Raw genomic sequence first — 56,555 nt, 5'->3', positions numbered from 1 at the left:
GCTTTCGTCATTTCGTTCCCCATGGCCCTGGGCCGTTCCTCATGCTTGTAGCTCTTACACGGCAGAACTACACGTTGCGGGATTATGCCAGAAAGCCTTCGGGCTTTTGCAACGGCTAGTGCCGGGTATTTCCTGGGGTTTGCGTGCCGCCGCCCGCAAAAATCTGCGTGATATCGGCGGCGTCGAACACCTGCTGCTCATTGCAAAACTGACAATCGACCCGAATTTCTCCCTGCTGTTCGTAGAGCAGACTCTCGACGTCCGCCTGCCCCATGCTGATCAGGGCATTGGCCGCCCGATCACGCGAGCAGCTGCAGCTGAAGGCCACCGGTTGCTCGTCGAACAGGCGCACCGCTTCCTCGTGGAACAGGCGATGCAGGATCACCTCGTTGTCGAGACCCAGCAGCTCTTCGGCCGTGAGGGTATCGGCCAGGGTGACGACATGCTCCCAACTGTCCTGACGGGCCTGGGCATCCTTGATGCGCGACGGCGGCAGCTGCTGGAGCAGCAGGCCGCGGGCGCGGCGACCGTCGGCGTTCAGCCAGAAACGGGTGGGCAGTTGTTCGGAGGTGGCGAAGTAGCCGGACAGGCATTCGGCCAGGTTGGCGCCCTCCAGCGGGACGATGCCCTGGTAACGCTGGCCATGCCGGGGATCGATGGTCAGGGCCAGGACGCCATCGGGCATGAGCTCGCCCAGGGAGGCGGACGCGGTGATCTCGGCTTCTTCGTAGCGGGCGATGCCGCGCACCTCACGTTCGCTGGAACATTCGACCATGAGCAGCGGGATGGGGCCGCTGGAGCGTGCCTGGAGCACCAGCAGCCCTTCGAACTTGAGGGTTCCGCACAGCAGGGCAGCCGCCGCCAGCATCTCGCCCAGCAGCTGGGCGACCGGCTCGGGGTAGGAATGCTTGGCTAGGACCTCGACGTAACTGCGGTCCAGCGTGGCCAGTTCGCCGCGGACGTCGGTTTCGTCGAACAGGAAGCGTTGGGTGAAATCGTGGGAAGTCATGAACTACCTATATAAGGAGGAAGGCCGCGAAACGTGACGCTCACGGCGCACGCCAGGACCGGCGAGCGGACCTGGCCAGGAAAGGGATCCGCCGAGTCGCGACGGGATCAGTCGTCGAACGGGTGGACGTACTCGCGGAACTGATGGATCTGTCGACGCTGCTTCTTGGTGGGCCGGCCATCGGTCTGTAACCCGAGGTTGCCCGCCTTACGCGCGGCTGCGGCCTGCTCGCGCGCCTTGAGGCTTTCCGGCGTCTCGGTATAGAGCTGCTGGGCTTCGGGCGCACCGCGGCGATTCTGCGACAGGGCGACGATCACCACGGTCTTTTCGTCATAGCCCTGACGAATGGTGAGAACATCGCCAACACGGGGCTCCTTGCTGGGCTTGCAGCGCTCGCCACGGCACTGGACCTTGCCGCCTTCGAGGGCTGCCTTGGCCAACGCACGGGTCTTGAAAAAACGTGCCGCCCACAGCCATTTGTCGAGGCGCATCCGTTCTTCAGTGTGATCTACTGCATACATCGAATAAAAGGTCCCCTATTGGGTCTTAGACTCTTCTCAAGAACTCTAAACCATCGGACCGACGCTGCAAGCGTGCCTCTGGAGAGCCATGACCACATTCTTTCCTTCCGACCTGACCGGCCAGACCCGCTGCGCGGGTTGCCAGCAGTCGGAACCCCTGGGCTTCGACTTCGACTTCGCCTATCAGCCCATCGTGGACCTGGGCAAAGGCGCGGTCTTCGCTCGGGAAGCGCTGGTACGCGGACCGGGCGGCGAAGGCGCGCTGTCGGTGCTCAATCAGGTGACCGACAGTAACCGCTATCGTTTCGACCAGCTCTGCCGCACCAAGGCGATCGCCACCGCGGCGATCTTGGGCCTGCAGGAGAGTTTGTCGATCAACTTCCTGCCCAACGCCGTCTATCGTCCGGAGCTGTGCATCCGCAGCACCCTGGCCGCCGCGCGTGAGCACGGCTTTCCCCTGGAGCGGCTGATCTTCGAGACGGTGGAAACCGAGCACGTGGCCAGCAACCACCTGACGCACATCCTGCGCGAGTATCAGCAATTCGGCTTCAAGACCGCCATCGACGACTTCGGTGCCGGTCATTCCGGCCTGACGCTGCTGGCCGAATTCCAACCCGACCTGGTCAAGCTCGACATGGCGCTCATCCGCGACATCGACCGGGACCAGGTGCGGCGGACCATCGTGCGCAACCTGATCGTCATGTGCCGCGAATTGGGCACCCAGGTAATCGCCGAGGGCGTAGAGACCGTGGCCGAACGCGATTGCCTGCGCGACCTCGGGATCGAGCTGATGCAGGGTTATCTGTTCGCCAAACCAGCCTTCAAGCAGCTCGTCGATCCGCAACATTTAGGCGGAGGCCACTGATTTCAAGGAGCAGCGATGAGCAATTCCGCCGAACCGGTCATTATCGGCCTGAGTGAGTGGGTGGCCTTGCCCGAACTGGGCGTGGTGGGCCTGAGAGCCAAGATCGATACCGGCGCCAGCACCTCGGCCCTGCATGCGACGGAAGTCCAGCCCTTCATGCGCGGCAAGGAACGCTGGGTGAGATTCACCGTGCACCTGGGCACCCTGGTCCAATCCCGGCATCGCCATTGCGAAGCGCCGCTGGTGGCGAAAAAGACCATCCGCAGTTCCAACGGTATCGCCCAGACCCGCTATGTCATCCGTACCCTGCTGGCCCTGGGCGAATGCCAGTGGCCGGTGGAATTCACCCTAGCCTGTCGCAAGAGCATGCGCTATCGCATGCTGCTCGGCTCCAAGGCCTTGATCGATGGTGGCCTGCTGGTGAATCCGGCCGTCTCCTATGCGCAAGACAAACCCCAGTTGTCCCTTACTCCGGCCTCCGGTGCCCCATGAAAATCGCCGTTCTCTCGCGTAACCCCAATCTGTACTCCACCCGGCGCCTGGTCGAAGCCGGCGTCAGCCGCGGCCATGAGGTGGTCGTGGTCGACACCTTGCGCGCGTACATGAACATCGCCAGCCACAAGCCACAGATCCATTACCGCGGCAAACCGTTGGAAGGCTTCGACGCAGTCATCCCGCGCATCGGTGCCTCGGTGACCTTCTATGGCTGCGCGGTGCTGCGCCAGTTCGAGATGCAAGGGGTCTTTCCGCTCAACGAGAGCGTGGCCATCAGCCGTTCGCGCGACAAGTTGCGCTCCCTGCAGCTGCTCTCGCGCAAGGGCATCGGCCTGCCGGTGACGGGCTTCGCCCATTCTCCGGACGACGTGCCGGACCTGATCCGGATGGTCAATGGCGCGCCGCTGGTGATCAAGGTGCTGGAAGGCACCCAGGGCATCGGGGTGGTGCTGTGCGAGACCGAGAAGGCAGCCGAATCGGTGATCGAGGCCTTCATGGGGCTCAAGCAGAACATCATGGTGCAGGAATACATCCGCGAGGCGGGCGGCGCGGACATCCGCTGCTTCGTGGTCGGCGACAAGGTGATCGCCGCGATGAAACGCCAGGCCGCGCCCGGGGAATTCCGCTCCAATCTGCATCGCGGCGGTACCGCCAGCCTGATCAAGATCACCCCAGAGGAACGCATGACCGCCCTGCGTGCGGCCCGGGCCATGGGCCTGAGCGTGGCCGGGGTGGATATCCTCAGATCCAATCACGGCCCGCTGGTGATGGAGGTCAATTCCTCGCCCGGCCTGGAAGGCATCGAGCAGACCACCGGCAAGGACGTGGCCGGGATCATCATCGAGTACCTGGAGAAGAACGCCGAGCCGGGGCTGACGCGGACCAAGGGCAAGGGTTGAGGCATTTGCTCCAGGGGTGGTGTGGGCATTCGCGTTATCGCGGCCATGGGCCGCTCCTACAGCCTCCGGCGTAACCGTAGGAGCGGCCCATGGCCGCGCTAGGACAGTTGCTCCTACAGGCTCAGGTGTAGCTCCGCCATGGTCGAGAGATCAGCTGGCGCTACGGGGGAGCAGCAGGCCCAGGGGCAACAGCACCCGGGCTTCCACACCGCCGCCTTCGCGATTGCGCAGCTCGGCGCTGCCGCCGTGCTGCGCGGCGATGCGCTTGACGATGGCCAGGCCCAGCCCGGAACCGCTGACGGTGCGGGCGCGATTGCCTCGGGTGAAGGGATTGAAGATGTCCTGCAGGTCCTTGGGATCGATGCCGGGACCACGATCCATGACGCTCAGGGCGACATAGGGCGCCGTGGCCGATCCCGCGACCTGCCCGACCACCTCGATACCGCCACCGCCGCCATGGCGCAGGGCGTTTTCCACCAGGTTGGTCAGCAGCCGCTTGAAGGAGATGCGTCGCACCGGCAGCGGCGGCAGGACGTCCAGCATCAGCCGCACCCGCTCCGTGTGCTGGTTGTAGGGCGCCACCACCTGGCGAGCCAGCTCGTTGAGGTTGGTGAGTTCCTGAGGTTCGTCGCGACCGTCACGGACGAAGGCGAGGAACTGGTCGAGGATGGCGTTCATGTCCTCGATGTCGCGGATCATGTCCTCCGCCTCTTCGCGCTCGGCCGGCGGCATCAGCTCCACCGCCAGCCGCAGGCGAGTCAGGGGCGTGCGCAGGTCATGGGAGACGCCGGCCAGCATCAGCTCGCGCTCGCGACCGGCCTGCTCGACGTCTTCGGCCATCTGGTTGAAGGCGTGGTAGACGTCCTGGATCTCGCTGGGGGCATCGGTTTCCGGCAGCCGTACGCTACGCCCCTTGCCCAGCTCGCGCGCGGCATTCACCAGGCGACGCAAGGGCTGGTTGAGCTGCCGCACGAAGACCCAGGCGGCGCCGACGGACAGCAGGCCGATGGCCAGGAACCAGCCGAGTACGCTCCAGATGTGCTGACCGCGCAGGGGGTGGGCCATCAGCGGGATCTTGATCCAGTCCGGCCCAAGGGTGGGCGCCAGCACCCAGAGCGCTGGCCCGTGCTGGACCCGCACCCGCACCTCGGTCTCCTCGCCCAGCTCCTGTTTCATCTGGCGCTCGAAGATCTCGCTGTAGGGCCAGTGGTACTCCCCGGCCGGTACGGTCTCGGGCGACTCGTAGCGCAGGCCGGCGGCCTGGGCGATGCGCGGCCGCTCGGCTTCCGGGGTGGCCCAGTAGGCCCTGAGCGTCAGAGCCGCGCCATGACTGTACTGGCGATCGACCAGGACGTCCTCGTTGAGCAGCAGATAGACCAGGGTCAGCGCCTTGGAAAACAGCACCGCGAGCAGGACCATCCATAGCGAGCGGGCGAAGAAACTCTGGGGAAACCAGCTAGGCGCCTTCATCGACCAGGATTTCCGCGCAAAACGGCGCGAAAGCCATCACAACCTCTGGGGTTGCAGGGTTCAGATAGGCAACCCGACATGGAAACATTCGGATACATTTGCTCGTCCATTTTTTCCCTTCGACCTGGAGTTCTCTCGTGTCCGACATCTGCCAGACCGGCCTGGACATCGGCTTCGCCTCGCTCAGCTATGCGCAGATCGCCTTTCTCGGTGTGGTGCAGGGTATCACCGAGCTGCTTCCCATTTCGTCCACGGCGCACATGCGGGTGGTCCCGGCGCTGCTCGGCTGGCGCGATCCCGGTTCGGCCTTTTCCGCCGCCATGCAGATGGCGGCCCTAGCCGCGGTGATCAGCTACTTCTGGCGCGATGTCAGCGGTGTGACCCGGGGCAGCCTCGCTGCGGTGCGCCAGCGCGACTTCGACAGCCCGGACTTCCTGCTGGCAGTGATGATCGTGCTGGCGACCATTCCCATCTGCATCGCCGGACTCTTGCTGGCGCCCCTGCTCAACGCCTGCGACTCGCCCCTGCGCGGCCTGAGCGTTATCGGCTATGCCTGTCTGGCCATGGCCGCCCTGCTGGCCCTGGCGGAGCGGCTCTGCCGGCATAACAGAGACATCTCGCAGATGCGCCTGCGCGATGCCCTGATCGTGGGGATCGCCCAGGTCGGCGCGCTGATTCCGGGCGTGTCCCGCTCGGGCTCGACCCTGACCGCCGCCATGTTCCTCAATCTGCGTCGCGAGGAAGCCGCGCGCTTCTCCTTCCTGCTGGGCCTGCCGGCCATCGCCCTGGCGGGACTCAAGGAGCTGGTGGTGCTCTGGCACGCGCACATCCCGGCCGAGGCCTGGTCGCTGCTGCTGGTGGGACTGTTGGTGGCGAGCCTGTCGGCGTTCGCGGCGATCTGGGGCCTGATGCGCTTTCTGGAACGCTTCTCGACCTGGCCCTTCATCATCTATCGCGCGCTGCTGGGGATATTTCTGCTGGTGGGCGTGCATCAAGGCTTGTTCGCCTGAGCCACCCCCTAGCCGGGGCGCGATGCCCCGGCTACCTGCCTTACTTGCCGGCGCCGTCCGGTACGAAGACGTAACCCACGCCCCATACGGTCTGGATATAGCGCGGCTTGGACGGATCGGGCTCGATCATCCGGCGCAGACGCGAAATCTGGACGTCGATGGAGCGCTCCAAGGCATCCCATTCGCGACCGCGGGCCAGATTCATCAGCTTGTCGCGGGTCAGCGGCTCGCGGGCGTGATCGACCAGCGCCTTGAGCACGGCGAATTCGCCGGTGGTGAGCATGTGGGTCTCTTCGCCACGCTTGAGTTCGCGGGTGGCCAGGTGCAGGGCGTAGTCGCCAAAGGTCACCACCTCGTCGGTCCCGGCGGGGGCGCCAGGTACCACCGGGGCCTGGCGACGCAGCACGGCCTTGATGCGGGCCACCAGCTCCAGCGGGTTGAAGGGCTTGGCCAGATAGTCGTCGGCACCCTGGTCGAGGCCCTGGATGCGGCTGCCTTCGTCGCCCTTGGCGGTCAGCATGATGATGGGGATGCGATTGCCGCTCTCACGCAGCCGACCGCAGGCGGACAGGCCGTCTTCGCCAGGCATCATCAGATCGAGAACGACCAGATTGAAGACTTCCCGCGCCAACAGGCGGTCCATCTGTTCGGCGCTCTCGACGGTGCGTACGCGATAACCCTGTTCGGCTAGAAAACGCTCCAAGAGGCGGCGCAGCCGGGCGTCGTCATCGACGACCAGGATCTTTTCACCTTCTGGGGCAGCAGGGGTGCTCATAATATCTCCTTGTGATCTAGCACTGGATTATGCCGTAGGCCATCCGACCGCGGCGTTGGGCCATTGTTAGCAGATTTTGCCCCACCGCGGGCGGTGGTGGTGGCGCAGGAAGCGGCGGCCCGGTGGGCTCGGGTATACTGCGGCCCGCTTTTTCTTGTGCCAGCCAGGTAGCCCGATGGATATCAATAGCCGTATCGCCGAGGAGCTCGGCGCCCGCCCGCAACAGGTCGCCGCCGCCGTGGCGCTGCTCGACGAAGGGTCGACCGTGCCCTTCATCGCCCGTTACCGCAAGGAAGTCACCGGCAGCCTGGACGACACCCAGCTGCGTCATCTCGAAGAGCGACTGCGCTATCTGCGCGAGCTGGAAGAGCGCCGCGGTGCGGTGCTGGCCAGCATCGAGGAACAGGGCAAGCTGACCGCCGAACTGGCGCGCGAGATCAATCTGGCCGATACCAAGACGCGGCTGGAGGACCTTTATCTGCCCTACAAGCAGAAGCGCCGCACCAAGGGCCAGATCGCCCTGGAGGCCGGCCTCGGCCCGCTGGCCGAGGCGCTGCTGGGCGATCCGACCCTGAATCCCGAGTCCGAGGCGGCCGCCTATGTCGACGCGGACAAGGGCGTGGCGGACGTCAAGGCCGCCCTGGAAGGCGCCAAGTACATCCTCATGGAGCGCTTCGCCGAAGACGCCGACCTGCTGGCGCGGCTGCGCGGCGTCCTGCAGCAGGACGCCATCCTCAGCGCGCGCCTGGTGCCCGGCAAGGAGACCGAAGGCGCCAAGTTCAGCGACTACTTCGAGCATGACGAGCCCTTCAAGGCGGTGCCCTCGCATCGGGCCCTGGCGATCTTCCGCGGGCGCAACGAGGGCATCCTCAGCGCCGCGCTCAAGCTCGGCGAAGAAGGCCCGGGCATCGCCCATCCCTGCGAAGGGCTGATCGCCGCGCATTTCGGCCTGAAGAACGAAGGTCGCGCCGCGGACAGGTGGCTGGCCGAGGTGGTGCGCTGGACCTGGAAGGTCAAGCTCTATACCTCCCTGGAAACCGATCTGCTCGGCGAGCTGCGCGAAAAGGCCGAGGAAGAGGCCATCGCGGTCTTCGCCCGCAATCTGCACGACCTGCTGCTGGCCGCGCCGGCCGGTCCGCGCACCACCCTGGCGCTGGACCCGGGTCTGCGCACCGGGTGCAAGGTCGCGGTGGTGGACGCCACCGGCAAGCTGCTGGCCACCGACACCGTCTATCCCCATGCGCCGCGCAATCAGTGGGACCAGACCCTGGCCACCCTCGGCGTGCTCTGCACCAAGCACGGCGTGGACCTGATCGCCATCGGCAACGGCACCGCCAGCCGCGAGAGCGACAAGCTGGCCGGCGAGCTGATCAGCAAGTACCCGGGCCTGGGCCTGACCAAGGTGATGGTCAGCGAAGCCGGCGCCTCGGTGTACTCCGCCTCGGAACTGGCCGCCCGTGAATTCCCCGAGCTGGACGTCTCCCTGCGTGGCGCCGTGTCCATCGCCCGCCGCCTGCAGGATCCGCTGGCCGAGCTGGTGAAGATCGAGCCCAAGTCCATCGGCGTCGGCCAGTACCAGCACGACGTCTCCCAGCTCAAGCTGGCGCGCAGCCTGGACGCCGTGGTGGAAGACTGCGTGAACGCCGTGGGCGTGGACGTGAACACGGCTTCCGCCGCCCTGCTGGCGCGGATTTCCGGCCTCAACGCCACCCTGGCGCAGAACATCGTGCAATTCCGCGACGCCAACGGCGCCTTCGCCACCCGCGAGGCGCTGAAGAAGGTGCCGCGGCTGGGCGAGAAGACCTTCGAGCAGGCCGCCGGCTTCCTGCGCGTCATGAGCGGCGCCAATCCGCTGGACGCCTCGGCGGTGCACCCGGAGACCTATCCGCTGGTGCAGCGCATCGCCGCCGACACCGGCCGCGACATCCGCTCGCTGATCGGCGACTCGGCCTTTCTCAAGCGCCTGGATCCGAAGAAATTCACCGACGAGAGCTTTGGCCTGCCGACGGTGACCGACATCCTCCAGGAACTGGACAAGCCGGGTCGCGATCCACGTCCAGAATTCAAGACCGCGGTGTTCCAGGACGGCGTGGAGAAACTCTCCGACCTCAAGCCGGGCATGGTGCTGGAGGGCGTCATCACCAACGTCACCAACTTCGGCGCCTTCGTCGACATCGGCGTGCACCAGGATGGCCTGGTGCACATCAGCGCCCTGTCGGAGAAGTTCGTCAAGGACCCCTACGAGGTGGTCAAGGCGGGCGACATCGTCAAGGTCAAGGTGATGGAGGTGGACGTGCCGCGCAATCGCGTGGGGCTGTCCATGCGCATGGGCGACACCCCCGGCGAGAAGGTCGACGGCAAGCCCGGCGGCCAGGCTCGCGGCAACGGCGGCAAGCCCCGCGCCGACAAGAGCGCCCCGCGTCAGACCCAGGCCACGCCGGCCAACAATGCCATGGCGTCGCTGTTCGCCAACGCCAAGCAACTGAGGAAATAGGCATGAGCGGTTCTCCCGTAGGCAAGGACAGCGCCTTCAGCACCCTGCTGGGCATGACCATCCACAAAGCCGAGGCCGGCGAGTCCGAGGTGCGCATGAGCGTGCAGGACAGGCTCATCAACCTGCATGGCAAGCTGCACGGCGGGGCCATCTTCTCGCTGATCGACACCGCCCTGGGCCAGGCCAGCCACAGCCTGTTCGACGGCCAGCCCGGCAGCGTGACCCTGGAGTGCAAGGTCAACTACGTGCGTGGCGTCAGCGAAGGCGAACTGGTCTGTCGCGCCCGGGTGATCCACCCGGGTCGCAAGACCCATGTGCTGGAAGCCCAGGTGCATCAAGGCGACAAGCTGATCGCCCTGGCCCAGGCGACCTTCGCCTGTCTGTGACCGGCCAGCCCGGGCGGCAGCGAAGCGGCGCATATCGCCCTTTGCCGCTGCCTGAGCTACGCTGGGAGACAACTGAGCGGGTTGCGGTCTGAGGCTTGAACCCGGACCGCAGCAGTGACTGCTGCCCCCGCGTCGGCCCTGGCCGGCAACCCTCATTTCAGTCGGTTTCTTCTACCCTGCCCGGGGCGAGTACCGCCAAAGGAAGTCAACTTGAGCGATATCCTGTCCCGCCGCCTGGCCCTGCTCGGCGCTGATCCCACCCTTCTGGCCGAATGCCTGCACGGCATCGAGCGCGAGACCCTGCGGGTGGACGCCCGTGGCCAGTTGTCCCGGCACCCCCATCCGCAGGCGCTGGGCTCGGCCCTGACCCATCCGCAGATCACCACGGACTACTCCGAGGCCCTGCTGGAATTCATCACCCCCACCGGTACCCGCACCCCCGAGGTGCTGGCCGCCCTGGATCGGGTGCATCGCGCCGCGGTCGCCGAACTCGATGGCGAGCGCCTCTGGAGCGGTTCCATGCCCTGCGCGTTGCCGGCCGAAGACGAGATCCCCATCGCCGACTACGGCAGCTCCAACATCGGCCGGCTCAAGCACGTCTATCGGCGTGGTCTGGCCCTGCGCTACAGCCGCACCATGCAATGCATCGCCGGCATCCACTACAACTTCTCGCTGCCGGAAGCGGCCTGGGAACTGCTGCGCCAGCAGGAGGGTGACGCCCGCGACGCCCGCGACTACCAGTCGGCTCGCTACATCGCCCTGATCCGCAACTTCCGCCGTTATAGCTGGCTGCTGATGTACCTGTTCGGCGCCTCGCCGGCACTGGACGTGGGGTTCCTGCGCGGCCGGCCGCACCAGCTGCAGACCCTCGACGAGCGGACTCTGTACCTGCCCCATGCCACCAGCCTGCGCATGAGCGACCTGGGCTACCAGAGCAACGCCCAGGCCAGCCTGACGCCGGACTACAACGACCTGACCACCTACACCGAGAGCCTGAGACGCGCGGTGGGCACGCCCTACCCGCCCTATGCGGAAATCGGCACGCACCAGAACGGCGAGTGGGTGCAGCTCAACACCAACATCCTGCAGATCGAGAACGAGTACTACGCCACCATCCGCCCGAAGCGCGTCACCCGCAGCGGCGAGCGGCCGGTGCAGGCGCTGATGGCGCGTGGCGTGCAGTACATCGAGGTGCGCTGCCTGGACATCGATCCCTTCCTGCCGCTGGGCATCGATACCACCACCGCCCTCTTCCTCGACGCCTTCCTGCTCTATTGCGCCCTGGAAGGCAGCCCGCCGCTCAACGGCGAGTGCAGCGAATGCACCGACAACTTCGCCAGCGTGGTGCGCGAAGGCCGCAAGCCGGGTCTGCGCCTGCAGCGCCATGGCGCCTCGGTGACCATGATCGACTGGGCGGCGGAGATGCTCGACCAGATCGAGCGCTGCGCCGAGACCCTGGACGCCAGCCTGGGCGGTGACGCTCACCGCCGGGCGGTGGCGGCACAGCGGCAGAAGGTCGCCGACGTCCGCCTCACCCCCTCGGCGCGGATGCTGCAGGAGCTGCGCGAACGCGGCGAGAGCTTTGCCGACTTCGGCCTGCGCCAGAGCGAGGCTCATGCGGCCTATTTCGCCAGCCATCCGCTGAGCGAAGGCGAGCAGGCGTGCTATGCCCAGATGGCGCGCCAGTCGCTGGACGAGCAGGCGGAGATCGAGGCGGCGCCCCAGGGGGATTTCGATACCTTCGTGGCGGCCTATCAGGCGAGTATTCTGGCGACGATCGGGGTGTAGGCAGGTAGGTTGGGTTGAGACGGCTCCATCGTCGAAGCCCAACGTTGCGGTGCCAAAGAGTTTGTTGGTGCCCTAGCTGATTATCGTGTTCTGCTGGTGGATCTTGTTTCGCCCACCCGGGCGACTCACTTTTTTCAAACGCGAAAAAAGTAAGCAAAAACGCTTGCCCCACGTTTCGGCCCTCCGCTGCGTTGCGGGTCCCCTCGCTCCGGTGCCGCTCCAAGGGCACGGCACGAAGGGGCATCCTGCCCCTCGCGCCTTGCTCGGCGTCCTGCCTCGCATCCCCCTCCGCAACACCTACACTCGGCCTCACTGACGGGGCGGGGCGCTAGCCTGAGGCTTGGTGCTTACACCTTTGTAGCGTGGAAAACCGCGCAGCGTTTTCCATTGGTGGGTACCGACGCTATCAGTGGACAAGGCTTCGCCGTTGTCCACACTACGGACGGTTATGGCTCTTCAACCAACACTTTCAGGCTAGCGAACCGCCCCGTTCAGGAGGGCGAACGCCAGTGTCGTGGAGTGGGTCGAGCCGCATGGATGCGGCGAGAGGCCTAACGGGCCATGGACGGCCCGTGTAGGCCGACCCCGGAACGGCGCTGGGGTGAGCGGACCTGGAGCGAAGCGGAACGCCGGATGGTCGGGGCAAGCGTTTTTGGTTACTTTTGCCGCGACTGGCAAAAGTGACTCGCCCGAGGGGGCGAAACAAAAACCATCTGAAAGCTCGGTAATCAGCCAGAAGCCAGCCAGAACGTTGGGCTTCGACGATAGAGCCGTCTCAGCCCAACCTACGAGCGCGCGCTCTTACAAGCCCTTCTCGAAGATCTTCGAATTGCGCTGGAAGTTGTACAGCGAGGCCCGCGCCGCAGGGAGCCGCTCCACGCTGCTGGGTTCGAAGCCGCGTTCGCGGAACCAATGGGCGGTCTTGGTGGTGAGCACGAACAGGGTGCCGAGGCCGCGCTCACGGGCGCGTTGTTCGATGCGTGCCAGCAGGGCGTCGCCGCGGCCGCCGTGGCGGTAGTCGGGATTGACCGCGAGGCAAGCCAGCTCGCCCGCCGCCGAGTCGGCGATGGGATAGAGCGCCGCGCAGGCGATGATCAGGCCTTCGCGTTCGACGATGCTGAATTGCTCGATCTCGCGCTCCAGCACCTCGCGGGAGCGGCGCACCAGGATGCCCTGCTCTTCCAGCGGGCGGATCAGTTCCATCAGGCCGCCGACGTCGGCGATGGTCGCTTCGCGCAGGGTCTCGAAGGGTTCCTGGGCCACCAGGGTGCCGCTGCCGGCGCGGGTGAAGAGTTCGGTGAGCAGGGCGCCGTCCTCGGCGTAGCCGACGATGTGGCAGCGGCGAACACCGCCACGGGTGGCCTGGGCGGCGGCATCGAGCAATTCGGCCTGGTAGGAACTGCCCAGGCGCGCCAGATGGGTGGGGATCTGCTGCGGGCCGATCTCGCGGATCAGGGCGCCGTGCTCGTCCAGCAGGCCTGGCTCGGCGCCGTAGAGCACCAGCTTGTCGGCGCCCAGGTCGATGGCGGCGCGCATGGCGACGTCTTCGCAGGCCAGGTTGAAGGTCTCGCCGGTGGGGGAATAGCCCAGCGGCGAGAGCAGCACGATGGTGCGCTCGTCGAGCAGGCGGCCGATGCCGCGGCGGTCGATGCGGCGGACTTCGCCGGTATGGTGGAAGTCGACGCCGTCCTGCACCCCCACCGGGCGCGCGGTGACCAGGTTGCCACTGGCGACCCTCAGCCGCGAGCCCTGCATGGGCGAGGCGGCCATGTCCATGGACAGCCGCGCCTCGATGGCGCTGCGCAGGCTGCCGACGGCATCGATCACCGCTTCCAGGGTCGGGCCGTCGGTGATGCGCAGGTCGTTGTAGAAGCGCGGCTCGATACCGCGGGCGGCCAGGCGCGATTCGATCTGCGGACGGGAGCCGTGCACCAGCACCAGGCGCACGCCCAGGCTGTGCAGCAGCACCAGGTCGTGGACGATGTTGCCGAAGTTGGGGTGGGCGACGCCGTCACCGGGCAGCATGACGACGAAGGTGGCGTCGCGGTGGGCGTTGATATAGGGCGAGGCGTGGCGGAGCCAGTTGACGTAGTCGTGCATCGAGACGAAGACCCTTGGTGAATAGGCGTGAGGGTGAACGAGGGCAGGCAGGGCGTTCAGCGTCGTCGCAGCACGGAGGTTCCTCGACAGGGAGCGGATGGGCAGGGTCAGTAGACCGCCTGGAGTTTACAAAAAGTCACGCCAAGCGCGCGGATCTGTTCATCGGGCGACCGCCGCCTGCTCCAGGCAGTAGTGGCCGATCAGTTGCTGCAGCAGCTTGACGGTAGGTGCGATCCGCGCCAGCGCCAGGTGCTCCTCGGGCTGGTGCGCGCAGCCGATGTCGCCGGGGCCGAGGACCAGCACCTCCTGGGCGATCGCCTGCAGATAGGGCGCCTCGGTGGCGAAGGCCACGGCGTCGGCGGCGTGGCCGGTGAGGCGCTCGGCCAGGCGCACCAGCTCGGCGTCGGCCGGCTGCTCGAAGGGCGGCACGGCGGGAAACAGTGGCTGGTAGTCGATGCGTACCCCGAAGCGCTCGGCGACGGGCAGCAGGCGTCCGCGGATGGCCTGGCGCAGGACTTCGGGCTGCATGCCCGGCAGCGGGCGCAGGTCGAATTCCAGGGCGCACTGGCCGCAGATGCGATTGGGGTTGTCGCCGCCATGGATGCAGCCCAGGTTGAGGGTCGGCTGGGGCACCAGGAACAGCGGATTGCGGTATTCGCGCTGCCACTGGGCGCGCAGGTCGAGCAGCTCGCCCATCACCGCCTGCATGGCCTCCAGGGCGCTGTGGCCCAGACTCGGATCGGAGGAATGGCCGCTCTGCCCGAGGATGTCGATGCGCTCCATGAGGATGCCCTTGTGCAGGCGGATCGGCCGCAGCCCGGTCGGCTCGCCGATCACAGCGGCGCGGCCCAGCGGGCGGCCGGCCTCGGCCAACACCCGGGCGCCGTCCATGGAGGATTCCTCGTCGCAGGTGGCGAGCACGATCAGCGGCTGGCGCAACTGGCGCGGATCCAGTTCGCGCACCGCTTCGAGGATCAGCGCGAAGAAGCCCTTCATGTCGCAACTGCCCAGGCCGTACCAGCGATCGTCGGCTTCGCGCAGACGCAGGGGATCGGCCTGCCAGAGCGCCTCGTCATAGGGCACGGTATCGGTATGGCCGGCCAGCACCAGACCACCCGGCCCGCTGCCCAGGGTGGCGATCAGGTTGAACTTGCCCGGCGCCACCTCCTGGGTCGCGCAGGCGAAGCCCAGGGCGCCGAACCAGTCGCTCAGGCGAGCGATGACGCCGGCGTTGGACTGGTCCAGGGCGGGCTGGGTGCAGCTCACCGAGCTTTCGGCGATGAGGGTTGAGAACAGAGCTTTCAGCGCGGGCAGGGTCATGCGGGGTCTCCTGGTCACGGCTCCATCATGGCGCCATCCGCCGTGCGATGAAACCTTCATGGGCCTTGGCGACGCGGACCGGCTAAACTAGCGGCCACGTTCTCGCCGTCCGTCGTCATGACGCGCTCGGCACGGAGCCGGACCGTTCTCTTCCGGCGCCAGGATCTTCCAATGGCCAAAGAAACCGAAATCAAGCTGCGCGCCAGTGCGGCCACCCTTGACGCCCTGCGCGCTCATCCGCTGCTGAAAAAGCGCTGCAAGGAAGGCTGGCAGCGCCACGAACTCTCCAACTGCTATTACGACACCGATACCCGCGACCTGGCCCATGCCAAGGTCGCCCTGCGCGTGCGGCGTGATGGCGAGCGCTTCATCCAGACGCTCAAGAGCCGTGGCCAGAGCCTGGCCGGGCTGTCCGAGCGCAACGAGTGGGAGTGGCCGCTGGCCGATGCCACCCTGGATACTGCGCTGTTCGACGACAGCTGCTGGCCGGCGGAGCTGGCCGACCTCGACCTGCGCCGCCTGCAGCCGGTGTTCGATACCGATTTCGTCCGCGACGCCGCGGAAATCGCCTGGGGCCGGGGCAAGACCCGTACCGTGATCGAGGTGGCCCTGGACCAGGGCGAGGTGCGCGTGGGCGAGCAGCGCGAGGCCATCGCCGAGGTCGAGCTGGAATTGCGCCAGGGCGAACCGGCGGCGTTGCTGGAACTGGCCGAGCAACTGGCGGCCGAATTCCCGTTGATGCCCTGCGACATCAGCAAGGCCGAGCGCGGCTATCGCCTGCACGATGCGGCCAGCTACACCCTCTATCTGTCCGCGCCGGAACTGGACGCCGAGACGCCGTTGGACGAAGCCGTCGCGCGCCTGGGCTGGCACCTGCTGGCCGGCAGTCAGCGCCTGGCCGAACAGTATCGCTGGAATGGCCACTGGCGCCTGCTGGTGGACTGGGTGCACCAGCTGATCGATCTGCGCGCCCTGCTCGGCAGTCTCGGCCAAGCCGCGCCGCGTGCCACCAGCCGCGAGCTGCGCCAGGCCCTCGATGACCTGCTCGCCGACTGGCGCCCGCTGGCGGCCATCGGCCAGGACGACGAAGAGGCCCGCCGCCAGGCGCCGCAGCGCTTCGCCGCCGAGCTGGAACAGCCGCGCTGGGGTCTGTTCTCCCTGCGTGCGGCGCGCTGGCTGCATGAGCGCGCCTGGATCCAGGGGCGTACCGGCCGCGGCGAGCGCCAGGGCGTGACGCCCCTAGGCCAATGGCTGCCGCGCCTGCTGGCCCAGGAGGCGGCCGAACTGCCGCTGCTGCGCGCCATCACCGAACCCGAGTTGATCCAGCAGCAGTTGCCCCGTCTGGAGCGGATGCAGGTCTGGCTGCACCTGGCGCGGGGCGCCCTGGACCTGCCCGAAGCCGACCGCCTGTATGGCGAACTGGGCAAGCTGGCGCCGCTGAGCGCCCATGGCGATCTCGCCGGGGTGGCCGAACAGGCGCGCCTGGTCCATGGCCTGACGCCCTGGAAAGCCCTGGCCTGAGCCACCGGACGGCAGGAACGCCTGGCGCGCCCAGCCGTCCATCCTGATGGCACAAGGCCGCGAGCGATTCCTTAAAACAAAGTCGCTATGCTGGAGGAGGCGACCAACCTGGCGGTACGGCAGGCGGGTCGTTCCCGGTCAGGCACCGGGCGCCACCCGAGTGTGACCACCTTTTCAAGGAGTCCAGATGTCCGCCATAGCTTCCCCTTCCGCTGATCGTTGGCTCGACCTGGGCGACATCCTGCGCGAGCTGGTCAGCCAGCAGCGGATCGACCAGCAGACCGCTGAGCAGTGCCTGCTCTTGCGCCGTGGCTCGGCCAATCCGCAGCAGCATCCGCTGGAGTTCCTGGCGGCGCAGAGCGTGGACGACCTCAGCCGACCGGGGCGCAAGCTGGATCTGGACAGCCTGACCCGCTGGCTCGCCGAGTACTCGGGCCAACCCTTCTACCGCATCGATCCGCTCAAGGTGGACGTAGCCTCGGTTACCCCGCTGATGTCCTACGCCTTCGCCCAGCGCAACAAGATCCTTGCCGTGGCGGTGAGCCCGGACGAGGTGACGGTGGCCAGCGCCCAGCCCTTCGTGCACAGCTGGGAGAGCAACCTCACCCATGTGCTGCAGCGACCGATCAAGCGGGTGGTGGCCAGCCCCGCGGACATCACCCGCTATACCCAGGAATTCTTTCGCCTGGCGCGCTCGGTCACCGGCGCCTCGGCGGTGGAGCAGAAGACCAGCGGCGTCGGCAACTTCGAGCAGTTGGTCAATCTCGGTGCCGCCGATGGCGAGCCGGATGCCAACGATGCCCACATCGTCAACATCGTCGACTGGCTGTTCCAGTACGCCTTCCAGCAGCGCGCCAGCGATATCCACGTCGAGCCGCGCCGCGAGCAGGGCGCGGTGCGCTTTCGCATCGACGGGGTGCTGCACACCGTCTACCAGTTCCCCGCCCAGGTCACCCTGGCGGTGGTCAGCCGGATCAAGAACCTCGGCCGCATGAACGTCGCCGAGAAGCGCAAGCCCCAGGATGGCCGGATCAAGACGCGCATGGCCGGCGAAAAGGAAGTCGAACTGCGCCTCTCGACCATGCCCACCGCCTTTGGCGAAAAGCTGGTGATGCGGATCTTCGACCCGGACGTGCTGCTCAAGAGCTTCGACCAGCTCGGCTTCTCCGCCGATGACCTGCGCCGCTGGGCCGGCATGACCGGGCAACCCAACGGCATCATCCTGGTCACCGGCCCCACGGGTTCGGGCAAGACCACCACGCTGTACACCACCCTCAAGCAGCTGGCCACGCCCGAAGTGAACGTCTGCACCATCGAAGACCCCATCGAGATGGTGGAGGACGCCTTCAACCAGATGCAGGTGCAGCCCAATATCGAGGTGACCTTCGCCAGTGGCGTCAGGGCACTGATGCGGCAGGACCCGGACATCATCATGATCGGCGAGATCCGCGACCTGGAAACCGCCGAGATGGCCATCCAGGCGGCCCTGACCGGCCACCTGGTGCTCTCCACCCTGCACACCAACGACGCCCCCAGCTCGGTGAGCCGGCTGATCGAACTGGGCGTGCCCTATTACCTGATCCGCGCCACGGTGCTGGGCGTCATGGCCCAGCGCCTGGTGCGCACCCTTTGCCCGGCCTGCAAGACGCCCACCGAGCTGGATCCGGCCGCCTGGCAGGAACTGACCAAGCCCTGGAACGCGCCGCTGCCCACCGGGGCCATGCAGCCGGTGGGTTGTCCGGAGTGTCGCGACACCGGTTACCGCGGTCGTGCCGGGGTATACGAAATCCTCACCCTCTCCGATAGTCTGCGCGAACTGGTGACGGCGGATACCGACATCACCGCGCTGCGGCGGCAGGCGTTCAAGGAAGGCATGCGCAGCCTGCGGCTGTCCGGTGCGCAAAAGATCGCCGCCGGCTTCACCACCGTGGAAGAAGTCCTGCGCGTCACGCCCCAGAGCGAGCGTTAGCGCCCCAGCATCCCGCGAGCGGAACAAGGATAGCCAGCCGTGCAGACAACCGTCGTGAATCCTGCCGTAGGCGCCGAGGACGCCGAACAGCGCCGTCGCCGCCAGGAGGTCCTGACCGCCTACGGCGTGCTCGACGACCAGCCGGAGCCGGCCCTCGACGACCTGGTGGAACTGGCGGCCACCCTGTGCGAGACGCCCATCGCCGCGGTCAACCTGCTCGGTGAAGAGCAGCAGTTGTTCATCGCCGAGCGCGGCCTGGGCGTGGCGGAGATCCCCCTGGCCCTGTCCTTCTGCCAACACCTGCACGCGGCCCAGGAGGCGCGGCAGATCGAAGACCTGAGCCAGGACCCGCGCTTCACCGACAATCCCCTGGTCACCGATCCGGCCGGGCTGAGATTCTATGCCGGCGCTCCGCTGCGCACGGCGGACGGTGTCTTTCTCGGCACCCTCTGCGTGCTGGACTGGCAACCGCGCGAATTGAGCGCCGCGCGCCTGAGCGGACTCGAACGCCTGGCGCGCCAGGTGCTGCGCCTGTTCGAGACTCGCCTGCAGGCGGCGTCGCCCACCCGGCACAGCACCCTCGACGAAACCCATTACCGCGCCCTGATGGACGTCAATCCACAGATCATCTGGTTCGCGCGGCCCGATGGCAGCTTCGAATACGCCAATCGCTACTGGTACGAATACAGCGGCCTGAGTCCGGCCAACGTGGTCGCCGATCCCGATCTCTGGGCCGGCGCCATCCATCCCGAGCAGCGCCCGCAATTGCTGCGCCGCTGGCGCGAGGTGCGCGAGCAAAGAGTCGCCGGCAGCCTGGAGTTGCAGCTGCGCGATGCCGAGGGTCGCTACCGCTGGTTCGAAACCCGCACCATGCCCTTCACCAATGCCAGCGGCGAGATCGAGCACTGGGTCGGCGTGGCCCAGGACATCGACAGCCGCAAGCGGGCGGAAACGGCGCTGCGGGAGAGCGAGGCCTTCGCCCACCTGCTGCTCGAATCGACCCACGAAGGCTTCTGCGCCCTGGATCGCGACGGCCGCGCCACCCTGTGCAATCGCGCCTTCCGGCAGATGCTCGGGCTGTCCGAGGAACGAGACCTCCTCGGCGAACGCCTGGATACGCGACTCAGCTCCGCCCGCAGCGAGGATGGCGCCCGAGCCCTGCAACGTGCTGCCAGCGAAGGCGCCACCCTGCACCTGTCCGCCGATGCGCTGTTGCGCGAGGACGGCAGTCTGCTGCCGGTGGAATGGCGCGCCCAGCCGCTGTGGCGCGACGGCGAGGTCCAGGGCGCCATCTGCACCTTCGTCGATCTCAGCGAACGCATCCGCAGCCATGATCGCCAGCGCTTCCTGCTCGAACTGGGCGATCTGCTGCATGGCGTGACCCACACCGGCGAGGTCGCCTCGGTACTGGGCGACAGCCTTGGCCACCTGCTGGCCGTGCAGCGCATCGGCTACGCCCGGGTCGGTCGCAACGGCAGCCTGACCATCGACAGCGACTGGCTCGAACAGGGCCGTACCCATCGCCTCAACCTGCCCAGCCTGGGTCACTGGCACACCTCGGCGGTGGAGGAATTGCGCCGTGGCATCATCGTCAGCGTGGAAGACAGCGCCCAGGACAGTCGCCTGGGCGAGATGCGCGCCCAGTTGGTCGAGCATGGCGTGCGCGCCGGCCTGGTGGTGCCCTTGCTCGCCGAAGAGCAACTGGTTGGCCTGTTGTTCCTCTATGCCGACACGCCCCGTCACTGGACCATCGGCGATGTGGCCCTGGTGCGCGAGGTGGCCGAGCGCATCCGCATCGTCATCGAACGCACCGCGGCGGCCGAGGCCCTGCGCCTGGCCGAGCAGCGCATCGCCCTGGCCATGGACGTGGCCGACCTGGGCGTCTGGGACTATGACATCGACCGCGATCTGATCAGCTGGGATTCGCGCCTCGCCCATCTGGTCGGCGCCACGGAGCGCCGCTGCACCCTGCGTGGCGCGGCGCTGCTGCGCGCCCTGCATCCCGCCGATGCGCCCCGGGTGCGCGCCTATGTCAGCGCGGCCATCCAGGGCGGCAGCAATGCCTATGACCTGCGGCTGACCTTTCGCGTCCGCAGTCCGCGCCAGGGCGAACCGGTGTGGCTGAGCATCCGCGGCCGCGAACGTCTGGAGCCCGGCGGTCAGCGGCGGCTGGTGGGCATCGCTCGCGACATCACCCGTGAACGCCACGACGCCGATCACATCAGCGAGACCAACCGCCAGTTGCGCCGGCAGATCGAGGAGCGCCGCGCCGCCGAGGCGCGTCAGCACGCCCTCATCGAACTGGGCGACCGCTTGCGTGAAGGGGATCCGGAAAGCACCGGCGTCGCTGCCGCCCTGGAGCTGGTGGGTACGCGACTGGGCCTGCGCCGGGTCGGCTATGCCCGTCTGGACGAGAATCGGGGCATCTTCGTCCCGCAGCAGATGTGGACGCCCAACGGCCATTGCGATCAGGCCCTGGCCTATCCCCTGCTCGCTCCCGACAGCCTGGGCAACCAGGAGGGCGCACCACCCCTGGTCATCGACGATGTCAGCCAGGATCCGCGGGCCCAGGCCAATGCCCAGCCCCTGCTCGAATTGGAGATCGCGGCGCTGGTGGACATCCCGCTCTATGAGGACGGTCGCCTGCGGGCGCTGTTCGTCGCCCATGACCAGCGCGCTCGGTTGTGGACGGAAGGCGAGGTGCAATTCCTGCGCGATGTCACCGACCGCCTCTGGGCGGCCATCTGCCGGCAGCGCTCCCAGGACGCCCAGCGCGAGAGCGAGGGCCGCTTCCGCCTCATGGCCGACAGCGCCCCGGTGTTGATCTGGGCCTGCGATGCCGATGGCCAGTTGCAATTCGTCAACCAGCGCTTCGCTCGCGAATTCGATCTGCACGACGCCGATCTGCATGACCAGGGCTGGAGCGCCCTGCTCCCGGACAGCGAATGCCCGGCCTTCGAGGGCGCCTTCAAGCAGGCCATCGCCACCCACAGCGCCCTGCGCGCCGAGGTGCGGGTACGCAATGCCCAGGGCGAATGGCGCTGGCTACGGCTGGAAGGTACGCCGCGACTGGAGCTCGACGGTGAATTCCATGGCCTGGTGGGCTGTGGCGTGGACGTCACCGAGGCGCGCCAGACCACCGACCAGCTGGAGCAGCGCATCGCCGAACGCACCCAGGAGTTGGGACGCAGCCATGCGCGGCTGATCGCCGAGATCTACGAACGCGAGCGCACCGAAGAAGCCTTGCGCCAGTCACAGAAGATGGAAGCCATCGGTCAGCTCACCGGCGGTATCGCCCATGACTTCAACAACATGCTCACCGGCATCGTCGGGGCCCTCGACCTGATCCGCCTGCGCATCGCCAACGGGCGCACCCAGGACCTGGATCGCTACATCAACGCCGCGGTCAATTCGGCCGATCGCGCCGCCGCCCTCACCCATCGGCTGCTGGCCTTCGCCCGCCGCCAGACTCTGGATCCGCAGCCGGTGGACGTGCACCAGCTGGTCGGCTCGCTGCAGGACCTGCTGGTGCGTACCGTGGGCGAGAACGTCGCCCTGCGCCTGGATCTGGCGCCGGTCGCCTGGCTCGCCCACAGCGATACCCACCAGCTGGAAAACGCCCTGCTCAACCTGGTCATCAACGGCCGCGACGCCATGCCGGCGGGCGGCGAGCTGTGCATCGCCACCGCCAACCTCAGCCTCGACGCCGAGGCCGCCGCGCGCGAATCCCTGACCCCGGGCGACTACGTGCGCCTGAGCGTGGCCGACACCGGCACCGGCATGCCGCCGGAGGTCAAGGCCAAGGCCTTCGAGCCCTTCTTCACCACCAAGCCGGCCGGCCAGGGCACGGGGCTCGGCCTGTCGATGATCTACGGCTTCGTCAAGCAATCCGGCGGCACCGCGCGCATCGACACCGAGCAGGGTCAGGGCACCACCATCAGCCTCTATCTGCCGCGTCATCCCGAGCTGGCAGCGGCCACCAGCGAGCAACCGACGCTCAAGGTCGCGCCCCGTGCCGAGGCCGGCCAGACCGTGCTGGTGGTGGAAGACGAGTACGCGGTACGCATGATCGTGCTGGAGGTGCTCGCCGAACTGGGCTACATCGCGCTGGAGGCGAGCGACGCCGATGGCGCCCTGCCGATCATCGAGAGCGGCCAGCGGCTGGACCTGCTCATCAGCGACGTCGGCCTGCCCGGCATGAACGGCCGCCAACTCGCCGAGATCGCCCGCGGTCGGCGGCCCGAGCTCAAAGTGCTGTTCATCACCGGCTATGCCAAGAACGCCAAGGTGCGTGGCGAATTCCTCGGCGAGAATATGGACATGCTGATCAAGCCCTTCGACATCGATGCCCTGGCGGAACGCATCCACAGCATGATCCAGGGCTAGGCGCGGTCGGAAGGCGCCTGCACAGCCCTCCGGAACTCAAAGGATGTCTGAGCTCTCTATAGGAAACCTCAAGAAGGAGATCTCATCCATGCGCCTGAAGAAGCTTGCTCTGGTTTCCCTGATCGGCCTGCCGCTGTTGGCCGCGACCACCGCCGCCAATGCGGATGCGCGGTTCTGGCGGCATGCCGCGACCCTGGGGGCGACCTCCGGCTCGTTCTATACCACCAGCCGTGACGACCACAAGATCGTCGCCGCCACCCAGGACGACGCCAGCTCCTACCTGGCCAGCAACGGCCAGATCCGTGGTCCCTACCTGGAAGCCGCGCTGCGTGACATGCGCGCCGCCGAGCCGGGCCTCAAGGCCAGCGACAACGATCTCGCCATGCGTATCCTGACCCAATAAGGGCCAGGCAAAAAAGAACCCCGCCGGTCAACGCCGCGCGGGGTTCTTTTTTGCCGGTTGCCTGGGCGTGAGGCTGTCGCCTCAGCTCTCGCTGGCCGCGCGATAGCCGTCGGCGTCGAGCAGCCTGTCCAGCTCGGCCGCGTCCTGCGGCTTGAGCTTGAAGAACCAGGCGCCATAGGGCTCGCCATTGACCTGCTCGGGGGCGTCGGCCAAGGCCTCGTTGACGGCGATCACCTCGCCGCCCACCGGGGCATAGATGTCCGAGGCCGCCTTGACCGACTCCACCACCCCGGCCTGGTCACCGGCCGCGAGGGTCTTGCCGACGTCCGGCAGTTCGATGAAGACCACATCGCCCAGGGCTTCCTGGGCATGGTCGGAAATGCCGACGGTCACGCTACCGTCGGCTTCCAGGCGCGCCCATTCGTGGCTGGCGGCATAACGCAGGTCGGCGGGAATCTGGCTCATGAGGGGTCCTCGGGGCTGGCACGGTTAAAACTCAAGGGTAGCCTGCCGACCCCAGGGACCGCCATCGCTGACCGGGCTTAATTGGGCCCGATGCTGGCGCAGCTGGTGTTGTCGACGTACTTCTTCAGGGTCGCCCACTGGGGACGATCCACGCCGTTGATGGGTTCCACCGCCAGGTTGTAGTTGCCCCAGCCCGGACCGGCAGCCCAATAGCTGGCCGGGATGCAGTGCTGCTTGAGATAGGCCAGCATGTTGTCCATGGCCACCAGCCAGCGCGGATCGTCGTCCGGCACACCGAATTCGCCGATATAGCCCTGCTTGCCGTTCTTTTTCAGCCAGTCGACGAAGGGCTTGACGCGCTTCACCCCGACCTGGGGATCGAAGCCGCTCATGTCCTTGCTGGCGTACTGGCCGCCGCCGTCGTTGTCGAAATAGACGTGGGCGGAAAAGATCAGCTTGTTGGCCGGATCCTTGAGCTCCAGCAGCGGATCGTTCCACTGTGGCCAACGGGCGGCGCTGGACCAGCCGTTGCCCTCGACGATGATCGGATGGACGTTGTCCACGGTACGGATGCCGTTGATGCCATGCTGGGCGGCGGTCGGCCAGAAGGCCACGGCGTCGTGGGGCTCGTTCATGATGTCGTAGCCATAGAGCGCCGGATGCTTGCCGAAGCGGAAGGCCAGGCGGTAGGTCACGTCCCAGTAGTTGAAATAGGTGACCTTGCCGGCGCCGATGACCTCGCCGCGATAGCGCGCATAGTTGTGCAGGTCGAGGATCACCTTGACGCCGTACTTCTGGGCGTAGTTCAGCGTCTGGGTGACCAGGGCGCCATAGTCCGGATCCAGCATGGAGTTCAGCTTGGGCTGGATACGCTCCCAGATGATCGGAAAGCGCACCAGCTTGATGCCTTTGGCGCTCCAGTCCTTGAAGTGCTGCTCGCTGGGAAAGATGTAGTTGCGGTTGTTGAGGCCGGGTAAGACATGGCTGGCGAAGCCGGCACCGGAAAAGTTGAGCCCGACCAGCTCGACCGCCTGGGCCGAACCGAAGAGGGCGCTGCTCAAGGCCAGGGTACCGGCCAGACGCAGGGAAAACTGGCGCACGCGCCGGGTAAGGGATTGCATGACTGCACCTGTGGAAAAGAAGACTCCCCGCCCCCCGCAAGCTAACGGGTTCCGGCGTGGGCGAGCTCAGGCGGCCGCGTCCTGTTGCGGCGCCGCTGGGTGCGACTTCGTCGTCATTGTTGGGGCTGCTATCGGCGTCACCGCCCCCAGCTTTAGTGAATTTTTTCCTGCAAAAACAGCCAGTTACGCCATGATTCGCGTCAGATAGCCGCCGTTTTTCCGCAACTGCCAGCGCAGCCGAGCTAACACCTTGAATCGACAAGACTTTCTGTATCCATAAAAGAACGGGTCAGACGCCGTGGCACGCAAAAAGACCAACATTCCCGAAAGAGTCATTTTCAAGACCCACTGGAGCGGACCTGCCGGATGACCCCAGGACCTGGCCCGGAACGTTCGCCGGAGCCTGCGCTCTATCCTGCGAAGCCCACCGCGAGAGCCCTGCCATGCCCCTGAGCGCGCCCCTGCCGCTGCGTACCCTGGCTGTGACCCTGGCCACCTTGACCCTGCTTGGCTGTGGCGAGACCGCACGGCTGCAGCGCGAAGCCGGTTACGGCCCGGCACCGACCCTGCCGGAACCCCACAAGACCCTGCTGCCCACCGTCAACGTGGCACCGGCGGTCGGCTGGCCCGAGGGCGGCAAGCCCACTGCCGCGCCGGGCACCCAGGTGCAGGCCTTCGCCGGCGGCCTGGACCATCCGCGCTGGCTCTATGTATTGCCCAACGGCGATGTGCTGGTGGCGGAAAGCAATGCGCCCAGGCGCGAGGACTTTCCCGGCATCAAGAACTGGATTGCCGGCCTGTTCATGAAGAAGGCCGGCGCCGGGGTGCCCAGCGCCGATCGCATCACCCTGCTGCGCGATGCCGACGGCGACGGCGTCGCCGAGACCCGCCTGGTCTTCGCCGAGCACCTGCATTCGCCTTTCGGCATGGCCCTGGTGGGCGAGGACTTCTATGTCGCCAACGCCGATGCCCTGGTGCGCTTCACCTACCGCCCCGGTGCCACCCGCCTGGAAGGCCAGGGCACCCGGGTCACCGACCTGCCGGCCGGCATCAATCACCACTGGACCAAGAACGTCATCGCCAGTCGCGATGGCCGGAAGCTCTATCTCACCGTGGGCTCCAACAGCAACGTCGGCGAAAACGGCCTGGACATCGAACAGGGTCGCGCCGCCATCTGGGAGCTGGATCGCGCCAGCGGCCAGAAGCGCCTGTTCGCCACCGGCCTGCGCAACCCCAATGGCCTGGACTGGGAGCCCACCACCGGCAGGCTGTGGACGGTGGTCAACGAACGCGACGAGATCGGCAGCGACCTGGTCCCGGACTATGCCACCTCGGTACAGGATGGCGGCTTCTATGGCTGGCCCTACAGCTACTGGGGCAAGACCGTGGACAGTCGGGTGCAGCCACCCCGGCCGGATCTGTTGGCCAAGGCGCTGACCCCCGACTATGCCCTGGGCACCCACACCGCCTCCCTGGGCCTAGCCTTCGCGAGCACCGACACTGGGTTGCCGGCCGCTTTTCGCCAGGGAATGTTCGTCGGCCAGCACGGCTCCTGGAATCGCGATCCCAAGAGCGGTTACAAGGTCATCTTCGTGCCCTTCCAGGACGGCAAGCCCAGCGGCCCGCCGCGGGACCTGCTGACCGGTTTCCTCAATACCAAGGAAGAGGCCCAGGGGCGCCCGGTCGGGGTGGTCAACGATGGTCGCGGCGGCCTGCTGGTGGCCGACGATGTCGGCAATACCATCTGGCGGGTCAGCGCCCAGCGCTGAGACCTTGTTAATCCGGCCTTAAGCGCCCGGGCCTAGGCTGGAAGCTGACCATCCTGGGGGATGGTCACCGCTCTTGCCGAGGCCGGCCCGGAGCGGTACAACCGCTCCACCGCCTGGGAAAAACCGATGAGAATACTGCTGGCCGAAGACGACATGTTGCTGGGCGACGGCATCCGCGCCGGCCTGGCGCTGGAAGGCGATACCGTCGATTGGGTGACCGATGGCCAGGCCGCCCAGGCGGCGCTGGAAACCGATCCCTTCGATCTGGTGGTGCTCGACATCGGCCTGCCCCGCCGCTCGGGACTCGAAGTCCTGGCCGCCCTGCGCAAGCGCGGCGACGCCACCCCGGTGCTGATCCTCACCGCCCGCGACAAGGTCACCGACCGGGTCACCGGGCTGGATACCGGCGCCGACGACTACCTGAACAAGCCCTTCGACCTCGACGAACTGCTGGCCCGGGTGCGTGCCCTCACCCGCCGCAGCGCGGGTCGGGCGCTGCCCCAGCTGGAGCACAACGATCTGCGGGTCGACCCGGCCACCCACCGGGTGACCCTGGCCGGCCAGCCAGTCGAACTGGCGCCGCGCGAATACGCCCTGCTGCGCCTGCTGCTGGAAAACATGGGCAAGGTGCTCTCGCGCAATCGCCTGGAGCAGGCGCTCTACGGCTGGGATGGCGACGTCGAGAGCAATGCCATCGAGGTCCATATCCATCACCTCAGACGCAAGCTCGGCAGCAGCCTGATCCGAACCGTGCGCGGCATCGGCTACGGCATCGACCAACCCGAGCGGCCGGCGCCGTGAGCGACGGCCCGGCCATCTCGCTGCGGCGGCGACTGCTGACGCTGCTGCTGTGCGGGATCTTCGCCTGCTGGCTGATCGCCGCCCTGGTGACCTACCAGCTGGTGCTGCGCCAGGTGAATCGCCTGGCGGACGAGGACATGCTCGACTTCGGTTCCGCGGCGCTGCACCTGGCCACCCTCGGCGCCGGCAGCGATCACAGCCTGCCGCCCGCGGCGCGTACTCTGGAGCGCAGCCGCACGGCCATCGCCGACTTGCCGCTGTTCAAGCGCCGCAACGCCCTGGGCTATCTGCTGCAAGCCGGCGACCAGCGCCTCGGCACCCCGGCGCCACCCGCCGGCCTGGCCGAGCAGCCGCCCGGCTTCAGCAGTCTGCTGGCCGAAGGGCAGCACTGGCGCGTGCTGCGCCTGAGCAGCGGCGATGGACGCATCTGGATCTACGAAAACCTGGCCGATAGGCGCGGCGCCACCAACCTGCTGCTGCTCGGCTCACTGTTTCCCCTCGCGCTGGCCCTGCCGGTGCTGGCCGCACTCATCTGGTTCGGCGTCACCCGCGGTCTCGAACCGCTGCGCCAGCTGGCCGCGCAGATCAAGCAGCGTTCCGCCCAGCGCCTGGAGCCCCTGGCACTGAACCGGGTCCCCTTGGAAGCGGCGGTGCTGGTCGAAGAGATCAACGCCCTGCTGCAACGCCTGGACGGCGCCCTGGAAGCCGAGCGCCGGCTGACCAGCGACGCCGCCCACGAGATCCGCACGCCCCTTGCCAGTCTGCTGACCCACACCCAGGTCGCCCTGAGATCCAGCGATCCCCAGGCCCACGCCCGGGGCCTGGTGCAGGTGCGCCGCAGCGCCGAACGCATCAGCCAGTTGATGGAGCAGATCCTGCTCCTGGCCCGCCTGGACAGTGGCGCCCTGCAGGAGCAGTTCGTCCCCGTCCACCTCGGTCGCCTGGCGGCGGACACCCTTTCGGAACTCGCGCCGCTGGCCATCGAAAAGCACATCGACCTGGTGCTGGAGGATCAGGAGGTCAAGCTGTCCGGCATTCCCACCTGGCTGGGGGTGCTGCTCACCAACCTGGTGGGCAATGCCATCCGCTACACCCCCAGCGGCGGCCAGGTACTGGTGCGGGTCGTCGAGGACGTACCCGGTCGGGTACGCATCAACGTCTGCGACAGCGGCCCCGGGGTCAGTCCGGAAGAGCGGGCGGCGATCTTTACCCGCTTCTACCGCAGCGAGAGCGCCGGCCAGAACGTCGGCAGCGGCCTGGGCCTGCCCATCGTCAAACGCATCGTCGAAATCCATGGCGGCAGTCTGCACCTGGGCGAAGGCCTGCAAGGACGCGGGCTGGGCGTGTACGTCGAGCTGCCGGGCCTGGCCTGATCCAGCCGCCTACGACCAAGGCGATCTTTTACCCGGGCCGGCCTAGGGCTTACAGTGCAGGGCTTCGCCACCAGCGAAGGCAGTCCTGCCCTCTGGAGAGCCCGGCCCATGTCCATGATCCTGTACCACACTCCCGCCTCGCCCTTCGGTCGTAAAGTCGTGGTGATGCTCCACGAGACGGACCTGATCGAGCAGGTCGAAGTGGAAATCGTCCAGCAGACGCCGCTCAACCCCAACCGCGACGTTCTCGATACCAATCCGGCCGGCAAGATTCCCGCCCTGCGCCTGGCCGATGGCACCTGCCTGCACGACAGTCGCGTCATCCTCGACTATCTGGACACCCTGCACGAGCGCACCCCGCTGATCCCGCGTCAGGGCCCGGAGCGCTGGCGCCGCCTGACCCTGGCCTCGCTCTGCGACGCCATGATGGAAGCCGCGGTGCAGATCCGCTACGAGAGCTTCATGCGCCCGCCGGGCATGCAATGGAAACTCTGGCTGGACAACCAGCAGGAAAAGATCGCCCGAGCCCTGGACTACTTCGAGCGCGAGGCCATCCAGGAGTTGGACGGCGAATTCGACGTGGCCAGCCTGGGCATGGCCTGCCTGCTCGGCTATCTGGACTTCCGCATCCCCACCTTTGCCTGGCGCAGCGACTGTCCGCGCATCGCCGCCTGGTATGCCCGCACCGACGAACGCCCGTCGCTGCAGGCGACCCGCCCCTGAGCCGGCGCTAGGCCTGCTGCCAGAGCCGCTGCAGATTGCGAAAGCCCCACTCCTCCGGATCCTCGCGCCGCAGGATGCGTTCGTTGGCGGGGGGCCGGGCGAGATCCAGCAGCCGCTGCGGCAGGGGCGTGCGCGAGCGAGCGGAAAAGAACACCCGCACCCGCGGCGTCAGCAGGCTGTCCGGGTGCTGCTCGACCACCACCGCCAGCTGCTCGTTGCTCAGCCGCACCAGGGAGCCGATCGGATAGATGCCCAGCGTCTTGACGAAGGCCTGGAACACCTGGGGATCGAAATGCCCCTGCCATTCCGCCATGCGCCGAATCGCTTCCGCCGGACTCCAGGCGGTCTTGTAGGGACGGGTCGAGGAAATGGCGTCATAGACGTCGCAGACCGCGGCGATGCGCGACAGCAGACTGATCTGCGTCCCGGTCAGGCCACGGGGATAGCCAGTGCCATCGAATTTCTCGTGATGGTGCAGACAGACGTCGATCACCTCCGCGGCCGCGCCCCACTGCTGCAGCAGGGCGACGCCCTCCTCGGGGTGCCGCTGCATCACGGCGAATTCCGCGTCGGTCAGCTTGCCTGGCTTGTTCAGTACCTCCAGAGGGGTACGCATCTTGCCCACGTCGTGCAGCAGGCCAGCCTGGCCGGCGAGCTGCACCTGCTCCGCCGGCAGCTCCATCTGCCGCGCCACCGCCGTCATCAGGGCGCAGACCGACACCGAATGGATGTAGGTATACTCGTCAGCCGTGCGCAGCCGCGTCAGACTGATCAGCGCCGTGGGATGCCGCAGCACCGACGCCGATATCTGCTCGACCACGGTCGCCACCTCGCTCAGCTCGATGGCCTGGCCCAGGCGCACGTCCTGGAACAGTCGCGCCACCTCCTGCTTGGCATGGGCGCTCACGGCGGAAGCCTGGGCCATTTCCTGGGGACAACTGATGGCAGTGCCTGGGGCGCTGGTCGCGAAGGTGGTGGGCGTAGGCCGGGCTGGCGCGACGGCGGGTTCAGGAGGCGTGACCGGAGCTACGGGCATCGGTGGCTTGGGCTGGCAATCCAGACCCTTGGCGATATCGATCCACACGGCGGTCACGGCGCTGTCCTGGATCTTCTGCAGGTCGCGCTGTTCCTGGAGCAGAAAGCGCGCCTTCCAGAACGGATGGTCGATCCAGCTGCCTTCGAACCTGTGGATGTACATGCCGAGGCAGACTTCGGCACTGGTAACCTTTTTGAGCATGGCGTTCACTTCGCAGCTTATCGGCAGCAGCCATTTGGAAGCAGATGATCGCAAACTGCCATGGCACGCTAAAGACTATCGCCCCAAGTTCTAGACGAGAGAATCCATGCACCTCCTGACCGGTATCGCCGTCTCCCTGCTGCTCCTGCTGAACACCCTGGTCATGATCGGTCCGCTGCTGGCATTCGCCTTGATCAAGCTGCTGCCCAGCGTGGCGCTGCGCGATGTCTGCTCCCGGGTAGTCACGACCATCGCCGAGACCTGGGCCGAGATCAACAAGGTCATCTTCGCCCGGCTCACCCCTACCGTCTGGGACATCCGTGGCACCGAGGTGCTCAGCCGGGACAGCTCCTACCTGGTCATCTGCAACCACCAGTCCTGGGTCGACATCCCCGCCCTGATCGAAACCTTCAACGGCAAGGTGCCCTACTTCAAGTTCTTCCTGAAGAAGGAGCTCATCTGGGTGCCCTTCCTGGGTCTGGCCTGGTGGGCGCTGGACTACCCCTTCATGAAGAGATACAGCCGCGCCCAGCTGGCGCGCCGCCCGGAACTCAAGGGCGCGGACCTGGCCATCACCCGCCGCGCCTGCGAGAAATTCCGTCGCCAGCCGGTGACCATCGTCAACTACCTGGAAGGCACCCGCTTCACCGCCGCCAAGCATGCCGAGCAGCATTCGCCCTATCGCCACCTGCTCAAACCCAAGGCCGGTGGCATGGCCTTCGTCCTCGCCGCCATGGGCGAGCAGCTGGACACCCTGCTGGACGTCACCCTGGTCTATCCGGACGGTCGCGTGCCCGGCTTCTGGGACCTGCTCTGCGGACGGGTCAAACGCGTTATCATCGATATCCGCGCGCGCCCTCTGGATCCGGCGCGCTGGGCGGGCGACTACAGCGAAGACGCGGAATTTCGCGCCGACTTCCAGCAATGGGTCAGCCAGCTCTGGGCAGAAAAGGACCAACGGATCGAGGCGCTACTGGATTCCCGCTCGCATTGAATCAGCGGGGCACCCTGCCGCCTGCCGACAGTCAGAGTGCGGGTAGTCGGCTGTCTCGACAAGGACCCCTCAATGCCCACCCCGACGCTCGATACCACCACGACCCGCTGGCTTCCCTGGCTGATCGCCGTCGCCTTCTTCATGCAGTCGTTGGACGCGACCATCGTCAACACCGCCCTGCCGCGCATGGCCGCCGACCTCGGCGAGAATCCCCTGCGCATGCAGGGGGTGGTGATCGCCTACCTGCTCACCGTCGCGCTGTTGATTCCTGCCTCGGGCTGGATTTCCGATCGTTTCGGCAGTCGCCGCGTCTTCTTTACCGCCATCGCCCTCTTCACCTTTGGCTCGCTGCTCTGCGCCCTGGCGCCCAGCCTCAACCTGCTGATCGCCGCCCGGGTAATCCAGGGCCTCGGCGGTTCGCTGATGCTGCCGGTGGGGCGGCTGGTGATCCTGCGTGTCTATCCCCGCAGCGAACTGGTGCGCATCCTCAGCTTCATCACCATTCCCGGCCTGGTCGGCCCCCTGGCGGGCCCGGCGCTGGGTGGCTGGCTGGTGGAGGCCGTGTCCTGGCACTGGATCTTCCTGATCAACCTGCCGGTGGGCATCCTCGGCTGTCTGGCCACCCGCCGCCTGCTGCCGGACCTGCGCAGCCCTCTGCCGCAGCGCTTCGATGGCCTGGGCTTTCTGCTGTTCGGCGCCTCCATGATCCTCATCAGCATCGCCCTGGAAGGCCTCGGCGAACTGCACCTGCCCCATGTGCGCGTGGTATTGCTGCTGATGGGGGGCATGGCCTGCATGGTCGCCTACTGGCTGCGCGCCCTGCATCACGACCAGCCGCTGTTTTCCGCCGAGCTGTTTCGTATCCGCAGCTTCGCCGTGGGCATCTTCGGCAATCTCTTCGCCCGTCTCGGCAGCGGCGCCCTGCCCTTTCTTATCCCGCTGCTGTTCCAGGTCGGCCTCGGCTATTCGCCGACCCAGGCCGGTCTGCTGATGATGCCCCTGGCCTTGTCGGCGATGCTGGCCAAGCCCATCGCCGGTCCGCTGATCGGCCGTCTCGGCTATCGGCGCCTGCTGGTGGGCAATACCCTGCTGCTGGGCTGCCTGATCGCCAGTCTCGCCCTGATCGGCCCTACCACCCCCTTCGTTTGGCTGCTGATCCACCTGGGCATTCTCGGCGCGGTGAACTCCATGCAGTTCACCGCCATGAACACCATCACCCTCATCGACCTGCACGACCAGCAGGCCGCCAGCGGCAACAGTCTGCTGTCGGTGGTCATGCAACTGGCCATGAGCTTTGGCGTCGCCTGCGCCGCGGCGTTGCTGGGCGGCTTCCAGGACGACTATGGCGACACCGAGGTGCTGTCCGCCTTCCGCGCGACGTTCTTGAGCGTCGGAGCCCTGTCGATGCTGGCGGCGGCGATTTTCCTGCAGGCCTCCCGCGAAACCGGTCGCCGAATCAAGCCCCTGGCCGCCGAGCCGGAAAAGAGCGCGCAGAACGTGGAGTGACGCGGCCGGCCAGGCCGATCGAATCGGCAGAAACGAAAAACCCCGGCCTGGCCGGGGTTTTTCGTGAGCTTCGGGCGACGTCAGGTGTCAGATGACCTGTACGCGCTCTGCCTGCATGCCCTTCTGGCCTTGCACGACTTCGAAGCTGACCTTCTGGCCTTCAGCCAGGGTCTTGAAACCAGTGCCTTCGATGGCGCGGAAGTGCACGAACACGTCCGGACCGCTTTCGGGAGTAATGAAGCCGTAGCCTTTGGTTTCGTTGAACCACTTGACGGTGCCGTTCTGACGATTCGACATGACGGGTGTTGCTCCTTGGAATAACGGGTTTGTTATTGACACGTGCTGGCGCGGCAGTGCGTTGCATTGACCAGACGCCTGGTACTGAGTTGCAAGGAGTAACAAGAATCGAGCAGCAAGGGGTGGACGAAGAGCCTACCGCCTCAGGTCACGATCGACGGCGACCCAAGCAAACACAGTTCTCGAACTCTACGCCATATTTTTCTGGAAAGCGATTACCCTCCGGAGGCCGAATTCGTTTTGGACAAAGCGCGTTTTACGCCCTTTCGAAAGGCACCGACAAGCCTGTTTTCGACCGCCTGGGCAGCACCCCGGAATCACCGCCACGCCTGCCTTTGCGCTTCCCGCCACAGCTGTCGAAAGGCACGAGATCCACTGCCCCGACCGTGAAATCCCCCTGCAAGGAATACCGATGAACCTTACCCCTGTGGAACTGCTGATCAGCGATTGCGATGGCGTACTGGTCGACAGCGAGATCCTCGCCGAACGCGTCGTCCTCGACGGTCTGGCCGCCCACGCACCGCGTGACGAACTCGAAGCCCTGCTGCACGGCACCTTCGGCCTGACCACCCGGGACATCTTCGCGCTGGTCGAACAGCGCTTCGGCATCACCCTGCCGCCCACGCTGTTCAGCGAGCTGCGCGCCCAGGCCGAGACCCTGATCGCCAGCAGCGTCGAACCCATTCCCGGGGTGAAACGTGCCCTGGAAAGCATTGATCTACCGTTGGCGGTGGCCTCCAACAGCCTCAGCCACAGCGTTGAATCCTCGGTGCGCCGGGCGGACCTGGTGGATCGGGTGGCGGGCCATATCTTCAGCGCCGACATGGTGGCCCAGCCCAAGCCGGCGCCGGATGTCTACCTGCTCGCGGCCAAGACCCTGGGCGTCGCGCCAGAGCGCTGCCTGGTGATCGAAGACAGCGCCACCGGCGCGCGTGCGGCCCTGGCCGCCGGCATGCGGGTCATCGGCTTCACCGGTGCCAGCCACATTCCGCCGAACCACGGCGACACCCTGAGCGCCCTGGGCGTGACCGCCCTGATCGCCCACATGGATGAACTGCCCGCGACCGTCGCCCGCCTCCGCGCAGCCGCCACCGACGGGCAATGAAAAAGGGGCCCTCAGGGCCCCTTCGCTTTTCGCCGCAGCGGAATCAGGACAGGACCGCCCCCACCGCCTTGGGCAGCGCCATCGGTGCCAGGTCGGCAGCCGTGTTCCAGGCCGGCTCGCTCAGCTGGGTTTCCAGCAGCTGGCGATGGATCGCCTCGCGATGCTGTTGCAGAACGATGTCCAGGGCGCGGCTGGGTGCCAGTTCGACGTCGTCGAAGGTGACGATCTGGCCGGGTTCCATGGCGCGCTTGAGCACGCTGTGCTTGAGCAGACCGATCGGCAGGTGATCCGGGCACTCGGCGATCTTCACCGCTTCGCCGCGCACGCTGTAGCCACCGATGCCGCGCTCGATGATGTCGCCAGCTGCCATGGGCTTCTTCATGATGGCGGCCACGCTCAGGGTCGGCGTGGTGGAGTTGTTGAGCAGGATCTTGCCACCGGCGATGATGCGACGCAGGGTCTTGCCGACTTCCAGGGAGCAGAGGTGGAAGGGGCGTACCAGGACATAGTAGGGACCCTTGCCCAGTTTGAAGTATTCGATGGCGCCGGCCTGGTCTTCGTCATGGCGACCGACGACGAAGACGCCACCGGCGGAATAGCCGCTCGGGATCACGTAGTCGACGATGGGCGTGCCCAGCTGCTCGGCCATCTGCGCCAGGATGTTCGCGCTGTCCTGCAGATTGGTCGAATTCAGGCCCTCCAGCCCCTGGCGGGTGATGGTGGCGCCATAGTTGTTGCCGACCACCACCTGCTCGATCTGCACCTTGGTGCCATCGGTGAAGGAGGTGGTCTGGTCGACGCTGGTGCCCTGGCGCGCGGACCAGTAGGCCATGTCTTCCGGGGTCGGGTTGTGGTTCAGATAGCCCTTCATGTTGCCGTAGACCAGCGGCTTGAAGCCCATCTGCACCGCTTCTTCGTGCAGCGCCGCCAGCGAACCCGGCTGGTCGCCCTCGGCCTCGGTGAGAAAGCCCTTGCCCGCCAGGTAGGAGCCCGTCGTCACCTGCAGCTCGGCATTGATGGTGACCACCTTGATGCCGGCCTCGAAGGCGCGCTCGATGATCTCGGTGCCGTGGTAGGGATCGCCGCTGCACTCCACCAGCAGGTCGCAATGATCGATGAGATCCGCCACCGACTGGGTGAGCGCCTCGGTCAGCGGATAGTCGGTAACCGTGGCGATGGGCCGGCGGGTCAGGACGCGGGTCACGGTCATGTCGTCATAGTGACGACTGATGAGCCGGGCCAGGCAGCGCGAGATCATGCCGGTACCGACGATGCCGATACGGGTGACAGGGGATTGGGAGGACATAGGATCGATTCCTTTCAAAGAGAATGTCGGTAGCGAGCAAAGCCACCATGCGAAGTGCCGATCCCAACGACGTGTCCGATCTCTTGCAAATGGAAAAACCACTTCCATCAGAAATTCTTTGACTGGGATCAATCTTTCCGTGCGACTCGAAGCCAAAGCAAAAATTCATGACTTCGTAACAGATAGCGATCAATGGCTGCAGATCGCCATCTTTTTCCTTGCCGTCCAGTGACGGCCGTTCAACTCGTCGGTTCTGCGCGCTCCGTGCTGGCCTCACCGCGCGCCCAATAGCCGCGGCGGAACAGATCACGTTCGCCTAGGACCAGCAACAGCAGTAGAAGGCCCAGCATCGCCACGCTGATGCTGACGATCAGCTCCAGCAGACCGACAGGCTTGGGCAACAGCACACTCAGCAGGGCCACGGCGCAGCCGGCGCCCAACCAGCGCAGCAGCAGCGACAGGTGCAGCCCGGCGAGGGAATGACGATAGAGTGCCAGCGCCATGAACACGGCCTGCAGGAAGGCGCCGGTGGTAAAGGAATAGGCCAGTCCCTGGGCGCCGAACGGCTGATAGAGCGCGGCATCCAGGGCCACGGTGATGAAGGAACTGGCCAGGGTGGCATAGAGGAAGGTCTTGGCGCGCTGCTGGGACAGCAGGGCCCGGCCCCACAGCAGGGCCAGCCCCATCCAGGGCAGACCTATGGCATAGGCCACCACCAGGGTCGCGGTCGCCGCGCTCTGCTCGGCCCCGAAGGCACCGCGCTCCAGCAGGACCTTGACCACCGGCTCCGAATAGCTGAACAGCACCACCGAGGCCGGCACCAGGAACAGCAGGGTACCGAGCAGCGCTTTGCGCATCAGCGCGGCGTACTTGTCGGCATTGCCCTCGTTCCAGCTGCGGGTCAGCTCGGGAAAGATCATCGCCAGGATGGACAGCGCATAGAGCGTGAGCGGAATGGTCACGATGCGGTAGGAGAAGGACAGCATGGTGATGTTGCCTTCCGCCAGCAGGGAGGCGAAGAAGCGCTCGGCCAGCATGCAGCCCTGCTGGGCCCCGGCGGCGAGCAACACCGGGGCGAAGGTCACGGCGAAGGGACTGCCCGCGGGCTTCTCGAAGGCCACCGAACGCTGGCCGAGATAGCCCAGCCGCCGATGCTGGATGACGATCAGCAATACCTGGGGCAGCAGCATGCCGATGAACAGGGCGATGCCGCTCGGCTGCAGGATGACGATGGCCAGGATGGCGCCCAGGTTGAGCATCAGCGTCCGGGTCATTGGCAGGATGAAGATGCGGTCCAGGTTGAGCAGCGCGCCCTGGCAATAGAGGATGGCCTGCACGCAGATCAGCAGGGTACCGACGGCAAAGACCAGCTTGCCGGTCTCGACCTGCTCGTCGCTCCAACCCGGGGCCAGGGCATGCATCAGCCAGGGACTGGCGAGGACACCGATCACTGACAGCAGGAGACCGAACAGGCCGATACGCCAGTACAGCCAGCGACCGACCTGCTCGTACTGGGTATTGCAGCGGTCACGGATGCGTTGCAGATAGGGAATCATGGCATCGCGCAGGGCGAGGCCGAAGAAGCTTTCGAAGAACACCGGCAGGATGAGGGCGACAAAGATCAGGTCGGCTTCCCAGCTCACGCCGAATTGCCGGGCGATCAGCAGGTCGCGCAGGAATCCCAGCAGGAAGCTGGCGACGGTGATGGCTAGGATGATCAGGGTCGAACTCACGCCCGCACCTCGGTCGACCCAGGCAGGCCACGTGCGGCAATAAGCGGACGAATAAAGATGGCAGGCATGGGCGGTCTCGTTCCGTGAGCCAGAGGTGATCCGGATAAAGGCGGGCAGAGCTGCCCGTTTGGTCCAGACTCAAAGACCAGCTTCCGCGCTTAAGTTTCCCGAGGCAATTCCAGAGACATGCAGAAATGTCGAACGATTGGCAAATTGCCATGACTGGTTGCGCCCTGACCGCCGAGCGGTAGCCCTTGCAATCGGGCGGCAAGCCAACTACTGTATATATAACCAGATACAGAATACGAGGTGACGCATGGCCGTCGAAGTGTTGTATCGCAGCAGCCGAGATCCGGAGCGCCTGTTCATGGATAAAGCCGAAGCCGATCGTCACGATAAAATGTTGGAGCTGGCCGAGTCGCTCGCCAGTGTGCTGGACAAGGCCGTCCCCGGTCTTGCCGAAAAGCAGTGCGAAGACCTGGGGCTGTTCATGGCCCGCAACCGCGAAGTCTTTGCCCGGGCGTTTCGCAACCAGCCGGATGCGCTGGGCGAGTTGGACCTGCCTAGCTAGCGAGAGGCGCTGCCCCTCGGGTAGCCTGGGAAGAGATCTGAGCCGGAGAAAGCCTCTTGTCCCTTCCCATCATCTTCGATACCGATCCTGGCGTGGACGACGCCCAGGCTATCGCCCTGCTGTTTGCCGATCCCGCCTTCGAGGTGATCGGCCTGACCACGACCTTCGGCAACGTGCCGGTCAGCACGGCGACCCGTAACGCCCTGCTGCTCACCGAGCTGGCGGGCCGGGACACGCCCGTCGCCGCCGGTGTCGCCGAACCCCTGGTCAAGCCGGCCGGCAATCATGCCCTGCACGTGCATGGCCAGGATGGCCTGGGCAATCAGCAGCTCCCCGCGCCGCGCCAGGTGCCCCACGCCCTGGACGCCGCACGCTTCATCGTCGAGCAGACCCGCCTGCGACCGGGTGAGATCACCCTGGTAGCGGTCGGGCCGCTGGGTAACCTGGCCCTCGCCCTGGCGCTGGATCCCACGGTCGCCGACCGCGTCCGCGAGGTGGTGGTGATGGGCGGCGCCATCGTCGAGCCGGGCAACGTCACGCCGGTGGCCGAAGCCAACATCTTTTCCGACCCCCATGCCGCGGCGCGGGTCTTTGCCGCCGCCTGGCCGCTGACCCTGGTTGGCCTGGATGCCACCCACCGCGCCGTGCTCGACCCGCCACGCCTGCAGCGCATCGCCGCGCGTCAGGGCGCCCTGGGTGAGGTACTCGCCCGCAGCTATGACTTCTATGCGGACTTCTACCGCAGCGTGAAGGACATCGACGGCTGCCATCCCCATGACAGCTGCGCCCTCGCCTACCTACGGCGCCCCGAACTGTTCCACACCGCGCGCGGCCATCTCAGCGTTGGTACCGAAGGCCTGGCGGAAGGCCAGACCTTCTTCGCGCCCGAGGGTCGTGCCTACCTGGACGGGCGCTGGTCCGGCAATCCGCTGGTAAGGGTCTGCCTGGGCATGGACGGCGCAGGCATGGTGGCCTGGATGGAAGAGGTCCTGACCGCAACCGAGCGGTAAGGGGTAACGCGCCACCGTTCGGACTCCAAGCGATCGACAGGCATAAAAAAAGGCCCCTTGCGGGGCCTTTTCTACATCCCGGATCAGTTGACCTTGGGATCCAGTTCGCCACGGGCATAACGCTCGAACATGGCATCCAGGGAGATCGGCTTGATCTTGGAGGCCTGGCCAGCGGTGCCGAAGGCTTCGTAACGGGCGATGCAGACTTCGCGCATGGCGGTCACGGTCTTGGCCAGGTACTTGCGCGGATCGAACTCGCTGCGGTTCTTGGCCATGAACTCGCGGATGGCACCGGTGGAGGCCAGACGCAGGTCGGTGTCGATGTTGACCTTGCGGACGCCGTACTTGATGCCTTCGACGATCTCTTCGACCGGCACGCCGTAGGTTTCCTTGATGTCGCCACCGTACTCGTTGATGATCTTCAGCCACTCCTGGGGCACCGAGCTGGAGCCGTGCATGACCAGGTGGGTGTCCGGGATGCGCGCATGGATTTCCTTGATGCGCTGGATCGACAGGGTATCCCCGGTCGGCGGCTTGGTGAATTTGTAGGCGCCGTGGCTGGTGCCGATGGCGATGGCCAGGGCGTCGACCTTGGTGGCCTTGACGAACTGGGCGGCCTCTTCCGGATCGGTCAGCAGCTGGCTGTGATCCAGGGTACCTTCGGCGCCCACGCCGTCTTCTTCACCGGCCATGCCGGTTTCCAGGCTGCCCAGGCAACCCAGCTCGCCTTCCACGGACACGCCGCAGGCATGGGCGAAGGCCACGGTCTGCTGGGTGACGCGCACGTTGTAGTCGTAGTCGGACGGTGTCTTGCCATCGGCCATCAGCGAGCCGTCCATCATCACCGAGGAGAAGCCCAGCTGGATGGAGCGCTGGCAGATGTCGGGGGTGGTGCCGTGGTCCTGGTGCATGACCACGGGGATGTGCGGGAATTCTTCCACCGCGGCCAGGATCAGGTGCCGCAGGAAGGGAGCGCCGGCGTACTTGCGGGCACCGGCGGAGGCCTGAACGATGACCGGCGAATCGGTCTTGTCGGCGGCTTCCATGATGGCGCGCATCTGCTCGAGGTTGTTGACGTTGAAGGCCGGGACGCCGTAGCCGAATTCGGCGGCGTGATCCAGCAGCTGACGCATGCTGACGAGTGCCATTGGTGATTATCTCCCTACAAAGGCGGTGGTGGCGCCAGCCTGCATGAGCGGCTGGCAGGGTTCAAGCGGCCGACCCCTGGCCGCTGTGGATTAATCGGTTCAGCTGACATTCGCCGGTTCAAGGCGTCCGGCAGCCGCGGCCGATGAGGTCGTTGTTGGCGATCCAGTAGACGAGCCCCTGGTCGCCACGAATATGGAAAGCCACCAGCCCATCGGTATAGGACTGGCCATCGGTGGCCGGTTCGCGGTTGAGATGACGGATCAGGCCATCGCCTTCCAGCTTGAGGTCGACGATGGACTGGCTGCGATCCACATAGCGCCAGTCGAAGGCCGCCTTGGAATCGCAGACCCAGTGCGTCCAGCCGCCGGTCTGCGGCGCGCTGCGGCCGGCACAGCCGGCCAACAGGGCGAGACCCAGCAGACCGAGGGCGAACGTACGCCCCTTCACTGGGCGCAGCCGCTGGTGGGACGACCAGCGTTGGCGTTACCGGTGAGCGTATCGACGCGCTCGCCGTTCTGCGCCGTGGGCGTGGCGGCCGCCGCAGGGGGCGGCGCGAACACCGCGCAGGCCTTGTCGGCATTGCCGCCGGCGCAACCGGCCAGCATGAAGACAGCGGAACAGACGAGCAGCGGCGTACGCATGGCGATTACTCCTGGGCGCGTTGCTGGAGGACTTCGACGGCCGGCAGGACCTTGCCCTCGACGAATTCGAGGAAGGCGCCACCACCGGTGGAGATATAGGAGACCTTCTCACCGATGCCGTACTTGTCGATGGCGGCCAGGGTGTCGCCACCGCCGGCAATGGAGAAGGCGTCGCTGTCGGCGATGGCCTGGGCCAGGGTGCGGGTGCCTTCGCCGAACTGATCGAATTCGAAGACGCCCACCGGACCGTTCCAGAGGATGGTCTTGGCCGATTTCAGCAGGTCGGCGAATTGCTGGGCGCTGACCGGGCCGATGTCGAGGATCATGTCGTCGTCGGCCACGTCGTTGATGGACTTGGTGACGGCTTCGGCGGTCTCGGCGAACTCCTTGGCGACCACCACGTCCACCGGCAGCGGAACGCTGACCTTGGCGGCGATGGCCTTGGCGGTGTCCACCAGATCGGCTTCGTACAGCGACTTGCCGACCTTGTAGCCGGCCGCGGCCAGGAAGGTGTTGGCGATGCCGCCGCCGACGATCAGCTGGTCGCAGATCTGCGCCAGGGAATTGAGCACGTCCAGCTTGGTGGAGACCTTGGAGCCGGCGACGATGGCGGCCATCGGGCGGGCGGGATTGCCCAGCGCCTTGCCCAGGGCGTCCAGCTCGCCAGCCAGCAGCGGACCGGCCGCGGCGACCTTGGCGAACTTGGCCACGCCATGGGTCGAGCCCTCGGCGCGGTGGGCGGTGCCGAAGGCATCCATGACGAAGACGTCGCACAGGGCGGCGTATTGCTTCGCCAGCTCATCGGCGTTCTTTTTCTCGCCCTTGTTGAAGCGCACGTTCTCCAGCAGCACCAGCTGACCCGGCTCGACCTGGACGCCGTCCAGGTAGTCCTTCACCAGCGGTACCTCGCGGCCCAGGGCCTTGCTCAGGTAGGCGGCGACCGGCGCCAGACTGTTCTCTTCGCTGAATTCGCCTTCGGTGGGACGGCCCAGGTGCGAGCAGACGATCACCGCGGCACCCTTTTCCAGGGCCAGCTTGAGGGTCGGCAGGGCGGCGACCAGGCGGGCATCGCTCTTGATCTGGCCTTCCTTCACCGGAACGTTGAGGTCTTCGCGAATCAGGACGCGCTTACCCTTCAGATCGAGGTCGCTCATTTTCAACACGGACATACAGGCAATCCCTTAGTTGTGCTTGTTTCAGGTGGGCTTGGCGATGCGCAGCCAATGGCCGGCGACGTCGAGCATGCGGTTGGCGAAGCCCCATTCGTTGTCGAACCAGACCAGCAGGTTGACCAGCCGGGGGCCGGAAACGCGGGTCTGGCTGCCATCGACGATGGCGGAATGGGGATCGTGGTTGAAATCGCAGGAGGCGTGGGGCAACTCGGTGTAGTCGATCAGCCCGGCCAGGGGGCCACTCTGGGCGGCGTCACGCAGCAGGGTGTTGAGCGCCGGCGCGGTGGTGTCCTGGCGGACGATGCAGGTGATGTCCAGGCAGGAGACATTGACCGTGGGCACACGCACGGCGCGGGCCTGGATGCGCCCGCCGAGCTCCGGCAGCAGGCGTTCGATGCCCCGCGCCAGGCCGGTCGCCACCGGGATGATCGACTGGAACGCCGAACGCGTCCGCCGCAGATCTTCGGCATGGTAGGCGTCGATCACGGGCTGGTCGTTCATGGCCGAGTGGATCGTGGTGATGGAGACGTACTCCAGACCCAGGGTCTCGTGCAAAAGTTTCAGCACCGGGACACTGCAGTTGGTAGTGCAGGAGGCATTCGAGACCAGCGTCTCGTCGCCGCGCAGGCTCAGCTGGTTGACGCCGTAGACCACGGTGGCGTCCACGTCGGTCTCGCTGACCATGGGCTGGGAGAACAGCACCCGCGGCGCACCGGCGGCCAGAAAGCGCCCGGCCTCGGCGCGGGTACTGAAGGCACCGGAGCATTCCAGCACCAGATCGACGTCCAGCGCCGCCCAGTCGACCCGCTCGGGTTCGGCCTCGCGGCGGATTTCTAGGGCTTGGTCGCCGATGCGCAGGCGCTCACCCTCTAGCGCGACCCGGCCGGGAAAGCGGCCATGGGTGGAATCGAAGCGGGTGAGGTATTCCAGGCTGGGCCGGTCGGCCAGGTCGTTGAGGGCGACGATGGCGAGCTCGGTAGCCGCGCCGCGCTCGTGCAACGCACGCAACACGCAACGACCGATGCGACCGTAGCCGTTGAGAGCGAGGCGATAGCGAGCGGAACTCATGCGTGAACGGACTCGGGCGCAAGCGAAAGGCCGATTATGCGGCTGTTCGACGACGAATGGGAGTCGCCAGGGTAGCCCACCGGCCTTTCTCACTACAAAAAAGCGCCCTCCTTGGCAGAGGCAGAAAAATTCCACCGTCTGGCTTGGGCGTCCTGCGGTATCCGGGTCGGAGCGTTGTCTGCCGTGAACAGATAGAGGTAGCTCCCAGGGAAGCAGGACTACCGGCCGGCCTGCGATGCCCTAGCAGAAACGGTCATCGAAAGCTGATAGAGCAGAGCCATGACCTGGATCAAAAACCCTACTTGTTGTGCTGTAGAAATTGCAAAACACCATATGTAGTATCTGGACCGAACTTGAGACCCAAGACGAGCTCCAACGAGAAGACCCGTGCCGCCACGGCAAACGCCGGCTGGCGTCAGGCTTTTTCCCTTGAGTTCGCCACACTGAGGACAGGAGTCAGCCATGACCATCACCATCTACAGCAAGCCTGCCTGCGTGCAATGCAACGCCACCTATCGCGCCCTGGACCGTCAGGGGATCACCTATGAGGTGGTGGATATCGAGCAGGATGCCCAGGCGCGCCAGACCGTGGAGTCCCTGGGCTATCGCCAGGTGCCGGTGGTGGTGGCCGGTGACGACCACTGGGCCGGTTTCCGCCCGGACAAGCTCGGTCAGCTGGTGGCCTGAGGCCAGGGCCATGGGTGAGCTGCTGTATTTCTCCAGCACCTCGGAGAACACCCACAGATTCGTCGAGAAACTCGGTCTGCCGGCGCGGCGCATTCCCCAGGATCCCGCCGCCGAACCGCTCAAGGCCCGCGAGCCCTACATCCTGATCTTGCCGACCTATGGCGGCGGCGGCAGCAAGGGCGCGGTGCCCAAGCCGGTGATCCACTTTCTCAACGATCCGCACAACCGGGCCCTGATCCGCGGCGTCATCGCCGCCGGCAACACCAACTTCGGCGAGGGCTACTGCCTGGGTGGACGCATCGTCGCCCAGAAATGCGCGGTGCCCTTGCTCTACCAATTCGAATTGCTCGGCACGACGGAAGACGTCGACCGAGTGCGCACGGGAGTGAACGACTTTTGGCAACGTCAGGCCTGACCCCGACCGGCAGCGACGCGGACTATCACGCACTTAACGCCATGCTCAATCTCTATGGTCCCAATGGCGAGCTGCAGCTCGACAAGGACCGCCAGGCGGCGCGGCAGTACTTCCTCCAGCACGTCAACCAGAACACGGTGTTCTTCCATAACCTGGACGAGAAACTCGGCTACCTGGTGGACAAGGGCTACTACGAGGCGGCGGTACTGGAGCAGTACACCCCGGCCTTCGTCAAGGCGCTGTTCGAGCGCGCCTATGCCTACAAATTCCGTTTCCAGAGCTTTCTCGGCGCCTTCAAGTACTACACCAGCTACACCCTCAAGACCTTCGACGGCCAGCGCTACCTGGAACGCTACGAAGACCGGGTGTGCATGGTCGCCCTGAGCCTGGCGCGCGGTGACGAACGCCTGGCCGAGTCCCTGGTGGACGAGATGATCAGCGGGCGCTTCCAACCGGCCACCCCGACCTTTCTCAACGCCGGCAAGCGCCAGCGTGGCGAGCTGGTGTCCTGCTTCCTGCTGCGTATCGAAGACAACATGGAGTCCATCGGCCGCGCGCTGAATCCGGCGCTGCAGCTCTCCAAGCGCGGCGGCGGCGTGGCCTTCCTGCTGAGCAACGTGCGCGAGGTCGGGGCACCGATCAAGCGCATCGAGAACCAGTCCTCCGGCATCATCCCGATCATGAAGCTCCTGGAAGACGCCTTCTCCTACGCCAACCAGCTGGGGTCGCGCCAGGGCGCCGGGGCGGTCTATCTCAACGCCCACCACCCGGACATCCTCAGGTTCCTCGACACCAAGCGCGAGAACGCCGACGAGAAGATCCGCATCAAGACCCTGTCCCTCGGCGTGGTCATCCCGGACATCACCTTCGAGCTGGCCAAGCGCAATGCCGACATGTACCTGTTCTCGCCCTATGACGTGGAACGGGTCTATGGCGTGCCCTTCGCCGACATTAGCGTCAGCGAGAAATACGCGGAGATGGTCGCCGATGCGCGCATCCGCAAGCGCAAGATCAATGCCCGGGAATTCTTCCAGACCCTGGCGGAGATCCAGTTCGAGTCCGGCTATCCCTACCTGATGTTCGAAGACACGGTGAATCGGGCCAACCCCATCGCCGGGCGCATCAACATGAGCAACCTCTGCTCGGAGATCCTACAGGTCAACACCCCCAGCCGTTTCGACGAAGACCTCGGCTACGCGCACATCGGCCAGGACATCTCCTGCAACCTGGGCTCGCTGAACATCGCCCGAACCATGGATTCGCCGGACCTGGGCCGCACCGTGGAAACCGCCATCCGCGGCCTAACCGCGGTCTCGGAAATGAGCGACATTCGCTGCGTACCCTCGGTGGCCGCCGGCAACGCCGCCTCCCACGCCATCGGCCTGGGGCAGATGAACCTGCACGGTTACCTGGCCCGCGAGCACATCCACTACGGCTCGGCGGAAGGCCTGGATTTCACCAACCTGTACTTCTACACCGTCACCTACCACGCGGTGCGCGCCTCCAATCGCCTGGCCATCGAACGCGGCCAGAGCTTCCAGGGCTTCGCCGATTCCAAGTACGCCAGCGGTGCCTATTTCGACCAGTACACCGAGGGCGACTTCACCCCCCGTACCCCACGGGTGGCCGAGCTGTTCGAGGTGGCCGGCATCCACCTGCCGACCCGCGCCGACTGGCAGGAACTCAAGGCCTCGGTGATGCAGCACGGGCTGTTCAACCGCAACCTCCAGGCCATCCCGCCCACCGGCTCGATCTCCTATATCAACCACTCCACTTCGAGCATTCACCCCATCGTTGCCAAGGTGGAGATCCGCAAGGAAGGCAAGCTGGGCCGCGTCTACTACCCGGCGCCCTACCTGGCCGACGACAACCAGGAGTATTACCAGGACGCCTACGAGATCGGCCCGGAAAAGATCATCGATACCTATGCCGAGGCCACCCGCCATGTCGACCAGGGGCTGTCGCTGACGCTGTTCTTCCGCGACACCGCCACCACCCGCGACATCAATCGGGCGCAGATCTACGCCTGGAAGAAGGGCATCAAGACGCTCTATTACATCCGCCTGCGCCAGGCTGCCCTGGAAGGCACCGAGGTGCAGGGCTGCGTGTCCTGCAGCCTGTGAGGAAAAGGTCATGAATGCAGCTATGAACGCCCCGCGCCTGAATCGCATCAACGCCATCAACTGGAACCGCCTGCAGGACGAGAAGGACCTGGAGGTATGGAATCGCCTGACCGGCAACTTCTGGCTGCCGGAAAAGATCCCGCTGTCCAACGACATCCCCTCCTGGGCGACCCTGACGCCCAAGGAGCAGCAGCTGACCATCCGCGTCTTCACCGGCCTGACCCTGCTGGACACGATCCAGAATGCCGTGGGCGCTCCGACCCTGCTGGCCGATGCCGTCACCCCCCACGAGGAAGCGGTGATCGCCAACATCGGCTTCATGGAAGCGGTCCATGCGCGCTCCTACAGCTCGATCTTCTCCACCCTCTGCTCGACGCCGGACGTGGACGAGGCCTATCGCTGGAGCGAGGAGAATCCCTATCTGCAGACCAAGGCCGACCTGATCCTGGCGCGCTACCACGCCGAGGACCCGCTGCTGCGCAAGGTGGCCAGCGTCTTCCTGGAATCCTTCCTCTTCTATTCGGGCTTCTACCTGCCGATGTACTGGTCCAGCCGCGCCAAACTGACCAATACCGCCGACCTGATCCGCCTGATCATTCGCGACGAGGCGGTGCACGGCTACTACATCGGCTACAAATTCCAGCAGGCCCTGGCCAAGGAAACGCCGGAGCGCCGCCAGCAGGTCAAGGACTTCGCCTACGAGCTGCTGCAGGATCTCTATGACAACGAGGTGGCCTATACCGAGGACCTCTACGACAGCGTGGGCTGGAGCGAGGACGTGAAGAAATTCCTTCACTACAACGCCAACAAGGCGCTGATGAACCTGGGCTTCGAGGCCCTGTTTCCCAGCAGCATGACCGACGTCAGCCCGGCGATCCTCGCCGCCCTGTCGCCCAGCGCCGACGAGAACCACGACTTCTTCTCCGGCTCGGGTTCGTCCTATGTCATCGGCAAGGCGGTCAGTACCGAGGATGAGGATTGGGATTTCTGAGCCAACCTCCTGCTCCGACCAGCCCCCTCTCCCCCTGGGAGAGGGTTGGGGTGAGGGTGTCCCGCGCGACGAAGTCCCAGTGGAAAAGGCTGCGCCGTTTTCCACGCTACGACGCTAAGTAATACGGCTTATCGCGGCCATGGCGGTCCGCCGATGCGGCCGCTCCTACAGGGCAGTGCTGCTTTTGTAGGAGCGGCCCATGGCCGCGATAGCACAGCTGCTCTATTGGCCTGCCCGCCCATGGCCGCGACAGCTCTCTACCTCGGCGGTCCCGTCCGAAAACGGCCAGTCACCCCTCCCCGGCGGTGCTAACCTGCCGCCATGAACGCCTTCCCCGATGTTCCCGCCTTCGAACGCGCCCGCCTGGCGCGCGACCCGCGTTTCGACGGCCTGTTCTACACCGCGGTGCTCACCACCGGCATCTATTGCCGGCCGGTGTGTCCGGCGCAACCGCCACGCCCGGAAAACGTCAGCTACTACCCCAGCGCCGCAGCCGCCGAGGCAGCGGGCTATCGCCCCTGCCTGAGATGCCGCCCGGAGCTCTCCCCCGCCAGCGGCCACTGGCAACGCGGCGATGCCACCCTGGCGCGGGCCCTGCGGCTGATGGACGAGGGCCTGGACGACGGCGGTCTGCCCGCCCTCGCCGCCCGCCTCGACCTCAGCGAACGCCAGTTGCGCCGGCTGTTCGTCGAGCGCCTGGGCGCCGCGCCCCTGGCGGTGCTCACCACCCGCCGACTGCTGTTCGCCAAGCAATTGCTCAGCGAGACCCGGCTGCCCATCACCGAGGTAGCCCTGGCCGCCGGCTTCGGCAGTCTCAGACGCTTCAACACCGCCTTTCGCGACGCCTACAGCCTGGCCCCCAGTCAGGTGCGCAAGGGTCAGGCCGCGGCTTCGCCCGTGCTGGTCCTGCGCCTGGCCTATCGTCCGCCCTACGACTTCGCCGCCCAGCTGGATTTCCTCCGTGGCCACGCCCTGCCCGGCGTCGAGGTGCTGGATGACCACAGCTACGCCCGGGTGATCGGTACCCCCGAGCAGCCGGGCTGGCTGCGCGTCTCGGCCTGGGACGCCGACACGCCGGCGCTGCGCCTGGAATTGCACGGCGCCGCGCCTAGGGAGCTGCAGGCCGCGGTGGCGCGCATCCGCCGCATGTTCGATCTGGACGCCGATCCCGAAGCCATCGCCCAGGGCCTGGCGATCGATCCAACCCTGGCCGAACTGGTGGCGCGCCGGCCCGGCCTGCGCCTGCCCAGCGGCTGGGACGGCTTCGAGATCGCCGTGCGCGCCGTCATCGGCCAGCAGGTCAGCGTGGTGGCGGCCACCACCATGACCGCCCGAGTGGTAAAGCGCTTCGGCCGCCCCTGGGGCGAGCCCGGTCACGAGGCCAGTCGACCACCCGCCGGTCTGCACCACTTCTTTCCCACGGTGGACGCCCTGGCCGATGCGGCCCTGGAAGACCTCACCGGCCTCGGCCTGATCCGCGCCCGCGCCGGTACCCTGGGTACGGTAGCCAGAGCGCTGCGCGCCGGCGAGGTGGACTTCGACACCGGCCGCACCCTGGACGATTTCGCCCGGCGCTGGATCGCGCTCAAGGGCATAGGGCCCTGGACCGCCCAGTACATCGCCCTGCGCGCCCTCGCCCATCCCGATGCCTGTCCGGTGGAAGACCTGGTGCTGCAGAAGCGCCTGGCGCCGCCCGGCGAGCGCCTGACCGCCAAGGCCCTGTATGCCCGCGCCGAAGCCTGGCGACCCTGGCGTGCCTACGGGGTGATGCAGGTCTGGCGCGAAGCCACCTGGAAGGCGCCCGCCGACGCCCCCGCCGAACCCGTTCCCACCCGTCTCGCCAAGGAGTCGCCCCGATGATCGCCTACTGCCTGCTGGACAGCCCCATAGGTACGCTCACCCTGGCCGCCGACGACAGTGGCCTGCGCGTGGTGGAATTTCCCGAGAATCGCTACCTGGCCAAGCGTGACGCCAGCTGGAGCGCCGCCGATCACCCCATCCTCGACCTGGCCCGCGTACAGCTCGGTGAGTACTTCGCCGGCCAACGCCAGACGTTCGAGCTGCCGCTGGCACCGCGCGGCACCCCCTTCCAGCTGGCGGTCTGGCAGGCCCTGGCGGAGATCCCCCACGGCCAGACCTGGAGCTATGGTCAACTCGCCAGCCATCTCGGCCGACCCCAGGCGATGCGCGCGGTGGGCGCCGCCAATGGCCGCAATCCCTTGCCCATCGTGCTGCCCTGCCACCGGGTGATAGGGGCGTCCGGCGCCCTCACCGGCTTTGGCGGCGGCCTGCCGACCAAGCAATTCCTGCTGGAGCTGGAAGGCGCGCTGCCGCCGCCGCGGGATCTCTTCGCCGCCTCCCTGCCTGGCACTGCGCCAGAATCTGCCTGCTAAAAGGCTCTAGAATGAGGCTTTCAGCCCTTGAGCCGGTGCAACCCTGTAGCGCACACTGGAACTTTCGATTCGCAAGGACGCGATGCGATGTTCAGCTCAGCCAATACCCCACTCTTCACCCTGACGCTGGACGGCGTCGCCCAGGATTTCCAGGTACTCGCCTTCGACGGCCACGAGGCCATCGGCCAGCCCTATCGCTTCCAGCTCGAGCTGGTCAGCGAGCGCCCGGACTGGCCGCTGGAAGCGCTGTTGCAGCGGCCCGCCTTTCTCGCCCTGGGTCCGGGTGACCAAGGCATCCACGGCCAGCTCGCTGCCGTGGCCCAGGGCGATACCGGTCGGCGCCTGACCCGCTATCGCGCCGAACTGGTACCGCGCCTGGCCAGCCTGGCCCACCGCGTCAATTCCCGCATCTTCCAGGGACTCGCCGTGCCCGAGATCCTGGCGCAGCTGCTCGAGGAGCACGGCATCCTCGACGGCGACTATCGCTTCGCCCTGGGGCCGACGCGCTATCCGCCGCGCGACTACTGCGTGCAGTACGGCGAAAGCGATCTGGCCTTTCTGACCCGCCTCTGCGAGGAAGAGGGCCTGCACTTTCACCACCAGCATCGCCGCGACGGCCATGTGCTGGTGTTTGGCGATGACGCCACCGGCTTTGCGCGGCTGGGTGCCACCCGCTATCGGCCCGGCAGCGGCCTGGTGGCGGAGGAACCCGTGATCAGTCGCCTGGCGGTCGGCCTGCAGATCCGCAGCAGCGCCGCGACCCTGGGCGATCACGACCCATTGCAACCTCGGCTGCGCCTGCACAGCAGTGCGGACGCCGCGGCCCAGCCCGCGCTGGAAGACTATGGCTTTCCCGGCCGCTTCACCGATCGCGCTACCGGCCAGCGCCTGAGCAGCCGGCGCCTGGAGCGCCTGCGAGGGGACGCCGTTCAGGCCGAGGGGGCGAGCGACCAGCCCAGCCTGGTGAGCGGGTATTTCCTGCCGCTGGAACAGCACCCGCGCGCCGACTGGAATCAGCTCTGGCTGCTGACCGAGATCCAGCACCAGGGTCGCCAGCCGCAGGTCCTGGAGGAAGACGCTGCCGACGCCATCCCGGCCGACGGCTGGCGCCAGGGCTATCGCAACAGCTTTGTCGCCCGGCCCTGGACGCAGCCCTTCCGCCTGCCCCTGCGCCATCCCAGGCCCAGGCTGCTGGGTGCCCAGAGCGCCGTGGTCACCGGACCGGCCGGCGAGGACATCCATTGCGATGCCCTGGGCCGGATCAAGGTGCAATTCCACTGGGATCGCCAGGGCCAGGCCGATGAGCGCAGCAGCTGCTGGCTGCGGGTCGCCAGCGGCTGGGCGGGTGACGGCCATGGCGCCCTGGCGGTGCCGCGGATCGGCATGGAGGTGTTGGTCGGCTTTCTCGAGGGGGATCCCGACCAACCCCTGGTGATCGGCTGCCTGTACCACGCCGAGCATCGCCCACCGCTGGAGCTGCCCCGGGACAAGACCCGCAGCACCTTCAAGAGTCTCAGCAGCCCCGGCGGCAATGGCTACAACGAACTGCGCAGCGAGGATCAAGGGGGTCAGGAAGAGATCCATGTCCACGCCCAGCGCGACTGGGACGAACGCATCGGCCACGATCACCGCAGCGAGATCGGCCACGCGCGCCATGAGCGCATCCGCGGCAACAGCTACAGCGAATTCCACGCCGAGGAACACCGCATCACCCGGGGCGAGCGCCGCAGCGAGGTGCGCGCCGACGACCACCTGGACATCGGCGAGAGTCAGCACCTGCGGCTGGACGCCAGCCTGCTGGTCGAGGCCGGCAGCGAGATCCGGCTGCACAGTGGCCAGAAGATCGTCCTGGAAGCCGGCGCCCGCCTGACCCTCAAGGCCGGCGGCAGCTTCGTGCAGCTGGAGGCCGCCGGGGTCACCCTGGCAGGGCCGAGCATCCGGGTGAATCCCTGAGCAGGCGCTGAATCCCGGGCATAAAAAAGCCACGCTTCAGCGTGGCTTTTTCTTTTGTCGCGGCAGGACTCAGTCTTCCAGCAACTCGCCGGCGACCGCCAGGACGTTGTCCAGGGTGAAGCCGAAGTGCTCGAACAGCGCCGCCGCCGGAGCAGATTCGCCGTAGGTGTGCATGCCGATGATACGACCGTCGAGACCGACGTACTTGTACCAGAAGTCGGCGATGCCGGCCTCGATGGCGATGCGCGCGCCGACTTCCACCGGCAGGACCTGCTGGCGGTACTCGGGGCTCTGGCGGTCGAAGACGCTGGTGCTGGGCATGGAGACCACGCGCACCTGGCGACCTTCGGCGGTCAGGCGATCATGGGCCTGCACCGCCAGGCCGACTTCGGAGCCGGTGGCGATGAGGATCAGCTCGGGTTCGCCCACGCAGTCCTTGAGCACGTAGCCGCCACGGGCGGCGTTGCCCAGGGTGGCGGCGTCACGCACGCTGTGGGTCAGGTTCTGGCGGGAGAAGATCAGCGCGCTGGGACCGTCGCGACGCTCCAGGGCCGAGGTCCAGGCGATGGCGGACTCCACCGCGTCGGCCGGACGCCAGGTGTCCAGGTTGGGGGTGTAGCGCAGCGAGGCCAGCTGCTCCACCGGCTGGTGGGTGGGGCCGTCTTCGCCGAGGCCGATGGAGTCGTGGGTGAAGACATAGAGCACCCGCTGCTTCATCAGCGCCGACATACGCACCGCGTTGCGGGCGTATTCCATGAACATTAGGAAGGTGGCGCCGTAGGGCACCAGGCCGCCGTGCAGGGCGACGCCGTTCATGATGGCGCTCATACCGAATTCACGCACGCCGTAGTGGACATAGTTGCCGCTGGCGTCTTCGGCGGTGACGCCCTTGGCGCCCTTCCACAGGGTCAGGTTGGAGCCGGCCAGGTCGGCGGAACCGCCGAGCAGCTCGGGCAGCAGCGGACCAAAGAATTGCAGGGCGTTCTGGCTGGCCTTGCGGCTGGCGATGGTCTCGCCCTTGCTGGCGACGTCCTGGATGAAGGCGGCGGCGCGCTCGGCGAAGTCGGCGGGCAGGTCACCGGCCATGCGGCGCTTGAACTCGGCGGCCAGCTGCGGATGGGCCTGGGCGTAGGCGGCGAATCGCTCGTTCCACTCGGCCTCGGCGGCGGCGCCGCGTTCCCGGGCGCTCCACTCGGCATAGATGTCGGCGGGAATCTCGAAGGGCGCATGGGACCAGCCGAGCAGCTCGCGCGCGGCCTGGATCTCGTCGTTGCCCAGGGGCGCGCCGTGGCACTCTTCCTTGCCCTGCTTGTGCGGGGCGCCGTAGCCGATCACGGTCTTGCAGCAGATCAGGGTGGGCTTGTCGCTCTTGCGCGCGGTGTCCAGGGCGGTCTGGATCTCGTCGGCGTCATGGCCGTCGACGTTGCGGATCACCTGCCAGCCATAGCTCTCGAAGCGCTTGGGGGTGTCGTCGGTGAACCAGCCTTCGACCTCGCCATCGATGGAGATGCCGTTGTCGTCATAGAAGGCGATCAGCTTGGACAGACCCAGGGTGCCGGCCAGGGAGCAGGCCTCGTGGGAGACGCCTTCCATCATGCAGCCATCGCCCAGGAAGGCGTAAGTATGGTGGTCGACGATCTGGTGGCCATCGCGGTTGAACTGGGCGGCCATGACCTTTTCCGCCAGGGCGAAGCCCACGGCGTTGGCGATGCCCTGGCCCAGCGGACCGGTGGTGGTCTCGATGCCCGGGGCGTAGCCGTACTCGGGGTGGCCCGGGGTCTTGCTGTGCAGTTGACGGAAATTCTTCAGGTCGTCGATGGACAGGTCGTAGCCGGACAGGTGCAGCAGCGAATAGATGAGCATGGAGCCGTGGCCGTTGGACAGCACGAAGCGGTCACGGTCGGCCCACTGGGGATTGCCAGGGTTGTGCTTGAGCTGATCGTGCCAGAGCACTTCGGCGATATCGGCCATACCCATGGGGGCGCCGGGGTGGCCACTGTTGGCCTTTTGCACGGCATCCATGCTGAGGGCACGGATGGCGTTGGCTCGATCACGACGGCTGGGCATTGCGGTGTCTCCTGGCAGAGGCAGAGCGAAAGGGCGGCCATTTTCGCTCAGCCAGGGCACTTCCAGCAATCGGCGCGGTCGCCTCAGCCCGCCGGGCAGATCGTATCGCCGTCGGCCACGAAGGCCTGGGCGACCGGCTCGATGCGCTTGGCCAGGGCGCTCAGCGCCTGGCGATGCGCCGTGACGACCTCGGCATAGGAGCCGCCGGCGGGCTGGCTGATCCGGCTGCCGCAGGTAAGCACCCGCTCGCCCCCGGGCTCGGCCAACCGCAGGGTCCAGAGCGCATCCTGCTGGACCCCACGTCCAGGCTGCGAATCGAAGCGCTGCAGATCCACCTTGATGCGCAGCACCGGTGCGCCGCTGCCACGGGGGGCATCGCCCAGGTCCAGGGTACCCAGGTCCCGGGACAGGTCGGCGGACAGCGCACTGCGGACCTCGTCGGCCAGGGGGGCGATCCAGCGCTCGTTTTCCAGCAGGGCGATGCCCTCGCCTTGGCGGATCACCAGCTGCGGCTGATCCACCTGCGGCGGCACCGAAACGCCCTGTAGGGCGAAGCGAAAGCTGGCCGCGCGACCACTGGCAGCGGGCTCCGCGGCACTGGTCAGGGTGTGGTAGTTGAGCGGCGCCTTGGACGAACAGGCGGCCAGCAGCAGGGGCAGAGCCAGGCAGGTCAGGCGCTTCATTGCAATTTTCCTTTGGCGGGATCGCGGGAGCCCGGTTCGAACTTGGGCGGCGGATCGGTCACCAGACCGCGGATCAGGGATTCCGGATGGCGGCCGAGGTAGTCGCCGAACACGCGCAGGGAGCGCGCCATGCGCTGCATCTCTTCGAGGGTCTGGGTCAGGTTCTGCTGCACCGGCGAGTCGGCGCCCAGACTCTGGCTGGCGCTGCCGGTGAGCTGCTGCACGCCCATCAGGGTGGTGGTCAGCTGCGGCAGGACGCCGGCGTTGAGCTGCTTGAGGGTGCCGCCGAGCTGCGCCAGGCTGGTATCGAGATTTTTGGCGATGGAATCGAAGGGGATCTTGTCGATCTTGTTGACGATGCCGGCCATCTGCTCCTGCAGGCGATCGAAGCTACCGGTAACGGTGGGGATCACCAGCGGCTTGGCCTGGGGATCGAAGGCCACCTTGGGCGCGTTGGGCACGAAGTCGACGGAAATGTAGAGCTGTCCGGTCAGCAGGTTGCCGGTACGGGCCTGGGCGCGCAGGCCACGGGCCACCCAGCCGGCGAACAGCTTGCCGTCGCGATTCTCGGCCTCAAAGTGCTTGCCAATATCGCCCAGCCGCTGGGGATAGATGACCGCGCCGACGATCAGTGAGAAGTCGTCCTTCTTCTCGTCGTAGTCCGGGGTCAGAGACACCACTCGGCCCACGTTCAGACCGAGGAATTCGACCGGTGCATCGGTGGCGAGGCCACGCAGCGACTGCTGGAATCTCATGCGCACATAGATGGGCTCGCCATCCGGCGGGGCCAGGGCGCTGGTCTGGTCGTCGAACAGGGTGAAACTCTGGTCTTCCTGGGCCTCCTGTGGATCCTTGGGCCACTCGGGGGTGACGAAGGCGATGCCGCCGGCGGCGACTGTGGCCAAGGATTGGGTCTTGAGCTTGAGACCACCGGCGCTGAGCGAGACATCGACCCCGCTGGCGTTCCAGAAGCGGCTGTTGGCGGTGACGAAGCGGTCGTAGGGCGAATCGACGAAGATCTGGGCGCTGACGCCCTTGCCGTCCTCGTTGAGGTGGAAGGACACCACCCGGCCGACTTGGATGCGCCGATAGTAGACGGGCGAGCCGACGTCCAGGGAACCGATGTCGTCGGCGGTTAGGATAAATCTTTTGCCCGAGGCGCCGTGGATCAGCGCCGGCGGCTGCTCCAGGCCGCGGAAGTCGCGCTTAGACTCAGTAGAGTCACCGATGTCGGCGCCGATAAAGGCACCTGACAGCAGTGTATCGACTCCAGAGACGCCGTTGACGCCGAAGCGCGGTCGCACCACCCAGAAGCGCGCGTCCTTGGTGGCGAAGCCCTCGGCGGACTTTTCCAGTTCGATGGTGGTGATCACCCGATTGCGATCCGGCGCCAGCTGGATGTCGCTGACGGTGCCGATCACCACGTTCTTGTACTTGACCTGGGTCTTGCCGGCTTCCAGGCCTTCGGCGGTGAGAAAGGTCACCGTGATGGTCGGTCCGCGCGAGGCCCAGCTGTGGATCACCATGGACAGCCCGATCAGGGCCGCCACGATGGGCACCAGCCAGATCAGCGATACGCTCCAGCGACTGCGGCGTACCTCGGGGGTAGGCGCCAGGGCGTCGGGTTCATGCCTGTCCGTCATCGTTCACCTCTGCATCCCAGATCAAGCGGGGATCGAAACTCATCGCGGCGAGCATCGTCAGCACCACCACGAAACCAAAGAACACGATACCCAGGCGCGGCGCCGCCGAACTCAGGGCACCGAAGTGCACCAGCGCCGAGACCAGGGC

At 66.4% G+C, this 56,555-nt stretch carries 49 protein-coding genes (1 of these 49 cut by a window edge); 27 read left to right on the top strand and 22 right to left on the bottom strand.

Annotated elements, in window-relative coordinates; translation table 11 throughout:
• The 3 genes from BMZ43_RS22805 to BMZ43_RS22795 form a co-directional block, all read right to left on the bottom strand.
• Nucleotides 1-11: the beginning of a phosphoenolpyruvate carboxykinase gene (locus tag BMZ43_RS22805; protein WP_093256954.1), read on the bottom strand. The gene continues 1,531 nt to the left of window position 1, outside the view; 11 of the gene's 1,542 nt are visible here — the first part of the coding sequence; its start codon is at nt 9-11; its stop codon lies off the left edge, out of view.
• A gap of 104 nt (nt 12-115) precedes the next feature.
• Complete coding sequence (gene hslO / locus BMZ43_RS22800; protein WP_064308149.1) at nt 116-1,009, bottom strand: Hsp33 family molecular chaperone HslO; 894 nt, start codon at nt 1,007-1,009, stop codon at nt 116-118.
• Between the two features lie 107 nt (nt 1,010-1,116).
• Nucleotides 1,117-1,500 carry an RNA-binding S4 domain-containing protein gene (locus BMZ43_RS22795; RefSeq protein ID WP_007161254.1) on the bottom strand — a complete coding sequence of 128 codons (384 nt, stop codon included), beginning with the start codon at nt 1,498-1,500 and terminating at the stop codon, nt 1,117-1,119.
• Between the two features lie 118 nt (nt 1,501-1,618).
• On the opposite strand from BMZ43_RS22795, the gene BMZ43_RS22790 reads away from it, so the two are divergent.
• The 3 genes from BMZ43_RS22790 to rimK are packed head-to-tail and all read left to right on the top strand — an operon-like array spanning nt 1,619 to nt 3,789.
• The gene (locus BMZ43_RS22790) at nt 1,619-2,395 is read left to right on the top strand and encodes a S6 modification regulatory phosphodiesterase RimA (RefSeq protein ID WP_064308150.1); all 777 of its coding nucleotides are present in this window, start codon (nt 1,619-1,621) and stop codon (nt 2,393-2,395) included.
• A gap of 15 nt (nt 2,396-2,410) precedes the next feature.
• On the top strand, nt 2,411-2,887 hold the full coding sequence (locus BMZ43_RS22785; protein WP_017639502.1) for a retropepsin-like aspartic endopeptidase RimB: 477 nt from the start codon (nt 2,411-2,413) through the stop codon (nt 2,885-2,887).
• Nucleotides 2,884-3,789, top strand: a complete 906-nt coding sequence (gene rimK / locus BMZ43_RS22780; RefSeq protein ID WP_017639501.1) for a 30S ribosomal protein S6--L-glutamate ligase — start codon at nt 2,884-2,886, stop codon at nt 3,787-3,789. Before BMZ43_RS22785 ends, rimK begins: the two co-directional genes overlap by 4 nt.
• Before the next feature lie 150 nt (nt 3,790-3,939).
• Here rimK and BMZ43_RS22775 read toward each other — a convergent pair whose 3' ends face one another.
• Nucleotides 3,940-5,259 (bottom strand): ATP-binding protein, encoded by a 1,320-nt coding sequence (locus BMZ43_RS22775; RefSeq protein WP_017639500.1) that lies wholly within the window; start codon nt 5,257-5,259, stop codon nt 3,940-3,942.
• A gap of 137 nt (nt 5,260-5,396) precedes the next feature.
• On the opposite strand from BMZ43_RS22775, the gene BMZ43_RS22770 reads away from it, so the two are divergent.
• On the top strand, nt 5,397-6,269 hold the full coding sequence (locus BMZ43_RS22770) for an undecaprenyl-diphosphate phosphatase (RefSeq protein WP_064308151.1): 873 nt from the start codon (nt 5,397-5,399) through the stop codon (nt 6,267-6,269).
• A gap of 40 nt (nt 6,270-6,309) precedes the next feature.
• On the opposite strand, the gene ompR is transcribed toward BMZ43_RS22770, so the two are convergent.
• Nucleotides 6,310-7,044 carry an osmolarity response regulator transcription factor OmpR gene (gene ompR / locus BMZ43_RS22765; RefSeq protein WP_007161260.1) on the bottom strand — a complete coding sequence of 245 codons (735 nt, stop codon included), beginning with the start codon at nt 7,042-7,044 and terminating at the stop codon, nt 6,310-6,312.
• A 175-nt stretch (nt 7,045-7,219) separates the two neighbouring features.
• On the opposite strand from ompR, the gene BMZ43_RS22760 reads away from it, so the two are divergent.
• The 3 genes from BMZ43_RS22760 (at nt 7,220) to gshA (ending at nt 11,712) form a co-directional block, all read left to right on the top strand.
• A complete protein-coding gene (locus BMZ43_RS22760) occupies nt 7,220-9,538 on the top strand; it encodes a Tex family protein (RefSeq protein WP_093256949.1) in 2,319 nt (772 codons plus the stop codon).
• 2 nt (nt 9,539-9,540) lie between these two features.
• Nucleotides 9,541-9,924 carry a PaaI family thioesterase gene (locus BMZ43_RS22755; protein ID WP_017639497.1) on the top strand — a complete coding sequence of 128 codons (384 nt, stop codon included), beginning with the start codon at nt 9,541-9,543 and terminating at the stop codon, nt 9,922-9,924.
• Nucleotides 9,925-10,134: 210 nt separating this feature from the next.
• A complete protein-coding gene (gene gshA, locus BMZ43_RS22750; RefSeq protein ID WP_064308153.1) occupies nt 10,135-11,712 on the top strand; it encodes a glutamate--cysteine ligase in 1,578 nt (525 codons plus the stop codon).
• An 801-nt stretch (nt 11,713-12,513) separates the two neighbouring features.
• Here the strand turns inward: gshA and argA are convergent.
• Together argA and argE are read right to left on the bottom strand one after the other, a co-directional pair.
• On the bottom strand, nt 12,514-13,812 hold the full coding sequence (gene argA, locus BMZ43_RS22745) for an amino-acid N-acetyltransferase (RefSeq protein ID WP_017639495.1): 1,299 nt from the start codon (nt 13,810-13,812) through the stop codon (nt 12,514-12,516).
• 159 nt (nt 13,813-13,971) lie between these two features.
• Nucleotides 13,972-15,132 (bottom strand): acetylornithine deacetylase, encoded by a 1,161-nt coding sequence (gene argE, locus BMZ43_RS22740; protein WP_093256946.1) that lies wholly within the window; start codon nt 15,130-15,132, stop codon nt 13,972-13,974.
• A 171-nt stretch (nt 15,133-15,303) separates the two neighbouring features.
• Between argE and BMZ43_RS22735 the strand changes: the two genes are divergently transcribed.
• The 4 genes from BMZ43_RS22735 (at nt 15,304) to BMZ43_RS22720 (ending at nt 23,411) form a co-directional block, all read left to right on the top strand.
• Entirely contained in the window at nt 15,304-16,653 is a 1,350-nt protein-coding gene (locus BMZ43_RS22735; protein WP_093256940.1) for a CYTH domain-containing protein, read from the top strand.
• Nucleotides 16,654-16,840: 187 nt separating this feature from the next.
• Nucleotides 16,841-18,622, top strand: a complete 1,782-nt coding sequence (locus tag BMZ43_RS22730) for a type IV pilus assembly ATPase TfpB (protein WP_027598246.1) — start codon at nt 16,841-16,843, stop codon at nt 18,620-18,622.
• A 39-nt stretch (nt 18,623-18,661) separates the two neighbouring features.
• Nucleotides 18,662-23,008 carry a PAS domain S-box protein gene (locus tag BMZ43_RS22725; protein WP_093256935.1) on the top strand — a complete coding sequence of 1,449 codons (4,347 nt, stop codon included), beginning with the start codon at nt 18,662-18,664 and terminating at the stop codon, nt 23,006-23,008.
• Nucleotides 23,009-23,096: 88 nt separating this feature from the next.
• A complete protein-coding gene (locus BMZ43_RS22720; RefSeq protein ID WP_064308157.1) occupies nt 23,097-23,411 on the top strand; it encodes a DUF2388 domain-containing protein in 315 nt (104 codons plus the stop codon).
• A gap of 81 nt (nt 23,412-23,492) precedes the next feature.
• On the opposite strand, the gene gcvH is transcribed toward BMZ43_RS22720, so the two are convergent.
• Nucleotides 23,493-23,876, bottom strand: coding sequence for a glycine cleavage system protein GcvH (gene gcvH, locus BMZ43_RS22715; protein ID WP_064308158.1), 384 nt, complete (start codon nt 23,874-23,876; stop codon nt 23,493-23,495).
• Nucleotides 23,877-23,953: 77 nt separating this feature from the next.
• Nucleotides 23,954-24,997 (bottom strand): glycoside hydrolase family 5 protein, encoded by a 1,044-nt coding sequence (locus BMZ43_RS22710; RefSeq protein WP_093256930.1) that lies wholly within the window; start codon nt 24,995-24,997, stop codon nt 23,954-23,956.
• A 443-nt stretch (nt 24,998-25,440) separates the two neighbouring features.
• On the opposite strand from BMZ43_RS22710, the gene BMZ43_RS22705 reads away from it, so the two are divergent.
• The 4 genes from BMZ43_RS22705 (at nt 25,441) to BMZ43_RS22690 (ending at nt 29,663) form a co-directional block, all read left to right on the top strand.
• Nucleotides 25,441-26,766, top strand: a complete 1,326-nt coding sequence (locus tag BMZ43_RS22705; RefSeq protein WP_093256925.1) for a PQQ-dependent sugar dehydrogenase — start codon at nt 25,441-25,443, stop codon at nt 26,764-26,766.
• A gap of 126 nt (nt 26,767-26,892) precedes the next feature.
• Nucleotides 26,893-27,567: a response regulator gene (locus BMZ43_RS22700; RefSeq protein WP_093256972.1), complete on the top strand. Its 675-nt coding sequence runs from the start codon at nt 26,893-26,895 to the stop codon at nt 27,565-27,567.
• Complete coding sequence (locus tag BMZ43_RS22695) at nt 27,564-28,940, top strand: sensor histidine kinase (protein ID WP_093256920.1); 1,377 nt, start codon at nt 27,564-27,566, stop codon at nt 28,938-28,940. The genes BMZ43_RS22700 and BMZ43_RS22695 overlap by 4 nt, the downstream gene beginning before the upstream one ends.
• Nucleotides 28,941-29,048: 108 nt before the next feature.
• A complete protein-coding gene (locus BMZ43_RS22690) occupies nt 29,049-29,663 on the top strand; it encodes a glutathione S-transferase family protein (protein ID WP_017639484.1) in 615 nt (204 codons plus the stop codon).
• 7 nt (nt 29,664-29,670) lie between these two features.
• Here the strand turns inward: BMZ43_RS22690 and BMZ43_RS22685 are convergent, their stop codons facing one another.
• Nucleotides 29,671-30,900, bottom strand: a complete 1,230-nt coding sequence (locus BMZ43_RS22685) for a cyclic di-GMP phosphodiesterase (protein ID WP_093256914.1) — start codon at nt 30,898-30,900, stop codon at nt 29,671-29,673.
• A gap of 106 nt (nt 30,901-31,006) precedes the next feature.
• Between BMZ43_RS22685 and BMZ43_RS22680 the strand changes: the two genes are divergently transcribed.
• Complete coding sequence (locus BMZ43_RS22680; RefSeq protein ID WP_093256909.1) at nt 31,007-31,894, top strand: acyltransferase; 888 nt, start codon at nt 31,007-31,009, stop codon at nt 31,892-31,894.
• Nucleotides 31,895-31,966: 72 nt separating this feature from the next.
• Nucleotides 31,967-33,400 (top strand): multidrug transporter subunit MdtD, encoded by a 1,434-nt coding sequence (gene mdtD / locus BMZ43_RS22675; RefSeq protein WP_093256905.1) that lies wholly within the window; start codon nt 31,967-31,969, stop codon nt 33,398-33,400.
• A gap of 87 nt (nt 33,401-33,487) precedes the next feature.
• On the opposite strand, the gene BMZ43_RS22670 is transcribed toward mdtD, so the two are convergent.
• A complete protein-coding gene (locus tag BMZ43_RS22670; protein ID WP_017639480.1) occupies nt 33,488-33,697 on the bottom strand; it encodes a cold-shock protein in 210 nt (69 codons plus the stop codon).
• A gap of 412 nt (nt 33,698-34,109) precedes the next feature.
• Between BMZ43_RS22670 and BMZ43_RS22665 the strand changes: the two genes are divergently transcribed.
• Nucleotides 34,110-34,802, top strand: coding sequence for an HAD-IA family hydrolase (locus tag BMZ43_RS22665; protein WP_093256901.1), 693 nt, complete (start codon nt 34,110-34,112; stop codon nt 34,800-34,802).
• Between the two features lie 43 nt (nt 34,803-34,845).
• On the opposite strand, the gene BMZ43_RS22660 is transcribed toward BMZ43_RS22665, so the two are convergent.
• The gene (locus BMZ43_RS22660) at nt 34,846-36,060 is read right to left on the bottom strand and encodes an NAD(P)-dependent oxidoreductase (protein ID WP_177344853.1); all 1,215 of its coding nucleotides are present in this window, start codon (nt 36,058-36,060) and stop codon (nt 34,846-34,848) included.
• Nucleotides 36,061-36,347: 287 nt separating this feature from the next.
• Nucleotides 36,348-37,841, bottom strand: a complete 1,494-nt coding sequence (locus tag BMZ43_RS22655) for a lipid II flippase MurJ (RefSeq protein WP_093256894.1) — start codon at nt 37,839-37,841, stop codon at nt 36,348-36,350.
• A gap of 316 nt (nt 37,842-38,157) precedes the next feature.
• On the opposite strand from BMZ43_RS22655, the gene BMZ43_RS22650 reads away from it, so the two are divergent.
• On the top strand, nt 38,158-38,412 hold the full coding sequence (locus BMZ43_RS22650) for a YebG family protein (protein WP_007161283.1): 255 nt from the start codon (nt 38,158-38,160) through the stop codon (nt 38,410-38,412).
• A 56-nt stretch (nt 38,413-38,468) separates the two neighbouring features.
• Complete coding sequence (locus BMZ43_RS22645) at nt 38,469-39,422, top strand: nucleoside hydrolase (protein WP_093256890.1); 954 nt, start codon at nt 38,469-38,471, stop codon at nt 39,420-39,422.
• Nucleotides 39,423-39,505: 83 nt separating this feature from the next.
• On the opposite strand, the gene fba is transcribed toward BMZ43_RS22645, so the two are convergent.
• The 5 genes from fba to epd form a co-directional block, all read right to left on the bottom strand.
• Nucleotides 39,506-40,570 (bottom strand): class II fructose-bisphosphate aldolase, encoded by a 1,065-nt coding sequence (fba, locus tag BMZ43_RS22640; protein ID WP_059316498.1) that lies wholly within the window; start codon nt 40,568-40,570, stop codon nt 39,506-39,508.
• Nucleotides 40,571-40,688: 118 nt separating this feature from the next.
• Entirely contained in the window at nt 40,689-41,018 is a 330-nt protein-coding gene (locus BMZ43_RS22635; protein WP_064308164.1) for an MliC family protein, read from the bottom strand.
• Entirely contained in the window at nt 41,015-41,212 is a 198-nt protein-coding gene (locus BMZ43_RS22630) for a hypothetical protein (protein WP_064308165.1), read from the bottom strand. Before BMZ43_RS22630 ends, BMZ43_RS22635 begins: the two co-directional genes overlap by 4 nt.
• A gap of 5 nt (nt 41,213-41,217) precedes the next feature.
• Nucleotides 41,218-42,381 carry a phosphoglycerate kinase gene (locus BMZ43_RS22625; protein ID WP_017639472.1) on the bottom strand — a complete coding sequence of 388 codons (1,164 nt, stop codon included), beginning with the start codon at nt 42,379-42,381 and terminating at the stop codon, nt 41,218-41,220.
• Nucleotides 42,382-42,408: 27 nt separating this feature from the next.
• Nucleotides 42,409-43,452 carry an erythrose-4-phosphate dehydrogenase gene (epd, locus tag BMZ43_RS22620; protein WP_017639471.1) on the bottom strand — a complete coding sequence of 348 codons (1,044 nt, stop codon included), beginning with the start codon at nt 43,450-43,452 and terminating at the stop codon, nt 42,409-42,411.
• A 462-nt stretch (nt 43,453-43,914) separates the two neighbouring features.
• Here epd and nrdH point away from each other — a divergent pair, with 462 nt between their 5' ends.
• From nrdH to BMZ43_RS22585, 7 genes are all read left to right on the top strand, one after another.
• The gene (gene nrdH, locus BMZ43_RS22615; protein WP_017639470.1) at nt 43,915-44,139 is read left to right on the top strand and encodes a glutaredoxin-like protein NrdH; all 225 of its coding nucleotides are present in this window, start codon (nt 43,915-43,917) and stop codon (nt 44,137-44,139) included.
• A gap of 10 nt (nt 44,140-44,149) precedes the next feature.
• Complete coding sequence (nrdI, locus tag BMZ43_RS22610) at nt 44,150-44,554, top strand: class Ib ribonucleoside-diphosphate reductase assembly flavoprotein NrdI (RefSeq protein WP_017639469.1); 405 nt, start codon at nt 44,150-44,152, stop codon at nt 44,552-44,554.
• Nucleotides 44,536-46,677, top strand: coding sequence for a class 1b ribonucleoside-diphosphate reductase subunit alpha (nrdE, locus tag BMZ43_RS22605; protein ID WP_093256886.1), 2,142 nt, complete (start codon nt 44,536-44,538; stop codon nt 46,675-46,677). Before nrdI ends, nrdE begins: the two co-directional genes overlap by 19 nt.
• Before the next feature lie 10 nt (nt 46,678-46,687).
• Entirely contained in the window at nt 46,688-47,668 is a 981-nt protein-coding gene (gene nrdF / locus BMZ43_RS22600; protein ID WP_305881738.1) for a class 1b ribonucleoside-diphosphate reductase subunit beta, read from the top strand.
• A 321-nt stretch (nt 47,669-47,989) separates the two neighbouring features.
• The gene (locus BMZ43_RS22595; protein WP_017639466.1) at nt 47,990-49,528 is read left to right on the top strand and encodes a DNA-3-methyladenine glycosylase 2; all 1,539 of its coding nucleotides are present in this window, start codon (nt 47,990-47,992) and stop codon (nt 49,526-49,528) included.
• Nucleotides 49,525-50,061, top strand: a complete 537-nt coding sequence (locus BMZ43_RS22590) for a methylated-DNA--[protein]-cysteine S-methyltransferase (protein ID WP_017639465.1) — start codon at nt 49,525-49,527, stop codon at nt 50,059-50,061. The genes BMZ43_RS22595 and BMZ43_RS22590 overlap by 4 nt, the downstream gene beginning before the upstream one ends.
• An 87-nt stretch (nt 50,062-50,148) precedes the next feature.
• Nucleotides 50,149-52,014 (top strand): type VI secretion system Vgr family protein, encoded by a 1,866-nt coding sequence (locus BMZ43_RS22585; protein WP_093256879.1) that lies wholly within the window; start codon nt 50,149-50,151, stop codon nt 52,012-52,014.
• 69 nt (nt 52,015-52,083) lie between these two features.
• Here BMZ43_RS22585 and tkt read toward each other — a convergent pair whose 3' ends face one another.
• From tkt to BMZ43_RS22565, 4 genes are all read right to left on the bottom strand, one after another.
• On the bottom strand, nt 52,084-54,081 hold the full coding sequence (tkt, locus tag BMZ43_RS22580; protein ID WP_093256874.1) for a transketolase: 1,998 nt from the start codon (nt 54,079-54,081) through the stop codon (nt 52,084-52,086).
• An 83-nt stretch (nt 54,082-54,164) separates the two neighbouring features.
• A complete protein-coding gene (locus BMZ43_RS22575; RefSeq protein WP_064308170.1) occupies nt 54,165-54,764 on the bottom strand; it encodes a PqiC family protein in 600 nt (199 codons plus the stop codon).
• Nucleotides 54,761-56,407 carry a PqiB family protein gene (locus tag BMZ43_RS22570; protein WP_093253447.1) on the bottom strand — a complete coding sequence of 549 codons (1,647 nt, stop codon included), beginning with the start codon at nt 56,405-56,407 and terminating at the stop codon, nt 54,761-54,763. Before BMZ43_RS22570 ends, BMZ43_RS22575 begins: the two co-directional genes overlap by 4 nt.
• A partial coding sequence (locus BMZ43_RS22565; protein ID WP_177344852.1) for a paraquat-inducible protein A occupies nt 56,391-56,555 on the bottom strand: 165 nt, incomplete at its 5' end. The genes BMZ43_RS22565 and BMZ43_RS22570, both read right to left, overlap by 17 nt.

Origin of the sequence: Pseudomonas sp. Snoq117.2 (assembly GCF_900110545.1) — a bacterium.
GTDB classification, from domain to species: domain Bacteria; phylum Pseudomonadota; class Gammaproteobacteria; order Pseudomonadales; family Pseudomonadaceae; genus Chryseomonas; species Chryseomonas benzopyrenica.
Note: the sequence above shows the minus strand (reverse complement) of the source record. Positions and strands in the feature narration are given on the sequence as shown.

What these genes read in the sequence shown, in the direction of transcription:
- hslO (WP_064308149.1), bottom strand. Translation starts at nt 1,009, where the DNA reads ATGACTTCCCACGATTTCACCCAACGCTTCCTGTTCGACGAAACCGAC.
- BMZ43_RS22795 (WP_007161254.1), bottom strand. Translation starts at nt 1,500, where the DNA reads ATGCGCCTCGACAAATGGCTGTGGGCGGCACGTTTTTTCAAGACCCGT.
- BMZ43_RS22790 (WP_064308150.1), top strand. Translation starts at nt 1,619, where the DNA reads ATGACCACATTCTTTCCTTCCGACCTGACCGGCCAGACCCGCTGCGCG.
- BMZ43_RS22785 (WP_017639502.1), top strand. Translation starts at nt 2,411, where the DNA reads ATGAGCAATTCCGCCGAACCGGTCATTATCGGCCTGAGTGAGTGGGTG.
- rimK (WP_017639501.1), top strand. Translation starts at nt 2,884, where the DNA reads ATGAAAATCGCCGTTCTCTCGCGTAACCCCAATCTGTACTCCACCCGG.
- BMZ43_RS22775 (WP_017639500.1), bottom strand. Translation starts at nt 5,259, where the DNA reads ATGAAGGCGCCTAGCTGGTTTCCCCAGAGTTTCTTCGCCCGCTCGCTA.
- ompR (WP_007161260.1), bottom strand. Translation starts at nt 7,044, where the DNA reads ATGAGCACCCCTGCTGCCCCAGAAGGTGAAAAGATCCTGGTCGTCGAT.
- BMZ43_RS22760 (WP_093256949.1), top strand. Translation starts at nt 7,220, where the DNA reads ATGGATATCAATAGCCGTATCGCCGAGGAGCTCGGCGCCCGCCCGCAA.
- BMZ43_RS22755 (WP_017639497.1), top strand. Translation starts at nt 9,541, where the DNA reads ATGAGCGGTTCTCCCGTAGGCAAGGACAGCGCCTTCAGCACCCTGCTG.
- argA (WP_017639495.1), bottom strand. Translation starts at nt 13,812, where the DNA reads ATGCACGACTACGTCAACTGGCTCCGCCACGCCTCGCCCTATATCAAC.
- argE (WP_093256946.1), bottom strand. Translation starts at nt 15,132, where the DNA reads ATGACCCTGCCCGCGCTGAAAGCTCTGTTCTCAACCCTCATCGCCGAA.
- BMZ43_RS22735 (WP_093256940.1), top strand. Translation starts at nt 15,304, where the DNA reads ATGGCCAAAGAAACCGAAATCAAGCTGCGCGCCAGTGCGGCCACCCTT.
- BMZ43_RS22730 (WP_027598246.1), top strand. Translation starts at nt 16,841, where the DNA reads ATGTCCGCCATAGCTTCCCCTTCCGCTGATCGTTGGCTCGACCTGGGC.
- BMZ43_RS22720 (WP_064308157.1), top strand. Translation starts at nt 23,097, where the DNA reads ATGCGCCTGAAGAAGCTTGCTCTGGTTTCCCTGATCGGCCTGCCGCTG.
- gcvH (WP_064308158.1), bottom strand. Translation starts at nt 23,876, where the DNA reads ATGAGCCAGATTCCCGCCGACCTGCGTTATGCCGCCAGCCACGAATGG.
- BMZ43_RS22710 (WP_093256930.1), bottom strand. Translation starts at nt 24,997, where the DNA reads ATGCAATCCCTTACCCGGCGCGTGCGCCAGTTTTCCCTGCGTCTGGCC.
- BMZ43_RS22705 (WP_093256925.1), top strand. Translation starts at nt 25,441, where the DNA reads ATGCCCCTGAGCGCGCCCCTGCCGCTGCGTACCCTGGCTGTGACCCTG.
- BMZ43_RS22700 (WP_093256972.1), top strand. Translation starts at nt 26,893, where the DNA reads ATGAGAATACTGCTGGCCGAAGACGACATGTTGCTGGGCGACGGCATC.
- BMZ43_RS22690 (WP_017639484.1), top strand. Translation starts at nt 29,049, where the DNA reads ATGTCCATGATCCTGTACCACACTCCCGCCTCGCCCTTCGGTCGTAAA.
- BMZ43_RS22685 (WP_093256914.1), bottom strand. Translation starts at nt 30,900, where the DNA reads ATGCTCAAAAAGGTTACCAGTGCCGAAGTCTGCCTCGGCATGTACATC.
- BMZ43_RS22680 (WP_093256909.1), top strand. Translation starts at nt 31,007, where the DNA reads ATGCACCTCCTGACCGGTATCGCCGTCTCCCTGCTGCTCCTGCTGAAC.
- mdtD (WP_093256905.1), top strand. Translation starts at nt 31,967, where the DNA reads ATGCCCACCCCGACGCTCGATACCACCACGACCCGCTGGCTTCCCTGG.
- BMZ43_RS22670 (WP_017639480.1), bottom strand. Translation starts at nt 33,697, where the DNA reads ATGTCGAATCGTCAGAACGGCACCGTCAAGTGGTTCAACGAAACCAAA.
- BMZ43_RS22665 (WP_093256901.1), top strand. Translation starts at nt 34,110, where the DNA reads ATGAACCTTACCCCTGTGGAACTGCTGATCAGCGATTGCGATGGCGTA.
- BMZ43_RS22660 (WP_177344853.1), bottom strand. Translation starts at nt 36,060, where the DNA reads ATGATCTCGCGCTGCCTGGCCCGGCTCATCAGTCGTCACTATGACGAC.
- BMZ43_RS22650 (WP_007161283.1), top strand. Translation starts at nt 38,158, where the DNA reads ATGGCCGTCGAAGTGTTGTATCGCAGCAGCCGAGATCCGGAGCGCCTG.
- fba (WP_059316498.1), bottom strand. Translation starts at nt 40,570, where the DNA reads ATGGCACTCGTCAGCATGCGTCAGCTGCTGGATCACGCCGCCGAATTC.
- BMZ43_RS22630 (WP_064308165.1), bottom strand. Translation starts at nt 41,212, where the DNA reads ATGCGTACGCCGCTGCTCGTCTGTTCCGCTGTCTTCATGCTGGCCGGT.
- BMZ43_RS22625 (WP_017639472.1), bottom strand. Translation starts at nt 42,381, where the DNA reads ATGTCCGTGTTGAAAATGAGCGACCTCGATCTGAAGGGTAAGCGCGTC.
- epd (WP_017639471.1), bottom strand. Translation starts at nt 43,452, where the DNA reads ATGAGTTCCGCTCGCTATCGCCTCGCTCTCAACGGCTACGGTCGCATC.
- nrdH (WP_017639470.1), top strand. Translation starts at nt 43,915, where the DNA reads ATGACCATCACCATCTACAGCAAGCCTGCCTGCGTGCAATGCAACGCC.
- nrdI (WP_017639469.1), top strand. Translation starts at nt 44,150, where the DNA reads ATGGGTGAGCTGCTGTATTTCTCCAGCACCTCGGAGAACACCCACAGA.
- nrdF (WP_305881738.1), top strand. Translation starts at nt 46,688, where the DNA reads ATGAATGCAGCTATGAACGCCCCGCGCCTGAATCGCATCAACGCCATC.
- BMZ43_RS22595 (WP_017639466.1), top strand. Translation starts at nt 47,990, where the DNA reads ATGAACGCCTTCCCCGATGTTCCCGCCTTCGAACGCGCCCGCCTGGCG.
- BMZ43_RS22590 (WP_017639465.1), top strand. Translation starts at nt 49,525, where the DNA reads ATGATCGCCTACTGCCTGCTGGACAGCCCCATAGGTACGCTCACCCTG.
- BMZ43_RS22585 (WP_093256879.1), top strand. Translation starts at nt 50,149, where the DNA reads ATGTTCAGCTCAGCCAATACCCCACTCTTCACCCTGACGCTGGACGGC.
- tkt (WP_093256874.1), bottom strand. Translation starts at nt 54,081, where the DNA reads ATGCCCAGCCGTCGTGATCGAGCCAACGCCATCCGTGCCCTCAGCATG.
- BMZ43_RS22575 (WP_064308170.1), bottom strand. Translation starts at nt 54,764, where the DNA reads ATGAAGCGCCTGACCTGCCTGGCTCTGCCCCTGCTGCTGGCCGCCTGT.
- BMZ43_RS22570 (WP_093253447.1), bottom strand. Translation starts at nt 56,407, where the DNA reads ATGACGGACAGGCATGAACCCGACGCCCTGGCGCCTACCCCCGAGGTA.